Origin of the sequence: Mycolicibacterium bacteremicum, from assembly GCF_002086115.1 — a bacterium.
In the GTDB taxonomy this organism is placed as follows: Bacteria; Actinomycetota; Actinomycetes; order Mycobacteriales; family Mycobacteriaceae; genus Mycobacterium; species Mycobacterium bacteremicum.
This window is the reverse complement of the sequence record NZ_MVHJ01000035.1, coordinates 1-50,420: the sequence shown is the minus strand read 5'-3', so window position 1 is coordinate 50,420 and position 50,420 is coordinate 1. Positions and strand designations below refer to the sequence as shown.

Annotated in this window: 50 protein-coding genes and 1 pseudogene; 37 read left to right on the top strand and 14 right to left on the bottom strand. The window is 69.0% G+C overall.

The genetic code is table 11. The annotated features are described in order from the left end of the window. Window positions 1–755 (top strand): HNH endonuclease signature motif containing protein (locus BST17_RS25520; protein ID WP_133053596.1); only part of this gene is annotated, 755 nt, incomplete at its 5' end. Window positions 756–955: 200 nt separating this feature from the next. Here the strand turns inward: BST17_RS25520 and BST17_RS25515 are convergent. Beyond that, window positions 956–1,783: a thioesterase family protein gene (locus tag BST17_RS25515; protein ID WP_083061702.1), complete on the bottom strand. Its 828-nt coding sequence runs from the start codon at window positions 1,781–1,783 to the stop codon at window positions 956–958. A gap of 9 nt (window positions 1,784–1,792) precedes the next feature. Continuing rightward, the gene (locus BST17_RS25510) at window positions 1,793–2,596 is read right to left on the bottom strand and encodes an SMP-30/gluconolactonase/LRE family protein (RefSeq protein WP_083061708.1); all 804 of its coding nucleotides are present in this window, start codon (window positions 2,594–2,596) and stop codon (window positions 1,793–1,795) included. Window positions 2,597–2,663: 67 nt separating this feature from the next. Here BST17_RS25510 and BST17_RS25505 point away from each other — a divergent pair, with 67 nt between their 5' ends. From BST17_RS25505 to BST17_RS25475, 7 genes are read left to right on the top strand one after another with little or no spacing between them, the layout of a single operon-like run. Beyond that, window positions 2,664–3,368: an NIPSNAP family protein gene (locus BST17_RS25505; protein WP_083061701.1), complete on the top strand. Its 705-nt coding sequence runs from the start codon at window positions 2,664–2,666 to the stop codon at window positions 3,366–3,368. Next, the gene (locus BST17_RS25500) at window positions 3,365–4,603 is read left to right on the top strand and encodes a cytochrome P450 (protein ID WP_083061700.1); all 1,239 of its coding nucleotides are present in this window, start codon (window positions 3,365–3,367) and stop codon (window positions 4,601–4,603) included. The genes BST17_RS25505 and BST17_RS25500 overlap by 4 nt, the downstream gene beginning before the upstream one ends. After that, window positions 4,603–5,571 carry a zinc-binding dehydrogenase gene (locus tag BST17_RS25495; protein ID WP_083061707.1) on the top strand — a complete coding sequence of 323 codons (969 nt, stop codon included), beginning with the start codon at window positions 4,603–4,605 and terminating at the stop codon, window positions 5,569–5,571. The genes BST17_RS25500 and BST17_RS25495 overlap by 1 nt, the downstream gene beginning before the upstream one ends. Next, window positions 5,568–6,314 (top strand): HpcH/HpaI aldolase family protein, encoded by a 747-nt coding sequence (locus BST17_RS25490; protein WP_083061699.1) that lies wholly within the window; start codon window positions 5,568–5,570, stop codon window positions 6,312–6,314. The genes BST17_RS25495 and BST17_RS25490 overlap by 4 nt, the downstream gene beginning before the upstream one ends. Further along, window positions 6,311–7,030, top strand: a complete 720-nt coding sequence (locus BST17_RS25485; protein WP_083061698.1) for an SDR family NAD(P)-dependent oxidoreductase — start codon at window positions 6,311–6,313, stop codon at window positions 7,028–7,030. Before BST17_RS25490 ends, BST17_RS25485 begins: the two co-directional genes overlap by 4 nt. Before the next feature lie 4 nt (window positions 7,031–7,034). Next, window positions 7,035–8,495: a flavin-containing monooxygenase gene (locus BST17_RS25480; protein WP_083061697.1), complete on the top strand. Its 1,461-nt coding sequence runs from the start codon at window positions 7,035–7,037 to the stop codon at window positions 8,493–8,495. Continuing rightward, window positions 8,492–9,382, top strand: coding sequence for an alpha/beta hydrolase (locus BST17_RS25475; protein ID WP_083061696.1), 891 nt, complete (start codon window positions 8,492–8,494; stop codon window positions 9,380–9,382). The genes BST17_RS25480 and BST17_RS25475 overlap by 4 nt, the downstream gene beginning before the upstream one ends. On the opposite strand, the gene BST17_RS25470 is transcribed toward BST17_RS25475, so the two are convergent. Then, window positions 9,375–9,851 (bottom strand): polyketide cyclase, encoded by a 477-nt coding sequence (locus BST17_RS25470; protein WP_083061695.1) that lies wholly within the window; start codon window positions 9,849–9,851, stop codon window positions 9,375–9,377. The genes BST17_RS25475 and BST17_RS25470 overlap by 8 nt on opposite strands. Before the next feature lie 26 nt (window positions 9,852–9,877). Then, window positions 9,878–10,573, bottom strand: coding sequence for a DUF427 domain-containing protein (locus BST17_RS25465; RefSeq protein WP_083061694.1), 696 nt, complete (start codon window positions 10,571–10,573; stop codon window positions 9,878–9,880). Window positions 10,574–10,655: 82 nt separating this feature from the next. On the opposite strand from BST17_RS25465, the gene BST17_RS25460 reads away from it, so the two are divergent. Beyond that, a complete protein-coding gene (locus tag BST17_RS25460) occupies window positions 10,656–11,234 on the top strand; it encodes a hypothetical protein (protein WP_234807823.1) in 579 nt (192 codons plus the stop codon). A gap of 61 nt (window positions 11,235–11,295) precedes the next feature. Here the strand turns inward: BST17_RS25460 and BST17_RS25455 are convergent, their stop codons facing one another. Further along, on the bottom strand, window positions 11,296–11,550 hold the full coding sequence (locus tag BST17_RS25455; RefSeq protein WP_083061693.1) for a DUF2631 domain-containing protein: 255 nt from the start codon (window positions 11,548–11,550) through the stop codon (window positions 11,296–11,298). A gap of 111 nt (window positions 11,551–11,661) precedes the next feature. Here BST17_RS25455 and BST17_RS25450 point away from each other — a divergent pair, with 111 nt between their 5' ends. Both BST17_RS25450 and BST17_RS25445 read left to right on the top strand, forming a co-directional pair. Further along, the gene (locus BST17_RS25450; RefSeq protein WP_083061692.1) at window positions 11,662–13,140 is read left to right on the top strand and encodes an amino acid permease; all 1,479 of its coding nucleotides are present in this window, start codon (window positions 11,662–11,664) and stop codon (window positions 13,138–13,140) included. Window position 13,141: 1 nt separating this feature from the next. Beyond that, window positions 13,142–13,987, top strand: coding sequence for a TIGR03619 family F420-dependent LLM class oxidoreductase (locus tag BST17_RS25445; protein ID WP_083061691.1), 846 nt, complete (start codon window positions 13,142–13,144; stop codon window positions 13,985–13,987). A gap of 1 nt (window position 13,988) precedes the next feature. Here the strand turns inward: BST17_RS25445 and BST17_RS25440 are convergent, their stop codons facing one another. From BST17_RS25440 to BST17_RS25430, 3 genes are all read right to left on the bottom strand, one after another. Further along, window positions 13,989–15,800 (bottom strand): cytochrome c biogenesis protein DipZ, encoded by a 1,812-nt coding sequence (locus BST17_RS25440; RefSeq protein WP_083061690.1) that lies wholly within the window; start codon window positions 15,798–15,800, stop codon window positions 13,989–13,991. Window positions 15,801–15,891: 91 nt separating this feature from the next. Beyond that, on the bottom strand, window positions 15,892–16,503 hold the full coding sequence (locus tag BST17_RS25435; RefSeq protein WP_083061689.1) for a fasciclin domain-containing protein: 612 nt from the start codon (window positions 16,501–16,503) through the stop codon (window positions 15,892–15,894). A gap of 126 nt (window positions 16,504–16,629) precedes the next feature. Next, window positions 16,630–17,310, bottom strand: a complete 681-nt coding sequence (locus BST17_RS25430) for a fasciclin domain-containing protein (RefSeq protein ID WP_083061688.1) — start codon at window positions 17,308–17,310, stop codon at window positions 16,630–16,632. 130 nt (window positions 17,311–17,440) lie between these two features. On the opposite strand from BST17_RS25430, the gene dxr reads away from it, so the two are divergent. From dxr to BST17_RS25400, 6 genes are all read left to right on the top strand, one after another. Beyond that, window positions 17,441–18,595 carry a 1-deoxy-D-xylulose-5-phosphate reductoisomerase gene (dxr, locus tag BST17_RS25425; RefSeq protein WP_083061687.1) on the top strand — a complete coding sequence of 385 codons (1,155 nt, stop codon included), beginning with the start codon at window positions 17,441–17,443 and terminating at the stop codon, window positions 18,593–18,595. After that, a complete protein-coding gene (locus tag BST17_RS25420; protein WP_083061686.1) occupies window positions 18,592–19,827 on the top strand; it encodes a M50 family metallopeptidase in 1,236 nt (411 codons plus the stop codon). Before dxr ends, BST17_RS25420 begins: the two co-directional genes overlap by 4 nt. A gap of 24 nt (window positions 19,828–19,851) precedes the next feature. After that, window positions 19,852–21,009 carry a flavodoxin-dependent (E)-4-hydroxy-3-methylbut-2-enyl-diphosphate synthase gene (gene ispG, locus BST17_RS25415; RefSeq protein WP_083061685.1) on the top strand — a complete coding sequence of 386 codons (1,158 nt, stop codon included), beginning with the start codon at window positions 19,852–19,854 and terminating at the stop codon, window positions 21,007–21,009. 57 nt (window positions 21,010–21,066) lie between these two features. Continuing rightward, window positions 21,067–21,921: a GNAT family N-acetyltransferase gene (locus BST17_RS25410; RefSeq protein ID WP_083061684.1), complete on the top strand. Its 855-nt coding sequence runs from the start codon at window positions 21,067–21,069 to the stop codon at window positions 21,919–21,921. A 180-nt stretch (window positions 21,922–22,101) separates the two neighbouring features. Further along, entirely contained in the window at window positions 22,102–23,880 is a 1,779-nt protein-coding gene (locus BST17_RS25405; protein ID WP_083061683.1) for a penicillin-binding transpeptidase domain-containing protein, read from the top strand. Window positions 23,881–23,889: 9 nt separating this feature from the next. Continuing rightward, on the top strand, window positions 23,890–24,465 hold the full coding sequence (locus BST17_RS25400) for a DUF1707 SHOCT-like domain-containing protein (protein WP_083061682.1): 576 nt from the start codon (window positions 23,890–23,892) through the stop codon (window positions 24,463–24,465). Here BST17_RS25400 and BST17_RS25395 read toward each other — a convergent pair. Continuing rightward, the gene (locus tag BST17_RS25395) at window positions 24,462–24,842 is read right to left on the bottom strand and encodes a PaaI family thioesterase (protein ID WP_083061681.1); all 381 of its coding nucleotides are present in this window, start codon (window positions 24,840–24,842) and stop codon (window positions 24,462–24,464) included. The two genes, BST17_RS25400 and BST17_RS25395, sit on opposite strands and share 4 nt — an antisense overlap. Window positions 24,843–24,952: 110 nt before the next feature. Between BST17_RS25395 and map the strand changes: the two genes are divergently transcribed. The 11 genes from map to BST17_RS25340 all read left to right on the top strand — a co-directional run bounded on the left by map (window position 24,953) and on the right by BST17_RS25340 (window position 34,951). After that, window positions 24,953–25,810 (top strand): type I methionyl aminopeptidase, encoded by an 858-nt coding sequence (gene map / locus BST17_RS25390; protein ID WP_083061680.1) that lies wholly within the window; start codon window positions 24,953–24,955, stop codon window positions 25,808–25,810. Then, window positions 25,807–27,288: a cobyric acid synthase gene (locus BST17_RS25385; protein ID WP_109750298.1), complete on the top strand. Its 1,482-nt coding sequence runs from the start codon at window positions 25,807–25,809 to the stop codon at window positions 27,286–27,288. Before map ends, BST17_RS25385 begins: the two co-directional genes overlap by 4 nt. Before the next feature lie 9 nt (window positions 27,289–27,297). Next, entirely contained in the window at window positions 27,298–27,966 is a 669-nt protein-coding gene (locus BST17_RS25380) for a hypothetical protein (RefSeq protein ID WP_109750297.1), read from the top strand. A gap of 50 nt (window positions 27,967–28,016) precedes the next feature. Further along, a complete protein-coding gene (locus tag BST17_RS25375; RefSeq protein ID WP_083061704.1) occupies window positions 28,017–28,580 on the top strand; it encodes an alpha/beta fold hydrolase in 564 nt (187 codons plus the stop codon). A gap of 113 nt (window positions 28,581–28,693) precedes the next feature. Next, entirely contained in the window at window positions 28,694–30,043 is a 1,350-nt protein-coding gene (locus tag BST17_RS25370; RefSeq protein WP_083061678.1) for a glutamine synthetase family protein, read from the top strand. Next, on the top strand, window positions 30,030–30,794 hold the full coding sequence (locus BST17_RS25365) for a gamma-glutamyl-gamma-aminobutyrate hydrolase family protein (RefSeq protein WP_083061677.1): 765 nt from the start codon (window positions 30,030–30,032) through the stop codon (window positions 30,792–30,794). The genes BST17_RS25370 and BST17_RS25365 overlap by 14 nt, the downstream gene beginning before the upstream one ends. Next, the gene (locus tag BST17_RS25360) at window positions 30,791–32,155 is read left to right on the top strand and encodes an aldehyde dehydrogenase family protein (RefSeq protein WP_083061676.1); all 1,365 of its coding nucleotides are present in this window, start codon (window positions 30,791–30,793) and stop codon (window positions 32,153–32,155) included. The genes BST17_RS25365 and BST17_RS25360 overlap by 4 nt, the downstream gene beginning before the upstream one ends. Then, entirely contained in the window at window positions 32,156–32,929 is a 774-nt protein-coding gene (locus tag BST17_RS25355) for a 3-oxoacyl-ACP reductase (protein ID WP_083061675.1), read from the top strand. Window positions 32,930–32,941: 12 nt separating this feature from the next. Continuing rightward, window positions 32,942–33,670 carry a FadR/GntR family transcriptional regulator gene (locus BST17_RS25350; protein WP_083061674.1) on the top strand — a complete coding sequence of 243 codons (729 nt, stop codon included), beginning with the start codon at window positions 32,942–32,944 and terminating at the stop codon, window positions 33,668–33,670. Between the two features lie 42 nt (window positions 33,671–33,712). Beyond that, window positions 33,713–34,033 (top strand): ArsR/SmtB family transcription factor, encoded by a 321-nt coding sequence (locus BST17_RS25345; protein WP_083061673.1) that lies wholly within the window; start codon window positions 33,713–33,715, stop codon window positions 34,031–34,033. An 87-nt stretch (window positions 34,034–34,120) separates the two neighbouring features. Next, window positions 34,121–34,951, top strand: coding sequence for a class I SAM-dependent methyltransferase (locus BST17_RS25340; RefSeq protein ID WP_083061672.1), 831 nt, complete (start codon window positions 34,121–34,123; stop codon window positions 34,949–34,951). Between the two features lies 1 nt (window position 34,952). On the opposite strand, the gene mtr is transcribed toward BST17_RS25340, so the two are convergent. Both mtr and BST17_RS25330 read right to left on the bottom strand, forming a co-directional pair. Further along, window positions 34,953–36,347 (bottom strand): mycothione reductase, encoded by a 1,395-nt coding sequence (gene mtr, locus BST17_RS25335; protein ID WP_083061671.1) that lies wholly within the window; start codon window positions 36,345–36,347, stop codon window positions 34,953–34,955. 7 nt (window positions 36,348–36,354) lie between these two features. Further along, window positions 36,355–37,347, bottom strand: coding sequence for an alpha/beta hydrolase (locus BST17_RS25330; protein ID WP_083061670.1), 993 nt, complete (start codon window positions 37,345–37,347; stop codon window positions 36,355–36,357). Between the two features lie 143 nt (window positions 37,348–37,490). Between BST17_RS25330 and mqo the strand changes: the two genes are divergently transcribed. The 7 genes from mqo to BST17_RS25295 all read left to right on the top strand — a co-directional run bounded on the left by mqo (window position 37,491) and on the right by BST17_RS25295 (window position 46,185). Next, a complete protein-coding gene (gene mqo / locus BST17_RS25325; protein ID WP_276071619.1) occupies window positions 37,491–38,930 on the top strand; it encodes a malate dehydrogenase (quinone) in 1,440 nt (479 codons plus the stop codon). A 13-nt stretch (window positions 38,931–38,943) separates the two neighbouring features. Then, window positions 38,944–39,405, top strand: a complete 462-nt coding sequence (locus BST17_RS25320; RefSeq protein WP_083061703.1) for a GNAT family N-acetyltransferase — start codon at window positions 38,944–38,946, stop codon at window positions 39,403–39,405. Next, the gene (locus BST17_RS25315) at window positions 39,402–41,270 is read left to right on the top strand and encodes a magnesium chelatase subunit D family protein (RefSeq protein WP_083061668.1); all 1,869 of its coding nucleotides are present in this window, start codon (window positions 39,402–39,404) and stop codon (window positions 41,268–41,270) included. Before BST17_RS25320 ends, BST17_RS25315 begins: the two co-directional genes overlap by 4 nt. A gap of 8 nt (window positions 41,271–41,278) precedes the next feature. Continuing rightward, the gene (gene cobO / locus BST17_RS25310) at window positions 41,279–41,893 is read left to right on the top strand and encodes a cob(I)yrinic acid a,c-diamide adenosyltransferase (RefSeq protein ID WP_083061667.1); all 615 of its coding nucleotides are present in this window, start codon (window positions 41,279–41,281) and stop codon (window positions 41,891–41,893) included. 73 nt (window positions 41,894–41,966) lie between these two features. Further along, entirely contained in the window at window positions 41,967–43,322 is a 1,356-nt protein-coding gene (locus BST17_RS25305) for a cobyrinic acid a,c-diamide synthase CobB (RefSeq protein ID WP_083061666.1), read from the top strand. A 19-nt stretch (window positions 43,323–43,341) separates the two neighbouring features. Beyond that, window positions 43,342–44,568, top strand: a complete 1,227-nt coding sequence (cobA, locus tag BST17_RS25300) for a uroporphyrinogen-III C-methyltransferase (RefSeq protein ID WP_083061665.1) — start codon at window positions 43,342–43,344, stop codon at window positions 44,566–44,568. Between the two features lie 126 nt (window positions 44,569–44,694). Then, the gene (locus BST17_RS25295) at window positions 44,695–46,185 is read left to right on the top strand and encodes an MFS transporter (protein WP_234807822.1); all 1,491 of its coding nucleotides are present in this window, start codon (window positions 44,695–44,697) and stop codon (window positions 46,183–46,185) included. Here the strand turns inward: BST17_RS25295 and BST17_RS25290 are convergent. Then, complete coding sequence (locus BST17_RS25290; protein ID WP_083061663.1) at window positions 46,148–47,041, bottom strand: alpha/beta fold hydrolase; 894 nt, start codon at window positions 47,039–47,041, stop codon at window positions 46,148–46,150. The genes BST17_RS25295 and BST17_RS25290 overlap by 38 nt on opposite strands. Window positions 47,042–47,259: 218 nt before the next feature. Between BST17_RS25290 and BST17_RS25285 the strand changes: the two genes are divergently transcribed. Both BST17_RS25285 and BST17_RS25280 read left to right on the top strand, forming a co-directional pair. Beyond that, window positions 47,260–47,931 carry a 4a-hydroxytetrahydrobiopterin dehydratase family protein gene (locus tag BST17_RS25285; protein ID WP_083061662.1) on the top strand — a complete coding sequence of 224 codons (672 nt, stop codon included), beginning with the start codon at window positions 47,260–47,262 and terminating at the stop codon, window positions 47,929–47,931. Between the two features lie 45 nt (window positions 47,932–47,976). Continuing rightward, entirely contained in the window at window positions 47,977–49,743 is a 1,767-nt protein-coding gene (locus BST17_RS25280; RefSeq protein WP_083061661.1) for a proline--tRNA ligase, read from the top strand. Between the two features lie 11 nt (window positions 49,744–49,754). Here BST17_RS25280 and BST17_RS25275 read toward each other — a convergent pair whose 3' ends face one another. Both BST17_RS25275 and BST17_RS25270 read right to left on the bottom strand, forming a co-directional pair. Further along, the gene (locus BST17_RS25275; protein WP_083061660.1) at window positions 49,755–50,237 is read right to left on the bottom strand and encodes a ferritin-like domain-containing protein; all 483 of its coding nucleotides are present in this window, start codon (window positions 50,235–50,237) and stop codon (window positions 49,755–49,757) included. Beyond that, window positions 50,234–50,420, bottom strand: a pseudogene (locus BST17_RS25270) (hypothetical protein); the annotation flags it as partial. The pseudogene BST17_RS25270 and the gene BST17_RS25275, both read right to left, overlap by 4 nt.

The window sequence follows — 50,420 nt, the reverse complement described above, 5'->3', positions numbered from 1 at the left end:
TGGTTTTGGGCGAGGAAGGCCGGTATGAGGCCACTCTCAACCTCGACGTGGGAACCGGGGAAGGACTGTGTGCGGCGTTGGATCCGTTATGCCGGCCGGTCCCGCTCCCGGATGGGTCACCGGACCCGCGGCCGATCGACAAACGTCGTGGTGATGCGGTCGCGCAGATCCTGCGCACCTATCTGTCGCAGTCGACGCGACCGATGTCCGGTGGGGTGCTACCGCACGTCACGTTAATCCGGCCATCCCCGGCGGTGGTGGGTGGTGATGAGGCGGTGGACCGGCGTGGTGTGGGCGGCGAAGAGGCGGTGGACCGGCTCGGGTTCGGTGGCCCGGTCAGCGCCGCGACCGCCGACCTGATCGCCTGCGACTCGACATTGACCAATGTGATCGTCGACTACACCGGGGTGCCACTGGACGTCGGGCGCGCCGAGCGACTGTTCACGCCCGCGATCCGCAAAGCACTAGGCGTGCGTGACGGCGGCTGTGCGCACCCAGGGTGCGGGCGGCCGGTGTCCTGGTGCGACGCCCACCACATCCAACCCTGGAGCCACGGCGGGACAACGAGTCTGGACAACGGTGTGTTGTTGTGCCGGCTGCACCACTCCCTGATCCACCATGGCGGGTGGACGGTGTACCTCGGCCGCGACCGCTACCCCTGGTTCATCCCACCGCACAAGCCAGGCGAGCCCGAACCGCAGCATCTGCGCTCGCACGCTCGCCGCTTCATGACCGACCTACCGGCCGCCGCATAGTCAGCCGGGCCGGTCCGGGGCCGGTAGTGGTTGCTGTGAGTTCGGGTCAGCCATGGCCGCGACACAGCAACGGCGATAAGAACATTCACGCAGATCTCAACGCAGCACCTTGACAACTACACAGTGAAACAAGGGGCGTCGAGCGTCCCGAGTTGCTGTACGCGGATTATCCTGCCGGACAGCCCGACTATCCGACGGGATCAGCGACTCGGGACGCGCGGTGGCCGGCGGCGCACCAGCACCGACTGTTGGATCGCGCCGACCGCTCCGTGCTGGTCGAACAGCGTGCCCAGGGTCGTGCCGATCCCGTCGGGCCCGTAGTTGGTCTCGGCCCGCACACCTATCCAGTCCCCGTCGGGAACGCGGTGGATGTGCACCACCAGATCGGTGTTCAGGAACGTCCACGCCCGGATGTCGAGTTTCGTGCCGATTCCGTTGGCGTCGTCGGCCACGGTGAACAGTCGCTGCAGCGGAGTCAGCGGCTCACCCCGGACCAGATCGACCATCGGGCGGATCCATGATTCACCCGGTCCCGCGGCCAACGGTGTTGTCAGCCAGCGCCAATCGACGCTGTGCACATAGTTGGGATCCCAGTCCTTGGCCATATCGCGGCTGCGGGCCTCGGCGAGGGGACGTAGCGGGGGTGTGGGCGCGTGCACGACGTCGCCGGTGTCCTGCTGTTGCAGTCGCCAGCCGCTGGCCCGGGCGACGGGGCGGGGCGCGCCATCGGGGCCGGGGGCCAGCAGTTCGGCGGAAATCAACTCGATCTGTGTGCCGGACCGTTCACGCGCGGCGCGCACCCACAGGTCGCCTTCGGCGGGCACCGGACCGAGCAGGTCGATCAGCACCCGGCTGAGCCTGGTGTCTGCGCGTTGCTCGTGGCGTTCCAGTGCGCGCACCAGCAGTGCCGACGGCGGGGCGCCATGCTGGATGGCGGCCGACCAGGTGCTGCGTACCAGATCGGTGGCGATGAACTTCTCGCCGGTCGGGTCGTCGGGATCGACATGTTCGTAATAACTGTCGGACATGAGTCGCTTTCAGGGGGCGGGAACGTCGACCATCACGGCGTCCAGGGTGGACAGCCGGGTGCGGGCCAGCCGTTCCGGGTAGGCGTCGGTGGACGACAACAGGAACAGGGTGCGGTCCTCGAGGCCGCCGAGTGCGCAGGCGATGGCGGTGCGACCGGCCATGTCGATCCGATCGGTGACGCCCGCGCCGGTGATCCGTTCGAAACCGTGCGCCAGCGTCATCGCGGTCCACACACCGCCCTCGGCGTCCACCGCCAGGCCGTCGGGTGGACCGGACAGGCCGTCGGCGAAGATCCGCCGGTTCTGCAGGCCACCGTCGTCGTCGATGTCGAAAGCGGTCAGCCGGCGGGCCGTCGACTCGGCGACGACGAAGGTGCCATCGGGAGTGATCACCATGCCATTGGGAAAGCTGAGATCCGCGGCGACCACGCACGCCGTGCCGTCCGGGTCGAGGCGGATGATGACGCCGCCGTCTCGCGCCTGCGATCCGACATAGGCGCGGCCGCGACCGTCGACGGTCATGTCGCCCAGGGGTGCGGGCGCGAGATCGGTGAGATCAGCCAGCGTGCAGACGGTTTCACCATCGTAGGCCAATATCTGATGGCGCTCGGTGGACACGATCAGCAGCGTGCCGTCGGGCCGGAAGCCCAACCCCGACGGCGCATGACCATCCAGGCGCAGGGTCGACATCTCGCCGTGCAACGTCACGGTGTGGACTGCCGCTCCGAGCATGTCGGAGAACCACACCAGGCCCTCGAACCACCGGGCGCCCTCGCCGAAGCAGAACCCGTTGGCCAACGGCTGGACTGTCATGGCGCCACGATAACCCATATGGACGCCGTACCTTTACAAAACAAGTCCAAAATGTCACGCTCGCTGAGTGCGTAAATATCACCGCCACACCCTGCTGTACCTCCACGAGACGATCGCACTGGGCAGCGGCGGCAGCGATGAGTTCACCGAGCGGTTCACCGGCGTCTACCAGCCGATGATGACAGAACTCGGCGCCCGACTGTTCTCGATCTGGGAAACCACGCCTTACAACGGCAATTGGCCGCAGGTGACCATCATCTGGGAGATCGACGGTTTCGCCGACTACGCCCGGATCGGCAAGGCGCAGGCCCGCGGTGGCAGTCACGCCGGCCCGGCCATGGACTGGGCGAGCTTCCTCGCTGCGATCGGGGCGCACGGCGAGGGTCGCATCATGTACGCCGCACCGCAGAACCGCACGCTGGCCGAACTCCAGGCCCAGGACGTCAGGGCCGAGCTGGTGATCCAGGAGATCATGCAGACCAAACCGGGCCGCCAGGACGACTACATCCGCGAACTGGAGCGGCTCTACGTGCCCTGGTCGGAGAGCACCGGCAAGCGCTGGCTGGGATCGTTCACCACCACCTTCCGCTTCAACGAGGTGATCCACTACTGGGCGCTCGATGGTGGCTGGGACTGCTTCGAGAACCACTACCCGTCCTGGAAGGACAGCCCGCCGGCCGAGATCGTCACCTGGATGAGCGTTGCGCCCGCCCTGCGCGACGGCTGGGAGGATTCGATCCTGGCCGCACTGCCGCCCTCGCCACTGCAATGAGAACCGCCGTGCCGCAGTCGTTCTCCTACGATCCGTTCGCGCCAGAAGTGATGGCTGACCCGCTGCCGTACTACCGGGTGTTGCGCGACGAACATCCCGTCTATTACCTGCCCGCCTGGGACACCTACGCACTGTCACGGTTCGACGACATCTGGGAGGTGCTGGGGGTGGCCGACGGCACCTTCGTCGCCTCCGAGGGCACCCTGCCGGCCGCCACCGTGCTCGAGCGCCACAACGCCGGCCCGGTCGACGACCCGCCCCTGCATCCGATGCCGTTCCACGCCAACTTCGACTCACCGCTGTATGAGAACGTGCGGCGTTGCACCTCGGCACAGTTCCGGCCGCGCTCGGCCGCCAAGCTCGCCGACCGGATCCGGACTCTGGCCAACGAGCGACTCGACGAGCTGCTGCCGCTGGGCACCTTCGACCTCACCCAGGACTACGGCGGCCACGTGGCGGCCGCCATGGTCTGCGAATTCGTCGGTCTGCCGGTCGAACTCGCACCCGAGGTGCTGGCCTCGGTGAACGCGGGCAGCCTCGCACAACCGGGTGAGGGAGTGGAGGTGGCCAACGCCCGGCCCGGCTACCTGAGCTACCTGACACCGATCATCGAACGCCGCCGTGCCGCCGGGGCCGACGGCAGCTGCCCGATCGCGGACGGTCTGATCAACTTCGAGCTTCCGGACGGTTCGGGATTCACCGACATGGAGGCCGCCATCCAGATGCTCGGCGTCTTCATCGGTGGCACCGAGACAGTCCCCAAGGTCACCGCCGCCGGGTTGTGGCAGCTGTGCGAACACCCCGACCAGCTCGACACCGTGCGCTCCGATCTGGACAACCACGTGCCGGTAGCGTGTGAGGAGATCCTGCGCTACACCGCACCGGCGCAGTGGTTCGCGCGAACGGTACGGCGGCCGTACACGATTCGCGGCACCACCATCGCACCCGGCCAGCGGATCATCACCCTGCTGGCCTCGGCCGCCCGTGACGAGCGCGAGTATCCCGACCCGGACCGCTTCATCTGGAATCGCCCCATCGACCGTCTGCTGTCCTTCGGCCACGGCCAGCATTTCTGTCTGGGTGTGCACGTCGCGCGACTGGAGGTCACCATCATGATCCAGGAGTGGTTCAAACGCGTCGCTGACTACCGCATCGTGGCTGAACGCGCCTCCCGGCCACCGTCGAGTTTCCAGTGGGGCTGGAACAGCGTCCCGGTGCAGGTGCAGGTCCGCTGATGTGGGGCTACCGACTGAGCGCGCCGTACACCTTCGAACGGATCGACCGCGAACCACCCGATCCGGCGGCGCTGAGCGACGGCCAGGTACTGCTGCACTTCCTGGCCGCCGGCATCTGCGGTAGTGACGTACCGGGATTCCGTGGCACCCAAGGGCGCCTGCCCGGTGACACCGGCCGCCAGGCCGCCGGCATGCCGGGGTTTCCCATCCACGAGATCGTCGGCGAGGTGGCCGCCAGCGCGCACCCGGCGCACACGGTGGGGGACCGGGTGGTCGGCTGGGCCTCCGGCTTCGACGGGCTGCAGGCCCAGGTGGTCGCCGACGGCGACGGATTGGCCCGCTACGCCGACGATCTGACGCCGGACCGGGCGGTCGGTCTGCAACCGCTGGCCTGCGTCCTGTACACCGTCGAGCAACTCGGCGACCTGACCGGCAAGCGGGTCGCGGTGATCGGTCAGGGCTCCATCGGCCTGTTGTTCAGCCATGTGGCCAAGGCTGCCGGCGCCGCGCATGTGACGGGCATCGACCCCGTCGACCGCGCCACCCTGGGGCCGCTGTTCGGCGTCGACGAGGCGGTGCGCGCCACCAGCGACCGGTGGATCGGGCATCTGCCGGCGGACGAGAAGTTCGACATCGTCATCGAGGCCGTCGGCCATCAGGTCGCCACCCTCGGCCACGCCATCGACGCCGCGGCATTCGGGGGCACGGTGTTCTATTTCGGCGTCGCCGATGATGACATCTACCCGATCAGCATCCGGACCATGCTGCGCAACAACCTGACCCTGAAATCCGGCGTTACCGGGCAGCGGCGCCGGATGCTGGCGGCCGCAGGTGACTTCGTGCGCCGCCATCCGGAACTGCCGAACACCTACCTGACCCACACCTTCGCCATCGACGATGCGCAGGCGGCCTTCGAGCTGGCCTGCCGTCCCGATCCCACCCGCGTCAAGATTGCGATCGGCGCATGACCAGACTGCAGGATGTCCTGGCCGACAAGGACCGGATCTGGGGTGGCTGGGTGGTCGGGCCCACCATCATCGGCCCCGAGGAGTTCGCTGCCGCCGGCTACGACTACGTCGGATTCGACGTTCAGCACGGCTATCTCGGCGATGCCGAGGTGGCACTGCTGCTGCGCCGCCTGGAGCATGTGCCCATCGGCACCGTGGTCCGGCTGCCGTCGGCCGATCCCGCGCCCATCGGCCGGGTGCTCGACGCCGGGGCCGACGCGGTCGTCATCGCCATGGTGGAAACGGCCGAGCAAGCCGCATCGGCTGTTGCCGCCACCCGCTACGCCCCGGCCGGGGTGCGCAGCTTCGGGCCATTGCGGACCACGCTCGGCCGCGACATCGCCGCGCTGGAGGCCGCGGCGAGCGTCTACGTGATGATCGAGACCGCGCGCGCAGTGGACGCCATGGACGAGATCTGCGCCGTGCCCGGACTGACCGGGATCTATGTCGGGCCGGCCGACCTCGCGATCTCGATGGGTCATCGGGTTACCGACGCGTTCACCCACCCTGATGTGCGCACGGCGATGGCCGAGATCCACGCGGTGGCCACCGGCGCCGGCCTGGTGACCGGCATCCACGCCGGCACGGGAAGCATCGGAAAAGACGTGGCGCAGATCGGGTTCCGGATGATCACCCTGGCCTCGGAATCGCAGGCCCTACGCCGAGGTGCCGTCGCCCACCTCGACGAGGCGGCCGGCCGGTGACCGCGCGACCGGTGGCGCTGGTGACCGGCGCGGCACGCGGACAGGGTGCGGCCATCGTCGCGCGGCTGTGCGCCGACGGCTACCGGGTCGCAGCCTGCGACCTGCCCGACAGTGATCTGCGCACCGGCACAGCCGAATACGGCGATGATGTGCTCGCGGTCGAACTCGACGTCACCTCCGAGCAACAGTGGTCGGCGGCCGTCGCCGCCACCGTCGCCCACTTCGGTGGGCTGAGCACCCTGGTGAACAACGCCGGTGTGCTGCACCGCGCCGCCGTCGGCGCCGAGACCGTCGCAGGCTTCGAGAACAGTTGGCGGGTCAACTGCCTGGGCCCGTTCCTGGGCATCCGGGCCGCGCTGCCGCAGCTACGCGCCGCGGATGCGGCCGCGATCGTGAACACCTGCAGCACCAGCGCCATCCGGCCGTTCCCGAACCACGCCGCCTATGGTTCCTCGAAGTGGGCGCTGCGCGGTCTCACCCAGTCCGTCGCCGTCGAGTTGCTCCCCGACGGGATCCGGGTCAATGCGGTCTTCCCGGGTCCCATCGCGACCCCCATGCTCGACGAACGCACGCAGGCCCGGCTCGGGGAATCGGGCAGGCTGGGCACCCCGGTCGAGGTCGCCGACGCCGTCGCGTTCCTGGTCTCGCCGAACGCCTCGTTCATCACCGGGTCGGAGCTGGTGGTCGACGGCGGCCAGATTCTCAAGATCGGATGACCGCATGAGCAAGACGTTGTCGGTGGGGATCATCGGGGCCGGGCCCGGCGGTCTGGCGCTGGGTATCTTCCTGCGCAAGGCCGGGTTCCGCGATTTCACCATCTTCGACCGGGAGGACGGTGTCGGCGGGACCTGGCGCATCAACACCTATCCCGGGCTGGCCTGTGATGTGAAATCACACCTGTACTCGTTCTCCTTCGACCTCAACCCGCACTGGTCGCGGTTGTGGTCTCCCCAGCGGGAGATCCTGGCGTACTTCGAGGAGTCGGCTCGCCGGCACCGCCTCGAACCCCACCTGCGGCTGAACACCGAGATCACCGCCGCACGCTGGAACGCGGGCGCGCACAACTGGACGCTGACCACGGCCACCGGCGCGCAGCACACCTTCGACATCGTGGTCTCGGCAATCGGCCTGTTCACCCAACCGCTGATGCCGGTGCTGGCCGGCCGCGACCGGTTCGCCGGCACCGTCATGCACACCGCGCAGTGGGATCACAGCGTGGCACTGCACGGAGCCCGGATCGCCGTGCTCGGCACCGGATCGACTGCCTCGCAGGTGGTTCCGGAGCTGGCCAGGATCGCCGAGAAGGTGTACTCGGTACAGCGCACCCCGACCTGGATCCTGCCCAAACCCGACCGGCCCTACACCGAGCGGGAACGTTGGGTGTTCGCCCACGTGCCGCTGGCCAAGAAGATCTACCGCACCCGGCTCTGGTTGCGTAGCGAATCGAACATCGCCGTGATCGAGGACGGTAGCGACAAGACCCAGCAGTTCAAGGCGGTTGCGCTGGGCATGCTGCAGTCCGCGGTCGAGGACGAGGATCTGCGGGCCAAGCTCACCCCCGACCACCCGCTGGGCTGTAAGCGGTTGGTGTTCTCCTCGGATTTCGTGCCGACCCTGACCCGTCCCAACGTCGAGGTCGTCGACAGCCCGGCCCGCGGGCTCACCGATACCGCGCTGGTGACCGCCGACGGGCGCGAACTCGATGTCGACGTGGTGGTCTGTGCCACCGGGTACGCCGCGGCCGACTACCTCGGTCAGATCGAGGTCACCGGCGAGTCCGGCCGGACCCTGCGCGATACCTGGCGCGACGGCGCCTACGCCTACCTCGGCATGGCGGTGCCCGGATTCCCGAACTTCTTCATGTTGTACGGCCCGAACACCAATGTCGGCTCCAACAGCGTGATCTTCGTCCTCGAGGCCCAGGCGCACTACATCGTGCGAGCGCTGCGCCATCTGCGGCGGCACCGCCAGACCTATCTGTCCGTGCGTCCGGATGCCATGCGCGAGTACCTGTCCCGCATCGACGGCTGGATGCAGGGCACGGTGTGGCTCACGCGGTGCAACAGCTACTTCCGCGCCGCCAACGGCCGGGTGGTCACCCAGTGGCCGCGCAGCGCCCGGGCGTTCTGGCAGATGACCCGCCGATTCCGCCCCGGCCCGTACACCTTCGGGCGCCGATGACCATCCATGACCGCCTCGACCCGGCATTGCGGCACCTGCTCGGTGCCCGCACCGATCTGTCCGCCGAGCTGTTGCCCGCCGTCCGGGACGGACTCGACCAGCGCCGCCGCGACGGTCGGGATGCGGTGGACTGCGCCGGTGTCGACATCACCGACGGCGTGGTGGCCGAGAACATCCCGGTGCGTACCTATGCCGGCGGCACGGCCGGGACGGTGGTGTACTGCCACGGCGGCGCGTTCGTGCTGGGCAACCTGGACACCGACCATCGCCAGTGCGTCGAACTGGCCCGCCGCGCCGAGGCGACGGTCATCTCGGTCGACTACCGGCTGGCCCCGGAGCACCCATACCCGGCCGGCCTCGACGATGTGCTCACCGTGCTGCGCTGGGCCGCCGCGCACACCGGCACCGATCGGTTGGCGCTCGCCGGCAACAGTGCCGGCGGTGCGCTGGCCGCCGGACTGGCGCAGCGCAGCGCCGCCGGTGCGGCCCCGGCCGTCGTGTTCACGTTGCTGCATCAGCCCGTCCTGGACATCGGGCTGACACCATCGAAGCAGGAGTTCGACCGCACCCCGGGATTCGACGGTCCGGCAACGGAATTGATGTGGCGGCACTACCTGGCGGGGGAGCGGCCCGTGCCCGGGGCGGTACCGGCCCGAGTCGCCGACCTGAGCGGACTGGCACCGACCTTCATCAGCTGCTCTGAACTCGATCCGCTGCGCGACGAGGCCGTCGACTATGCGCTACGGCTGATGTGGGCCGGGGTGGCCACCGAACTGTACGTCGTGCCGGGAACCTGTCACGGCTTCGACTCGATGGTCCCGGACTGGGACGTGAGTGGGCGGCTGTTCGAGTTGCAGGGGGCGGCGCTGCGGCGGGCCTTCAGCTGAGCGCGTCGAGTTCGCGGGCGACCGCGGCGTGATAGGCGTCGATATGGGCCGGGTTGACGATCCGGAAGAACCCGTCGCTCATCGGGGCATCGCGGTAGGCCTCGATGGTCATGGTCCGGGTGAACAGCGTGACCTCGGGATCCGGTGAGCTGAAGTGGTATTCGATGGTCATCCGGCCCTCGAAGCCGCCGACCCCGGCGTAGTCGGTACCGAGCCGGCCGACCGAACTGAACACCCACATCCGCGGTCGGGTGGCGATGGCCAGCTGCCAGGTGAACACCCGGTCCTCGGTGGGGTGGGCCTCCTGCCAGGTGTCGCCGACCCGCAGCGGCAGGGTGTCGGACACCCCGGTGATGCGTGGTCCGCCCGGATACGTCTTCGCCCAGTTGACCGGATTGGTGACGAAGTCGTAGATCGCCGCGGCAGGCAGGCGGAATGCGGTCTCCGAGCTGGTGGTGACGATTCCCAACGAAATGCCCTTCCTGGCAGTGTGTCTCAGCAACCGCAGCCGGCGTGGCCCGCGGGCAGCTCGGCGATCATGTCGACCAGGGTCTCGTCGAAGCTGAGAAACCCGGTGATGGCCGCCGATTCCGGGAGGGTCTCCGGGTAGCTCCACGCGACATCCGGGATCACCCGACCGTCGACAGTCGCCGACCAGTACCGGGCGTGGCCCTTGTAGTTGCAGTAGCTGGTGGTCGGGCTGGGCGCCAGCAGGTCGGTGCGCACCAGGGCCGGATCGACGTACAACCGTGGGGCCAGCGCGGTCTCGTACACGACGACCGTATCGGTGGTGTCGACCAGCACGGTGCCCGCGATGCTGACCCGCAGGCCGCGCCCGGACGGCAGACAGTCCACCCGGTGGTACGGATTGGGCGGGTAGTGCACCAGCCGGCGGCCCTCCTCGACCCAGGCGTCGACCGCGTCCCACGGCACCCGGACGTACCCGGGCCGCTCGGGGACGGGCTCGGTTGGCAGTCCGCGGACCTCGCCGACCGGGAAGGCGTAGCTGAGCGGATGATCACGGCGGTGCACCAGCAGCGCGGCCTCGGTGTCGATCACGGTGTCCCCGTGCCGGATCGCCTGCACCCGGCGGGGATGCGGTTCGATGAAGACCACCTCTGCCGGGATGGCGGGGAAGAACTCGCCCGCGGGATCCCGGCTGAACGGACCGCGACCGGCGTACAGCGTCATGGCGAAGAGCTTTACAGATTGGCGAATAAATGTCACGCTGAATCAGCCCTGCCGACATCGGTGCCCGAAGGAGACAGCCAGCGTGAAAGCCCGTTCGACGCATCCCGACGAGCGCACCGTCTTCGGTTATCAGCGCGGTGTGGGCGTCCGCAGCTCGGCCACCGCACTGCTCAGCTATGACCTGATCGTGGTGGCGGCCGATGTTGCCGACGTGGTCCGGGGTGCCGGCGGTTGGCTGTATGACCGGGTACGCGCCGGTTGGAAGGTCGACGTCGTCATCCCCGGCGGCAGCGATGCGCGACCGCTGGACATCCTCGGCGTGCGCGCCGTCGAGGCGGGACGCGCCGCACGGGAACTACCCACCGACCCGGCCGCCCTCGCGGTCTCGGCCCGGGCCTTCGGGATCGACGCCGACCTGCGCACCCACGTCACGCGCGCGCTGAGACAGGGCGTGGCCGAGGTGACGATGTGGGGCGAGGGCAACGCGGCGGGAGCCGGCGCCGCCCCGGTCCAGTTCCGCCTCAGCCCGGCCGCGCGCGCGTTCAAGGCGCACGCGCTGGCGGCCGCCGGGCTGCCGGGGCGGGTCGAGACCACCGAGCAGTTCCGCAGTTGTGCACTCTGGTATCCGACCGACGGGCCAGATCTGGTCGCCGTGCGCTGAGCGCCGACACGAAAACGCCCCGGAAACCGTGGGTTCCGGGGCGTCGCGTACAGCGATCGGGCTAGCGGTACCAACCGCGGCTGCGGGCGATCCAGTCGCGCACCACGATGCCGAGGATAAGCACCGCGAAGAAGATCAGGAACACGTCCTCGACATGACCGACATGGTTGCCGTGCGTCATGACCACCAGGAAGATGGCGCTGAAGATGCCGATGATGTGCAGCACCCGCGGGTTCTCCGTCGACCAGCCCCAGGCCGCCGAGGGCACATCTTCGGTATCGACGCCGTTGTGACGTTCGACCTCGGTGCTGGACACGCCTTCTCCTCACGTCCGGTGGAACCCGAATGACTGCGCCCATTCTGGCACACGGCTCCGATTCCGCCCGATGGGGCGTGGGAAACGCCGGGTAGTGGGTACGTTGCCAGCGTGACCGAACGTTTGCGCAGGAAATCTGTAGAGCAGTCCATCGCCGACACTGATGAACCGGGCACCCGGCTGCGCAAGGACCTGACATGGTGGGACCTGACCGTGTTCGGCGTATCGGTCGTCGTCGGCGCGGGAATCTTCACGGTTACCGCCTCGACCGCGGCCAACATCACCGGGCCCGCGATCTCGGTGTCGTTCATCCTGGCCGCCGTCACCTGCGGGTTGGCCGCGCTCTGCTACGCCGAGTTCGCCTCCACGGTCCCGGTCGCCGGCAGCGCCTACACATTCTCCTATGCCACCTTCGGTGAGTTCGTCGCCTGGATCATCGGCTGGGATCTGATCCTGGAGTTCGCCGTCGGCGCCGCGGTGGTGGCCAAGGGCTGGTCGAGCTATCTGGGCACGGTGTTCGGATTCTCCGGCGGCGTGGTCGGACTGGGCCCGCTGGACTTCGACTGGGGTGCCCTGCTGATCGTCGGCACCGTCGCGGTGCTGCTGGCGCTGGGCACCAAGCTGTCCTCGCACTTCAGTCTCGTCATCACCGCCATCAAGGTGTCGGTGGTGCTGCTGGTCGTCATCGTCGGCGCCTTCTACATCAAGGTCGCCAACTACACCCCCTTCGTCCCGCCGGCCGAATCCGGCGAGGCCAGCGGGTCGGGGGTCAACCAGTCCCTGTTCTCGCTGCTGACCGGGGCCGCGGGCAGCCACTACGGCATCTACGGCCTGCTGGCCGGGGCCTCGATCGTCTTCTTCGCGTTCATCGGGTTCGACGTGGTGGCCACCACGGCGGAGGAGACCAAGAATCCGCAGCGCGACGTCGCCAAGGGGATCCTGGCGTCGTTGGCGATCGTCACGGTGCTCTACGTCGCGGTCGCGGTCGTGCTCTCCGGGATGGCGTCGTATCTGGACATGAAGGAGGCCGGCGCGGGACATCCCAACCTGGCCACCGCCTTCGAACTCAACGGCGTGGGCTGGGCCGCCAAGGTCATCTCGGTCGGCGCGCTGGCCGGGCTGACCACCGTGGTGATGGTGCTGATGCTGGGGCTCTCCCGGGTGCTGTTCGCGATGTCGCGGGATGCGCTGCTGCCGCGGTCGCTGGCCCGCACCGGGACCCGTGGCACGCCGGTCCGCATCACCGTGGTGGTCGCCGTCCTGGTCGCACTGGCCGCCTCGCTGTTCCCGGTCAACCGACTCGAAGAGATGGTCAACGTCGGCACCCTGTTCGCGTTCGTGCTCGTCTCCGCCGGCGTCATCGTGCTGCGGCGCAGCCGCCCGGATCTCGAACGCGGGTTCCGGGTTCCGTGGGTGCCGCTGCTGCCGATCGCCTCGATCGTCGCCTGCCTGTGGCTGATGCTGAACCTGACGGCGTTGACCTGGATCAGGTTCATCGTCTGGATGGCCCTCGGTGTTCTTATCTATCTCCTCTACGGCCGTCGGCATTCGCTCCTGGGCAAACGACAGGCGCTCAACGGAAAGATCTGACGTGCAGTTCTGGAGCGGTACGCCGTTCATGTCGGCCGCCGAGGCGCTGCAGCTCGCCCAGATACTCGACGAGGCCGGCTTCGACGGCGTGATCTGCGCCGATCACATGATCTATCCGCGGACGCTGACCTCGCGGTATCCGTCCGAGAGCGGTACCCCCGGCTGGGCGCCGGAGACGGCGTGGCCCGACTCCTGGGTGATGATCGGCGCGATGGCCGCCCTGACGAGGACGCTGCGCTTTTCCAACGCCGTCTACGTGGCGCCGTCACGGCCGCTGGTCGAGGTCGCCAAGGTGGTCGCGACGGCCGCCGAGGTCTCCGGAGGCCGGGTGTCCCTCGGTGTCGGCGTCGGCTGGATGCGCGAGGAATTCGAGTTGATGGGCCAGGATTTCGGTACCCGCGGCAAGCGCCTCGACGAGATGATCCCAGCCCTGCGTGCACTGTGGCGAGGCGGCTGGGTGTCCTGGGCCGGTGAGCATTACCGGGTGCCCGAGATGATGCTCGAACCCCACCCGCCCGGTCCGGTACCGATCCTGTGCGGCGGCGAATCCGAGGCCGCGCTGCGCCGGGCCGCCCGGTTGTGCGATGGCTGGGTCGGGACCGCCTATGTGTTGGACGAGGCGGTGCGCCATGTCGATCGGCTGTCGGACCTGCGCCGCGAATACGGCCGCGCCGAGCAGCCTTTCGAAGTGCTTGTAGCACTGCTGGATCCGCCCTCGGTCGAGCTGTACCAGCGCGCCGAGGAGGCCGGCATCACTGCGGTGATGGTCGCCCCGTGGGCCATGGCGCAGGACCGCCGCGATGCGACGATGCGGTTCGCGGACAAGGTGATCAGCCGGTTCCGGTGACTCAGCCGTAGGTGAACGAATACGCCTGAAGCCCCTTGTCCAGGGTGACCTCCAGGGTGCCGGAGCCCTCGGTGTCGTCGGCGACGATCTGGCGCATGTTCGGTGGGCCGCTGACGGCGAGCTCGCGGGTGACGCCGTCGCGGGTGACCCGCACGGTGCCGTTGCCGCCGACGACCAGATAGACGTTGCGCGCGCGGTAGTTCAGCCGGATCGCGGCATCGCCGGACTGCGCGGTGATGCCCTGGTAATCCAGTGCCCACGGCCCGCGTAGGGCGAAGTGGTCCGCGGCCAGTTGGGCCGGGAAGTCGAAGGTGTGGGTGCCCTCGTCATACACGCCGGTGCCGCCGTAGTTGACCACCTTGCCGACGCTGAAGTAGGTCTCCGGTGTGGTGGGCGCGGTCGGGGTGTCATCGGAGCGTTCGGTGGCCGCCGGCAGGGCGCTGTCGTCACCGTCGGAGAGAAGCTGGCGGATCAGCTTCTCGGTGGTGGCGTAGTCACCCTCGCCGAACTTGATATGGCGTACGACGCCCTGCTTGTCGATCAGGTAGTGGGCAGGCCAGTAGCGGTTGCGGTAGTTGGTCCAGGTGGAGAAGTTGTTGTCCATCGCCACCGGATAGGTGATGCCGAGATCGGCGGCGCCGCTGACGACATTGGCCTCCTCCTTCTCGAAGGCGTATTCGGGGGTGTGCACCCCGATGACCTCCAGGCCGCGATCCCGGTAGGCCGCATACCAATCGACCAGGTGCGGTATGGAGCGCTGGCAGTTGATGCAGGAGTAGGCCCAGAAGTCGATCAGAACCACCTTGCCGCGCAACGATTTCAGATCGATCGGTGCGTTGTCCGGGGTGTTGAGCCATGCCGTGATGCCCTTGAGATCCGGTGCGGTACCGCAACTCTCCAGCTCGGGTGCACCGTTGGTGCAGTTGGACAGCTCGGCATTCTGCTCGTTGACCAGGCCGCCGAGGTTGAGCTGTTCGCGCAGCTGCTCCTCGCCGCCCACCTGCTCCTGCAGGGCGCCGGTGTAGTCGGGGATGGCGCGTTGCAGCACCGCGGGCAGATTGAACACCAGCGCGACGGCCAGGCCGATGGTGACCACCCCGGCGATGACGCGGATTGTGCGCTGCCGCCGCCGGAAGGCCGCGACCCGCTCGGCGACGCGGCGGCCGGCCAGGGCGAAGAACAGCAGGGGCAGCGCGGCGCCGATGGCGAAGGACAGCGTCAGGGCGACGGTGTCGGCACCGATGCTGCCGGTGGCGCCGGCGACCACGATCGCGGCCAGCACCGGACCGGCACACGGCACGTAGAGCACTCCCAGGGTCAACCCGAGGCCGAAACCACTGTTGCCGGAACCGAACTGCTTCTGCGGAAGTTTCGAGAACGGCTTTTCCAACCATGCCTCGAACTGCGGGAAGATCAGCCCGAGGCCGATTGCCACCAGGGCCACCAGGGCCACCCAGCGAATGGTGTCCTGGGGCAGGTGCAGCAGCGACAGCAGTGCCGAACCGACCAGTGTGACCAGGCTGAAGCTCAGCACCAGGCCGGCGATCACCAGGTAGGGCCGCAGCCGCGAGGACAGGGCCGGCCGGGCGGGAGCCTGGGTGGCCACACCACCGGAGCCGGCCGAGCCGGCAGTTCCACCGGAGCCGGCCGAGCCGGCAGTTCCACCGGAGCCGGCCGAGCCGGCAGGGTCACCGCCGCTGCCGGAGCCGCCGGTGGTGCCGGAGAAGAAGATCACCGGCAGCACCGGCAGGATGCACGGCGAGATACCGGTGATCAGGCCACCGAGGAAGCCGATAACGATGAGTGTGGCCATATGAGTCATTCGTCACCGCAACATAATTGGATGGCCCGAACGCAGATCAGCCCGGCCGGGGAACCGGCCGGGCTGATCGCGATCACCGAGATCACATCGGGGGCATCGGGGGCATCAGCACCGTGTCGATGAGGTAGACGGTGGCGTTGGCGGTCTGCACGCCGCCACACACCACGTTGGCGTCGTTGACCTTCAAATCGGCCGGCATCATCATGTTCGGGGCGGTGACGGTGACATCGGCGCCCTGCATCGTCTTGTGCACACCGACGACCTGCTCGGGGCTGGCCTGGCCCTCGACCACGTGGTAGGTCAGGATGCTGGTCAGCAGTGCCGAGTCGGTCTTCAGGCGCTCGATGGTCGCCGGGTCGATCTTGGCGAATGCCTCATCGGTGGGCGCGAACACCGTCAGCGACGGCGCACTGTTCAGCGTGTCGACCAGGTTCACGTTCGGGTTCAGCTGGCCCGACACCGCCTGGGTGAGGGTCTTGAGCATCGGGTTGTTCGACGCGGCGACGGCCACCGGGTCCATGGCCATACCGGTCACCGAGGCCGGTCCGACCGGGTTCTGGGCGGCGTACGCGGCGCAGCCCGGGCCGACCGGGGCGGCCTGGGCGACACCGGCCGAGGCGAACATGAGGCCGGTTGCGGCGGCCGCGGTACAGGCGATACCGGCGAGCTTGCGGGTGTTAAGCGAGAGAGTCATCGATCAGGTCCTTTTACTTGGTCGTCTTCACGTTTCGTATGGGGGGCGGGACGGCGGTGCCGCTGATGGGGGCGAGGCAGCCCGGTCGGGGGAACGGGCTGCCTCGCCGGTTCATCGCCGGCGCAATCAGGCAGCCGGGGGCATCAGGACGGTGTCGATCATGTAGACCGTGGCATTGGCGGTCTGCACGCCACCGCACACCAGGCCGGCGTCGCCGACCTTGAGGTCGTTGCCGGCGCCGGTCACGGTGACCGGGGCGCCCTGCACGGTGGTGTGCTCACCCGCGATCTGATCGGGGCTCGCCTGACCCGGCACCACGTGGTAGGTCAGGATCGAGGTCAGCAGGTCCGAATCGGTCTTCAGGGTCTCCAGCGTCGCGGCGTCGATCTTGGCGAACGCGTCGTCGGTCGGGGCGAAGACGGTGAACTCACCGCCGTTGAGGGTGTCGACCAGGTTCACGTTCGGGTTCAGCTGGCCCGACAGCGCCTGGGTCAGCGTCTTGAGCATCGGGTTGTTGGAGGCGGCCACGGTCACCGGATCGGCGGCCATGCCGGTGACCGAGCCCGGGCCCTCGGGGTTCTGCTCGGCGTAGGCGGCGCAGCCCGAGCCGATCAGATTGCCGGCCGGGGCGGCCATGCTGGTGCTCGTCTCGGGAGCCGCCATCGACGAGGTCATGGAGGAGACTGATGAACTGGCTTCACCGGCACTGCTCTCGACGGTGTCACTGCCGCCCGAACAGGCAGACAGACCGAGCGCCGCCACGGCGGCGAATCCGGCGAACGCAATCCGATTGTGGGTCAATCTCATGAGACTCAACTTCCTTGTTGGCGGGTGGCCGGTACCAACCCGTTTGGCCCTACATCGGCTATTCGGTGCCCGTGCCGACCCGGATGGGTCCGAGACGGAATTCGTCTGATCGGCGGGGCACAATGGTCGGGTGAGTTCTGACCGCCGGCGCGTGTTGATCCTGGGAAGTACCGGGTCGATCGGCACCCAGGCCCTCGAGGTGATCGCCGCGAACCCGGACAGTTTCGAGGTGGTAGGGCTGGCCGCCGGCGGCGCCAACGCCGACCTGCTGGCCCGGCAGGCCGCCGACACCGGCGTGACCAACATCGCGGTCGCCGACCCGGGCGCGACCATCGACGCACGCTTTCGTGGACCCGATGCCGCGACCCGACTGGTCGAGGACACCGAGGCCGATGTGGTGCTCAACGCGCTTGTCGGGGCGCTGGGCCTCAAACCCACGTTGGCCGCGCTGCACAGCGGCGCCCGGCTGGCGCTGGCCAACAAGGAGTCCCTGGTGGCCGGCGGACCGCTGGCGCTCGCGGCCGCCGCCCCCGGCCAGATCGTCCCGGTGGACTCCGAGCACTCCGCGCTGGCGCAGTGCCTGCGCGGCGGCACGGCCGACGAGGTCGCCAGCCTGGTGCTGACCGCATCGGGTGGCCCGTTCCGCGGTTGGTCGGGCCGGCAGCTGGAGGACGTCACCCCCGAGCAGGCGGGCGCGCACCCCACCTGGTCGATGGGGCCGATGAACACCCTGAACTCGGCGACGCTGGTCAACAAGGGGCTGGAACTGATCGAGACGCACTTGCTGTTCGGCATCGACTACGACCGCATCGAGGTCGTGGTGCATCCGCAGTCGATCGTGCACTCGATGGTCACCTTCACCGACGGGTCGACGCTGGCCCAGGCGAGCCCACCGGACATGAAGCTGCCGATCGCACTGGCCCTGGGCTGGCCGGCCCGGGTACCCGGCGCCGCCGCGGCCTGCGACTGGACCACCGCGTCGACCTGGACTTTCGAGCCGCTGGACGGCTCGGTGTTCCCGGCTGTCGACCTCGCCCGCGAGGCCGGCCGCCGCGGTGGCAGCCTGACCGCGGTCTACAACGCGGCCAACGAGGAGGCCGCGGCGGCGTTCCTCGACGGCCGGATCCGGTTCCCGGCGATTGTCCGAACCGTTGCCGATGTGCTGCACGCCGCAGATCAATGGGCCGCACAACCAGCTACCGTGGAAGAGATACTCGAAGCGCAGGACTGGGCCCGTGACCGGGCAGGCAGCGCGATCAACCGGGAGGTAGTGGGAAGCCGATGATGTTCACGGTCGGCATCGTGCTCTTCGCACTGGCCATCCTCGCCTCGGTGGCACTGCACGAATGCGGGCACATGTGGGTGGCGCGCGCCACCGGTATGAAGGTGCGTCGCTATTTCGTCGGCTTCGGACCGACGGTGTGGTCGACGCGGCGTCCGAACAAGCTCGGCAGCACCGAATACGGCGTGAAGGCCGTCCCACTCGGCGGGTTCTGCGATATCGCGGGCATGACCGCGGTGGACGAGATCGCCGAGGAGGACCGCCCGTACGCCATGTACCGGCAGAAGGTGTGGAAGCGGGTCGCGGTGCTCTTCGCCGGACCGGCGATGAACTTCATCATCGGCCTGGTCCTGATCTACGGCATCGCGATCATCTGGGGCCTGCCCAACCTGCACCCGCCGACCACCGCGATCGTCGGTGAAACCGCCTGTGTCGCACCGCAGGTGGCCAAGGGTGGCGAGGATCCGTACGGTCCGTGCCCGCAGCCCGGCCCGGGCCCCGCCGCGCTGGCCGGTATCCAGCCCGGTGACACCATCGTCAAGGTCGGCGACACCGACGTCGCGACCTTCGCCGACATGGCGGCCGAGATCCGCGCGCTCGACGGACCGGTGCAGGTGGTCTACGAACGCGACGGTCAGCGGCTGTCCACCGTCGTCGACGTCGCCCAGACCCAACGCTTCACCTCCAACGACGCCGAGACCCCCGACACCGTCGGGGCGATCGGGGTGAGCGCGGCCCTGCCGCCGGGACCGACGCAGTACAACCCGCTCACCGCCATCCCGGCCACCTTCACCTTCACCGGTGACCTGGCCGTCGAACTCGGCAAGGCGCTGGCCAAGATCCCCACCAAGATCGGTGCCCTGGTCGACGCCATCGGCGGCGGGGAGCGGGATCCCGAGACACCGATCTCGGTGGTGGGCGCCTCGATCATCGGCGGCGACACCGTGGACGCCGGGCTGTGGGTGGCGTTCTGGTTCTTCCTGGCCCAGCTGAACTTCGTGCTGGGCGCCATCAACCTGATCCCGCTGCTGCCCTTCGACGGCGGCCACATCGCGATCGCGGTCTACGAGAAGATCCGCAATATGATCCGGTCGGCGCGCGGCAAGGTCGCCGCGGCGCCGGTCAACTACCTCAAATTGATGCCCGCCACCTACGTCGTGCTCGTGCTGGTGGCCGGTTACATGCTGTTGACGGTCACCGCCGACTTCGTCAACCCGATCAGGCTCTTCCAATAGATTCAGCCCAGTAGGAGCTACACCATGACCTCCATCGGTCTCGGCATGCCGGCCCCGCCGCCGCCCGTGCTGGCCCCCCGCCGCAAAACCCGTCAGCTCAAGGTCGGTGATGTCGGCGTCGGCAGCGACTCGCCGATCTCGGTGCAGTCCATGTGCACCACCAAGACCCATGACATCAACTCGACGCTGCAGCAGATCGCCGAGCTGACCGCGTCGGGCTGCGATATCGTCCGCGTCGCGTGCCCGCGTCAGGAGGACGCCGACGCGCTGCCGATCATCGCCAAGAAGGCCAACATCCCCGTCATCGCGGACATCCACTTCCAGCCCAAGTACATCTTCGCCGCCATCGACGCCGGGTGCGCCGCGGTGCGGGTGAACCCGGGCAACATCAAGGAGTTCGACGGCCGCGTCAAAGAGGTCGCCAAGGCCGCCGGTGCCGCGGGCATCCCGATCCGGATCGGGGTCAACGCCGGCTCGCTCGACAAGCGGATGCTGGAGAAGTACGGCAAGGCCACCCCGGAGGCGCTTGTCGAGTCCGCGCTGTGGGAGGCCTCGCTGTTCGAGGAGCACGGCTTCGGCGACATCAAGATCAGCGTGAAGCACAACGATCCGGTTGTCATGGTCGAGGCCTACGAGCAGCTGGCCGCCCAGTGCGACTATCCGCTGCACCTCGGCGTCACCGAGGCGGGCCCGGCCTTCCAGGGCACCATCAAGTCCGCGGTGGCGTTCGGCGCGCTGCTCTCGCGCGGGATCGGGGACACCATCCGGGTCTCGCTGTCGGCGCCGCCTGCCGAGGAGATCAAGGTCGGCACCCAGATCCTGGAGTCACTGAACCTGCGCCCGCGTGGCCTGGAGATCGTGTCCTGCCCGTCCTGTGGACGTGCGCAGGTGGATGTCTACACGTTGGCCAACGAGGTCTCCGCCGGGCTCGACGGGCTCGACGTCCCGCTGCGGGTGGCCGTCATGGGGTGTGTGGTGAACGGCCCCGGCGAGGCCCGCGAGGCCGACCTCGGCGTCGCGTCCGGCAACGGCAAGGGGCAGATCTTCGTCAAGGGCGAGGTCGTCAAGACGGTGCCCGAGGCGCAGATCGTGGAGACGCTGATCGAGGAGGCCATGCGCATCGCCGGTGAGGCCGACGCGCAGGGAACTCCCTCCGGACCTCCGGTTGTCACCGTAAGCTGAGTTACGGCCCTGTGAACCGGGGCCACCCCAGTCGGCCGGCCCGAGAAAGAGTCCCCCATGTCGGCTCCACCGCTGTCCCGCGTCACCGCAGATCGACGGGTGTCGGTGGTCCGCGACCTGGAGTCGGTGCGCGGTGTGCTGGAAGCCGATCCGGTGGCCGCCTGCATGGTGGCCTGCCGGGTGCAGGACTTCGGGGTGGACCCCAGTGCCATCGGCGGCGAGTTGTGGACGCGCCGGCGTCCGGCCGAATCCCTGTGCTACGCAGGGGCGAATCTCATCCCGCTGCGCGGCGCCGCCGATGACCTCGCGGCGTTCGCGGCCAAGGCACTCAGCGCTCCGCGCCGGTGTTCGTCACTGGTGGGCCGCGCCGAGCTCGTCATGCCGATGTGGCGGCACCTGGCGGCGGGCTGGGGCCCGGCCCGCGATGTCCGCGACGACCAACCGCTGATGGCGTTGACGGGCCCACCGGTGTGTGCGCCCGACCCCTCCGTGCGCCCGGTGCGGATGGAGGAGTTGGACGCGTATCTGGTGGCCGCCATCGAGATGTTCATCGGCGAGGTCGGCATCGACCCGCGCCTCGGTGACGGCGGCCGCAGCTACCGACGTCGGGTGGCCGGCCTGATCGCCGCCGGGCGGGCATGGGCGCGGTTCGAGCACGGCGAGGTCGTCTTCAAGGCCGAGGTCGGCTCGCAGTCGCCGACCGTCGGCCAGATCCAGGGTGTCTGGGTGCACCCGGCGTGGCGGGGCCGCGGTCTGGGTGCCGGGGGGACCGCCGCGGTGTCGGATGCCGTGTTGCGCGGTGGCCGGACGCCCAGCCTGTACGTCAACGGTTTCAACGATGTCGCGCGCGCCACCTACGCGAAGATCGGCTTCACCCAGGTCGGCACGTTCGCCACCATCCTGCTGGACTGAGATCGGCGTTTCTGTGGTCCACGCGTGCGGTGGACCGCAAAATCGTTGATCTCAGCGCAATCACGGTTGTGTCTCGGTGCGCCTCCGACGCCTGCGGTCGCCACACTCATAACATTTGCCCCAATGGCATCGCTAATCACATCCGCATCAGGGTTCACACGGCTTCGCGCCGCGGTGGCCATGGCCGCCGTCGCCACGACCGTCGGCGCCCTGAGCGCCTGCACCCCGAAGCCGGACGGCCCGCAGCCCGCCGCCGAGCAGTTCTTCGCCGCGCTCTCCACCGGCGACACCGCCGCCGCGGCCGCGCTGGCCGACAAACCCGACGAGGCCAAGGCGGCGCTCAACGAGGCCTGGGCCGGTCTGCAGGCCAATCGGCTGGACACCCAGATCACCGGGTCGAAGTACGAACTCGACACCGGCACAGTGAAATACCGCTACACCTGGCATCTGCCCAAGGAGCGGACCTGGACCTACGACGGCGAACTGAACATGGTGCGCAACGAGGGTCAGTGGCAGGTGCGCTGGACCACCACCGGCCTGCACCCGGGCCTGGGCGCGAACCAGACGCTGGCGCTGCGCGCCGACCCGCCCCGGCGCGCCTCGGTCAACGAACGCTCCGGCAGCGATGTGCTGGTGCCGGGCTTCCTGTACCACTACAGCCTCGACGCGCGGGCCGCCGGCGCCGAACTGATGCCCACCGCCCGCGCCGTCGTGGACGCACTGCGTCCGTTCGACAATTCGCTCGATGCGCAGCGCCTCGCCGAGGAGGCCAGTTCACGCACCACCCCGCTGAGCCTGATCACACTGCGCAAGACCGATCACGACCGGGTCTTCGCCGCGATCGGCTCCCGGCCGGGGGTGGTGGCCACCCCGCAGCCCGAAATGCTGCCCACCGACGAGAAATTCGCGCCCGCCATCGTCCAGGAGGTCAAGAAGGCGGTCAGCGACGACCTTGCCGGTGAACCGGGCTGGCGGGTGGTCAGCGTGAACCAGAACGGCGTCGATGTCGCCGTGCTCAACGAGGAGTCGGGCACCCCGGCGCCGTCGGTGACCATCAGCCTGGACCGGTCCGTGCAGAACGCCGCGCAGGACGCGGTGAACATGGTCGGCAAGAAGGCGATGATCGTGGCGATCAAACCGTCCACCGGCGAGATCCTGGCCGTGGCGCAGAACGCCGCCGCCGATGTCGACGGCCCGACCGCGACGATGGGCCTCTATCCGCCGGGGTCGACCTTCAAGATCGTCACCGCCGCGGCCGCCCTGGAACGGGATATGGCCACCCCCAACACGTTGCTCGGCTGCCCGGGCAAGCTCGACATCGGTCACCGCACGGTGACCAACTACAACGCCTTCGATCTGGGCACCGTGCCGCTGTCGCGGGCGTTCGCGAACTCCTGCAACACCACCTTCGCCGAACTGGCCAGCGTCATGCCGCCGCGCGGGCTGACCACCGCGGCCGCCCGCTACGGGCTGGGCCCCGACTTCGTCGTCGACGGGGTTCCCACCGTGACCGGGTCGGTGCCCCCGACGGTGGATCTGGCCGAACGCACCGAGGACGGCTTCGGTCAGGGCAAGGTGCTGGCCAGCCCGTTCGGCATGGCGCTGGTGGCCGCGACGGTCGCCGCGGGCAAGACCCCGGTGCCGCATCTGATCGAGGGCCGCCAGACCGAGGTCGACGGTGCGGCGGCCGAACCGCTGAGCCCCGAGATCATCGACGGGCTGCGGCCGATGATGCGCCTGGTGGTGACCAACGGCACGGCCAAGGATCTCAACGGGCTCGGTGACGTCCGTGGTAAGACCGGCGAGGCGGAGTTCGACGGCGGTTCGCACGCGTGGTTCACCGGCTACCGCGGGGACATGGCGTTCGCGGCGCTGATCGTGGGGGGTGGCAGTTCGGAGTACGCGGTGCGGATGTGCCGCGACATGCTCAACGGATTGCCGCCGGATTATTTGGCCTAGCCTGGACGGGTGACCGACGATCTGACGCTGCGGGTCTCCGACGCGGACCGCAACGGCACACTGCGCAGACTGCACAACGCCGTCGCGCTCGGGCTCATCGACATCGAGGAGTTCGAGGAGCGCTCGGCGCGGGTGGCCTCGGCCCGGTTGCATTCCGATCTGACCGCCCTGGTCGACGATCTGCCGGGCCCCGGCGCGATCGTCACCTCGGCGGCCGACCGGGTGGAGCTGCGCGGGGTGCTGGGGTCGCTGAAACGGCAGGGGGAGTGGGTCGTCCCGACCCGGTTGGCGCTCACCCGGCGGATGGGCTCGGTGGATCTGGACCTGACCCGCGCCCGGTTCGCCGGGCCGATGGTCGTGGTGGAACTCGACCTCAAGTTCGGATCCCTGGACCTGCGGCTGCCCGCCGGTGCGAGCGCCTCCATCGATGATGTCGAGGTCATCGTCGGCAGTGCGCGCGATCACCGCGGCGACGCGCCGGCCGAGGGCACCCCGCACATCATCCTCACCGGCCGGGTGGTCTGCGGCTCGGTGGACATCCGCGGCCCGCGCCGCGCCTGGAAGCCCAGCCTGCGCCGGGGCTAACGCGGGGTCAGAACCGCGAACGTCAACGTGGCGCGGGCGGCCAGCCGGTCGCGACTGGTGTCGGTGACATCGACGGCGGTCACGATGAGCCGCTTACCGGCCCGCACCATCGTCGCCTCCGCCCGCGCGGTGCCCATGATCGGCGCGAGGAAATGGATGTTCAGATCCGCCGTCGTCACATCGTGCCCGGCGCCGGTGGCGCTGCCGGCCAGCATGCCGGCGGCGATGTCGATCAGCGTCGCGACCAGACCGCCCTGCAGGGCGCCCCGCACATTGGCCAGATCGGGCCGGTTGTCCATCTCCAGCACGAGGCGCTCGGCGGTCGATTCGACCTCCCGGTAGTCGAGCAGATTGAGCAGGTGAACCGTCTCGGTCATCCCTGCACGGTAACACCATTACCGCTGGTGGAGAGTCCGCCTCTCGGGCGGCGCACACCCGCCGCCGGGCAGCCTTCGGCAGCGGGCGCGATCTCGGTAGGCTGATCGTCATGCCTGTTCGTGCCCCTCTCCGGTCCGGCGAGTTGTCGCCGACGCTGCCGGTGCCCAAGTCGATCGAGCGACCCGAGTACGTCTGGAAGCCGACGGCGAGAGAGGGCAGCGAGCCCTGGGTGCAGACGCCCGAGGTGATCGAGAAGATGCGTGTCGCGGGACGGATCGCCGCGGGCGCACTCGTCGAAGCCGGCAAGGCCGTTGCACCCGGGGTCACCACCGATCACCTGGACCGGGTGGCCCACGAGTACATGGTCGACCACGGCGCCTACCCGTCCACCCTGGGCTACAAGGGTTTTCCCAAGTCCTGCTGCACCTCGCTGAACGAGGTCATCTGCCACGGCATCCCGGACTCGACGGTGATCGCCGACGGTGACATCGTCAACATCGACGTCACCGCCTACATCGACGGGGTGCACGGTGACACCAACGCCACCTTCCTGGCCGGTGACGTCGCCGAGGAACACCGGCTGCTGGTCGAGCGCACCCACGAGGCGACCATGCGGGCCATCAAGGCGGTCAAGCCGGGCCGGCAGCTCTCGATCGTCGGCCGCGTCATCGAGGCGTATGCGAACCGCTTCGGCTACAACGTGGTTCGTGACTTCACCGGGCACGGCATCGGTGAGACGTTCCACAATGGCCTGGTGGTCCTGCACTACGACCAGCCGGCCGTGGACACCGTGCTCGAACCCGGTATGACGTTCACCATCGAGCCGATGATCAACCTCGGGTCGCTGGACTATGAGATCTGGGACGACGGCTGGACGGTGGCCACCCGGGACCTGAAGTGGACGGCGCAGTTCGAGCACACGCTCGTCGTCACCGAGGACGGCGCCGAAATCCTCACGCTGCCTTGACGGGCGCGTTGCTGGTCGCCGGCACCACCTCCGATGCCGGCAAGTCGATGGTGGTGGCCGGGCTGTGCAAGCTGCTGGCGCGCAGGGGTGTTCGGGTGGCCCCGTTCAAGGCCCAGAACATGAGCAACAACTCCGCAGTGACCGTCGAAGGTGGCGAGATCGGTCGCGCCCAGGCCGTGCAGGCCCGCGCCTGCGGTCTGGCGCCCAGCGTGCGGTTCAACCCGGTGCTGCTCAAACCGGGGAGCGACCGCACCTCCCAGCTGGTGGTGCGCGGTCAGGTCGCGGGCACCATGGCCGCCGGAGACTATTTCACCCGGCGTAGTGAACTGGCCGGCGTCGTCAACGATGAGTTGCGCTCCCTGCGAACGGATTTCGACGTCGTCATCTGCGAGGGCGCCGGCTCGCCCGCCGAGATCAACCTGCGCGCCACCGACCTGTCCAACATGGGATTGGCCCGCGCCGCCGACCTGCCGGTCCTGGTGGTCGGCGATATCGACCGCGGCGGCCTGTTGGCACACCTGTTCGGGACGGTGGCCGTACTCGAGCCCGCGGACCAGCGGCTGATCAGCGGCTTCCTGGTCAACAAATTCCGCGGTGACCCGGCCCTGCTCGCGCCCGGCCTCGATCAGCTGGTGCGGCTGACCGGACGACCCACCTACGGGGTGATCCCATACCTCGACGAGCTCTGGATGGACACCGAGGATTCCCTGTCGGTGCAAGCGGGTCGCGCGCTGGGCGCCCCGATCGCGCCGCGCGGGCAGGACTGGTTGCGGGTCGCCGCGGTCCGGCTGCCCAGAATCTCCAATTCCACCGATGTGGAGGCTCTGGCCTGCGAGCCGGGGGTCGCCGTGCAGTGGGTGACCGATCCGGGCGAGGTCGCCGACGCCGACGTCGTGGTGCTCCCGGGCAGCAAGGCCACCGTCGCCGACCTGCACTGGTTACGCGAGCGCGGGCTGGCCGACGCGGTGACCGCGCACGCCGGCGCCGGGCGTCCGGTGCTCGGGGTCTGCGGCGGTTTCCAGATGCTGTGCCGGACCATCGACGACCCGGTGGAATCGAAGGCGGGCACCGTGGCGGGCCTCGGTCTACTGGCCGCCGACATCATCTTCGCTCCGGCGAAGACGCTGCGGCACTGGGACACTCCGCTGCACGGCTATGAGATCCACCACGGCCAGGTGGCCGACAACGCGGAGCCGGGCTGGCTGGGCGTGGGCATCCGTCGCGGACAGGTGTACGGCACGCACTGGCACGGGCTGCTCGACAACGACACGGTGCGCCGCCAGTGGCTGGCCGAGGTGGCCGCGGCGGCCGGGCGCGGCGGTTTCGTCGTCGCCGACGACATCAGCGTGCCCGCCCGCCGCGACGCCCAGCTGGACCTGATGGCCGACGCGTTGGAAACCCACGCCGATATCGATGCCGTGCTGGGCCTGCTCGACGGCGTGCCGTCGCGACCGGTGATCTCCCATCACGCTCGGTAGCCTGGGGCCATGATGTTCACCGTCCGGCGGGTGCTGGTGCTGCTCACCGTTCTGGCGACGCTGACCGGATGCAGCAGCGCGATCTCGGGCACGGCGACCTGGCCGGGCGCCCGGTTGGAGAAGGTGCTGCTGAGCGCCGCCGATTTCCCCGACGGGGTGCAGTTCGACCGCATCATCGAGGCCGAGGGCGTGCCCGACGGCGCCGGCGGTCCACCGCCCATGCTGTCGGACCCGCCCGGCTGCACCGAGGGATTCAGCAAATCCATCGGCGCATCCGCCGAACGCGGACCGGGCAGTGCGGCCAAGTATGTCGTCGGCTACGACGGCGCCCGGATGCTGATCACGGTGCTGAGCTGGTCGCTGGACCTGGAGACGCTGGAGGCCATCGCCGAACGCTGCGAGCGCTTCTCGACGTATTTCGGCCCCGGCTCACCGGCGATCCCGATGACGACGACCGCGCTGGACACCGAACGCGACGGCGCGCTGGTCTACGAGCAGACCATGGACCTCGGTGGCGTCCGCAGCAGCGTGTACTTCTCCTTCGAGAACGTCGGCTCGATGGCCTTGTTCGGTGTCGCCTTCCCCACTCCGAATCCGAGCATCCCGGTCAAAGCCACGCTGCCGCAGACGTTTCTGGAGACGACCGGCAACCAGGCGCAGCGGCTGGAGCAGGCGTGAAGCCGGCGAAACGCCCCCGCCGGACGCCGGGATGACCTAGCGTGACCGAGATGCCCCCCACCACCGTCACGGTCGACGGAAGCTCCTACGCCGTCGAGGTCGCGGGTCCCGAGAACGCCGGCGTGGTGGTACTGATCGGGACGGCGGCGCTGGCCCCGGCCGCCTACGAGGCGGTGTGCCACCGGCTGCACACCGCGTCGCTGCGCACCGTGGTGATCGCCGCCAACCCGCGCCTGGATGCCGCGGCGGTCATCGGCATCATGGACGCGCTCGACATCCGATGGAGCACCCTGGTCGGTGACCGCGCCGGCGCCGAGATCGCCTGGCAGTTGGCGGCCACCCGGCTGGACAGGTTCACCGGGCTGGTGGTGATCGACCGCGGCCATCCGCGGGTCGCCGACGAGACCGGCACGGTCCGCGACGAGAACTGCAAGCCGGTCGAGGTCGCCACGACACTTCTGGTGAGCAGTGCCAAGTCCGCCGCGGTGGCCCGCGCCAGCCAGCGCTACGTGTACGGCGAATTCCGTCTGGTCGAACTGCTGGGGCGGCGCAACGCGGGTGAATCGACGGCACAACTGGCCGCCGAGATCGTGATGCGTACCAGCACCTGGTGACTTGCGCCGGACCGGGCGGGTCCCCTCGCATTCCATTGGTCTGATGGCCTACCTTTAGAGGCGACGGCTGGGTCAATGCCGATCCGCGCCGGAGCCGACAGGACGGAGCCAGCATGCTGACGCAAGCCGAATTGGAGCGTCTCGTCGCCGCCAAGGAGATCGACACCGTCATCCTCGCCTTCCCCGACATGCAGGGCAGGCTGACCGGAAAGCGGGTCTCTGCGCGGTTGTTCGTCGAAGAGGTGGCCGCGCACGGCGCCGAATGCTGCAACTATCTGCTGGCCGTCGACGTCGACATGAACACCGTCGACGGGTACGCCATGTCGAGCTGGGAGACCGGTTACGGCGATATGGTGATGACCCCGGATTTCGACACCCTGCGCCTGCTGCCCTGGCTGCCGGGCACCGCGCTGGTGATGGCCGACCTGTCCTTCACCGACGGCGCCCCGGTGGCGCCGGCGCCGCGCAGCATCCTGCGTACCCAGCTCGACCGGCTCGCCGAACGCGGCCTGAGTGCCTACGTCGGCACCGAACTGGAGTTCATGGTCTTCGACGACACCTTCCGCGACGCCTGGAAGGCCGGCTACCGCGGGCTGACACCGGCCACCGACTACAACATCGACTACGCCATGCTGGCCTCCACCCGGATGGAGCCGCTGCTGCGCGACATCCGGCTCGGCATGGACGGTGCCGGCATGTATTGCGAGGGCGTCAAAGGCGAGTGCAACCTGGGCCAGCAGGAGATCGCCTTCCGGTACGACGAGGCGCTGGTCACCTGTGACAACCACACCATCTACAAGAACGGCGCCAAGGAGATCGCCGACCAGCACGGCAAGTCGTTGACCTTCATGGCCAAGTTCGACGAGCGTGAGGGCAACAGCTGTCACATCCACATATCTCTTCGGGGCGCGGACGGCGCGGCGGTGTTCGCCGACGACAGCGACCCGCTCGGGATGTCGCCGATGTTCCGCAGCTTCGTGGCCGGTCAACTCGCCACGCTGCGTGAACTGAGCCTGTGGTACGCCCCGAACATCAACTCCTACAAGCGTTTCGCCGACGGCAGCTTCGCCCCGACGGCGGTGGCGTGGGGGCTGGACAACCGGACCTGCGCGCTGCGCGTGGTCGGGCACGGCCAGGGCATGCGGATGGAGAACCGGGCCCCCGGTGGCGATGTCAACCAGTACCTGGCCGTCGCGGCGCTGATCGCCGGCGGGCTGCACGGGATCGACAACGAACTCGAACTGCCCGACGCGTTGGCCGGTAATGCCTATACCAGCGGAGCCGACCGGTTGCCGACCACGCTGACCGAGGCTGCCGCGCTGTTCGAGGGATCGCAGGTCGCCCGCGACGCGTTCGGTGACGAGGTCGTCGAGCATTACCTGAACAACGCGCGCATCGAACTGAAGGCCTTCAACGCGGCCGTCACCGACTGGGAGCGGGTGCGTGGCTTTGAGCGGTTGTGAGCAGCCGGTCCTGGGCCTGACCACCTACCTGCAGCAGGCGCAGACCGGCGTCTGGGACGTCCAGGCCAGCTTCCTGCCCGCCATCTACCTGCAGGGCGTCAACCTGGCCGGGGGCACCGCGGTGCTGCTACCGCCCCAGCAGCCCGATGTCGCCGACCGGGTGCTCGACGGACTCGACGGGCTGATCATCACCGGTGGCCGCGATGTCGACCCGGCCACCTACGGACAGAACCGGCACCCGAGCACCGACGAACCGGCCGGCTCCCGCGACGCCTGGGAATTCGCCCTCGTCGAACGGGCATTGGCCCGGCAGCTGCCGGTGCTCGGGATCTGCCGCGGCGCACAGGTTCTCAACGTCGTCCTCGGTGGCACGCTGCACCAACACCTGCCCGATGTGCTGGGCCACAACCGCCACCAGCTCGGCAACGCGGTGTTCACCACCTCGGCGGTGGTCACCGTGCCGGGCACCCGGCTGGCCGAATTGATCGGCGAGACCACCGATGCCCAGTGCTACCACCACCAGGGCATCGACCGGCTCGGCAGGGGGCTGGTCGTCAGTGCGCTCGACGGGGCCGACCGCACCATCGAGGCCGTCGAACTCGATCCCGGCGCATACCCGGACCAGTTCGCGCTCGCCGTGCAGTGGCATCCCGAGGAGCGCCTGGACGATCTGCGCCTGTTCGGCGCGGTGGTCGAGGCCGCGCGGCGCTACACACACACCAGATCGGTATCGAGAGAAAGCGTTTCATGACCAGTTGTGACGTCATCAACCCGGCGACCGAGGAATTGCTGCGCCGGGTCGATCTGCTCGATGTCGCCGCGGTCGACGATGCGGTGGCCCGCGCCGTCGTCGCGCAACGGAAGTGGGCCAAGCTCGCCCCGGCGGAGCGCGCCGCGGCGCTGCGCGACTTCGCCGCCGTCGTCGATGCGCACGTCGGTGAGCTCGGTGCGCTCGAGGTGGCGAATTCCGGGCATCCGATCGGACAGGCCGAGTGGGAGGCCGGTCATGTCGGCGATGTGCTGACCTTCTACGCCGCCAGCCCGGAACGCCTGGCGGGCAAGCAGATCCCGGTGGCCGGTGGCATCGATGTGACATTCAACGAACCGCTCGGCGTGGTCGGCATCATCACCCCGTGGAACTTCCCGATGACCATCGCGTCCTGGGGGTTCGCCCCGGCGCTGGCCGCCGGTAACGCGGTGCTGGTGAAACCGGCCGAATGGACCCCGCTGACGACGCTGCGGCTGGCCGAACTCGCGGTGACCGCGGGCCTGGACCCGGATCTGTTCCAGGTGCTGCCCGGGGCGGGACCGGTGGTGGGGGAGCGGTTCGTCACCCACCCTGATGTCCGCAAGGTCGTGTTCACCGGCTCCACCGCCGTCGGCACCCGGGTGATGGCCGGGGCCGCCGCACACGTCAAGCGGGTCACCCTGGAGTTGGGCGGCAAGAGCGCCAACATCATCTTCGACGACTGCGATCTGGAGCGCGCCGCCGCGACCGCGCCATACGGCGTCTTCGACAACGCCGGTCAGGACTGCTGCGCCCGTAGCCGGATTCTTGTCCAGCGCACCGTCTATGAGCGCTTCATGGAACTGCTGGAACCCGCCGTGGCCGGTGTGAAGGTGGGCGACCCGACGGCATCGGACACCGAGATGGGACCGCTGGTGTCGCGCACGCACTGGGAGTCGGTGCGCGGCTACGTCCCCGACGACGCGCCGATCGCCTTCCGCGGAACGGCGCCACAGGGTCCCGGATTCTGGTTCCCGCCGACCGTGCTGACCCCGCAGCGCACCGACCGCACCGTCACCGAGGAGATCTTCGGACCGGTCGTCACGGTGCTGCCGTTCGAGGACGAGGCCGACGCCATCGCGCTGGCCAACGACACCCGATACGGGCTGTCCGGATCCATCTGGACCGACAACCTGTCCCGTGCGGTGCGGGTCTCGCGGGCCGTCGAGGCGGGCAACCTGAGCGTCAACTCGCATTCCTCGGTGCGCTACACCACCCCGTTCGGCGGGTTCAAGCAGTCCGGACTGGGCCGCGAACTGGGCCCCGATGCGCCGCTGTCCTTCACCGAGACCAAGAACGTCTTCATCGCAATCGAGGAGAACTAAGTGGACCTGACCCAGCGACTCAAGGACAAGGTCGCCGTCATCACCGGCGGTGCCAGCGGCATCGGACTGGCCACCGCCAAACGGATGCAGGCCGAGGGCGCCATCGTCGTCATCGGCGACGTGGACCCCGCTACCGGCCAGACCGTCGCCAACGATCTCAACGTCACCTTCGTCCAGGTCGACGTGTCGGACCCGGTCGCGGTCGACAACCTGTTCGACACCGCCTACGAGGTGCACGGCGGGGTGGACATCGCCTTCAACAACGCCGGGATCAGTCCCCCGGAGGACGACCTGATCGAGAACACCAGCCTCGATGCCTGGCAGCGGGTGCAGGACATCAACCTCAAATCGGTGTTCCTGTGCTCGAAAGCCGCTCTGCGGCATATGGTCCCGGCGCAGAAGGGATCGATCATCAACACCGCGTCGTTCGTCGCGGTGATGGGCTCGGCGACATCGCAGATCTCCTACACCGCGTCCAAGGGCGGGGTGTTGGCCATGTCGCGTGAGCTCGGCGTGCAGTACGCGCGCCAGGGGATCCGGGTCAACGCGCTGTGCCCCGGACCGGTGAACACCCCGCTGCTCAAGGAATTGTTCGCCAAGGATCCCGAGCGGGCCGCGCGCCGGTTGGTGCACGTGCCGGTGGGACGGTTCGCCGAACCTGAGGAATTGGCCGCCGCCGTGGCGTTCCTGGCCAGCGATGACGCCTCCTTCATCACCGGATCGTCGTTCCTGGTCGACGGCGGTATCAGCTCCGCCTACGTGACCCCGCTGTAAGGGCGGCGCGACGTGTCGGCCGCACCGGATCCGCAGCCCGCCAGCGATGCGTTGCTGCGCCCGGTCCGGCTGGGCAACGCGTTCGAGGACACCGTCGGGCGGCTGCTGCAGATGATCCGGTTGGGCGTGCTGGCGCCCGGCGAGTCGCTACCACCGGAACGGGAACTGGCCGCTCGGCTGGGCGTCAGCCGCGACACCGTCCGCGAGGCCATCAAATCGCTGGCCGACACCGGTCACCTGGTCTCCAAGCGCGGCCGCTACGGCGGCACCTTCCTGGCCGATGAGCTGCCCGACCTCGCGCACCCACCCGACGGCGACGCGGTCACCCGCGACGTCCTCGACGATGTGCTGCGGCTGCGCGAGATCCTCGAGGTCGGCGCGGCCCGGATGGCGGCCACCCGCACCCTGACCGAGACCGAGCGGGCCGAACTGCGGTCGCGCTGCGAGGATGTGCGCGGTGCCGCGGCCGAGGACTACCGACGGCTGGACTCCCGGCTGCACCTGGCGATCGCCGAGGCGGCCGGTTCGGTGTCGCTGGTGCCGCTGGTCGCCGAGAACCGGATGCGCATCAACGCGCTGCTGGACCAGATCCCGCTGCTGGGCCGCAATATCGCGCACTCCGACGAGCAGCACGACGCCATCGTCGAAGCCATCCTGGCCGGGGACGGCAACGCCGCCGCGGACGCCATGTGTGCGCATCTGGCCGGGTCGGCGGCGCTGCTGCACGGATTCCTGGACTGAGCGCCGCGACGAACCCTCCCGGCGGGGACTAGATTGCCTGTCATGGACGAGGCGTCGGCGGTGCACAAGGCGTCGTCGGCCCTGTCCGATGTCGATACCGGGGAGTGGGCCCGACGATTCGACCTGCTGTCGGATCCGCACCGGCTGGAGATTCTGCTGAGCCTGCACCGGGTGCCCGGTATCTGTGTCGGTGACCTGGCCGCCGCCCTCGGCCGCTCTGAAAACGCTGTCTCGCAGGCTCTTCGCGTGCTGCGCGGACAGGGTTGGGTGACCAGCAGCCGGGTGGGCCGTTCGGTGAGCTACCGCCTCGACGATGACATCGTGCACGATCTGCTGCACTGGATCGGCGCCGGTCACAACTGACCCGAGCCGAATCTGCCAATTCGGACACATCCGATCGCCCGCAGATCAGCATGGATGCATCCAGCTGGTACATCGGGAGGAACCATCATGAGCACCACCGAGCAGCAATCCGTCGACGCCGACCGCGTCCTGAAGGCCAAGCACCGCGCGCTGTGGGCATCCGGCGATTACGTGGCCGTCGCCACCGAGCTGATCCCCACCCTCGGCCCCGAACTGGTGCGTGCCTGCGGGGTGAGCGCCGGGGACCGGGTTCTCGACGTCGCCGCCGGCGCGGGCAACGCCGCGATACCGGCCGCGGCCGCCGGAGCCGTCGTCACCGCCGCCGACCTCACCCCGGAACTGTTCGACGCCGGCCGCCGGGCCGCCGCCGAGCGCGGCGTGCACCTGGAGTGGGTGGAGGCCGACGCCGAAGCGATGCCGTTCGCGGACAACGCCTTCGACATCGTGCTGTCCTGCGTCGGGGTGATGTTCGCACCGCACCACCGGGCGGCCGCCGACGAGCTCGTCCGGGTGTGCCGTCCCGGTGGCCGGATCGGCTTGATCAACTGGACGCCAACGGGTTTCATCGGTGGGCTGTTCGCGACGATGAAGCCGTATGCGGCGCCCCCGCCGCCCGGGGCGAGTCCGCCCCCGCTGTGGGGTGATGAGGTGCACGTCGCCGAACTGTTCGGCGACCGCGTGCAGGATCTGGCCATGCACCGACAGACGGTCCTGCTGGACCGTTGCACCGATCCGTTGGAGTTCCGCGAGTACTGGAAGCGCAACTACGGGCCCACCATCGCGGCCTACGCCTTCAACGCCGACAAACCCGAGCAGACCGCGGCGTTGGATCAAGCGTTCCTGGACTATTTGGCCGGCACCCGACGCGACGGCCGGTGGGAGGCCGAGTACCTGGTGGTGACCGCGACCAGGCGCTGACTCATTCCACCAGGCCGAGCAGGGCGTTCTCGATGACCTCGGGCAATGCCGGGTGGATCCAGTATTGGCCGGTGGCAACCTCTTTGGCGGTCTGACCGAAGCTGATCGCCTGGATCAGCGGTTGGATGATCGAGGACGCCTGATGGCCCATGATGTGCGCACCCAGGATGGCGCCGGTGGCCCGGTCACCGATCAGCTTGGCGATACCCGTGGTGTCCTCCATCGCCCAGCCGTAGGCGGTGTCACCGTAGTTCTGCACCTTGACGATGATGTCGTGACCGGCCTCGCGGGCCTCGGCCTCGGTGAGCCCGACGGTGGCGATCTGCGGGTCGGTGAACACCGCCGACGGCACGTACCGGTGGTCGCTGGCCACCATGGCCGCGGTGTCATCCCAGTCGCGCAGCAGGTTGTGCCGCACCACCCGCATCTCGTGATTGGCCACGTGCTTGAGTTGATAGTCCGAGGACACGTCGCCCAGGGCCCAGACCCCGCGCGCGCTGGTGCGCTGGTATTCGTCGACGACGACCATGCCGTTGTCGACCTGGACGCCGGCCCGCTCGGCGTCCAGCAGGTCACCGTTGGGTTTGCGGCCGGTGGCCACCAGCAGCATGTCGCCGACCAGCTCGGAGCCGTCATCGAGTTCGAGCACGACACCGTCGCCGTCGGTCGGCCGGGAGCCGATGACGTTGACATGGGTGCGCAGATCCCATTTCTGTGCGGCCAGGTCGGTGAATCGGTGGCACAGCGTCTCATCGCAGTGGGTCAACAGTCCCGGTCCGCGCACCACGATGGTGACCTTCACCCCGAGGGAGGAGAACACGTGCGCGAACTCGGCGGCCACGAATCCGCCGCCGACGATCACCAGGTGCTCCGGCAGTGCACTGATCCGCATGATGTTGTCGCTGGTGTAGTACTGCACACCGCATTCGGTGATGGCCGGCGGGATCACCGCTCGGGCGCCGGCGGCGATCACCACCTGATCAGAGCTGAACTCGGCGCCATCCTCGGTGCGCAACGTGTAGCGGCCGTCGGCGACCCCGCTGAACCGGGTGTGGCTGCCGTAGACGTCGATATTGGGCAGACTGCGCTTGTAGGCCTCGCCCCCGTTGGCTATCGGGTCGATCCGACCGAAGATCCGCGACACGATGTCGGGCCAGCGCACCTTGTCGACGTGGGCGTCGACGCCGAAGGTCGAGCTCTCCTTGATCGTCTCGGCGACCTCGGCGGCGTAGACGAACATCTTGGTCGGGATGCAGCCGACGTTGAGGCAGGTGCCGCCGAACCTGCCCTGCTCGCAGATCGCGATCCGCATATCGGCGTAGCGGGGGTCGAACCCCGGGTCGGGGATGCTGTTTCCCGAACCCGTGCCGATGATGGTCAGGTCGTAATGCTGCATCTGCGTCCTATCCGGAATGTGGTGTGGTCGATGATGTCCCGGTTCTCCGATACCCGTCCAGCCAGATGTCCAATTCGCGGTAGGCCGCGGCCCGGGGTTCGGGCAGGGACAGGAAGACATCGTGTTTGGCGTCGGTGACGGGCACCACGGTGAGCCGGTTGCCGATGCAGCCGGCCCAGCGCGCGATCTGGGTGACGTCGAGGACCGCGTCACCGCGGTGGATCAGGTCGGGATCACCCGCCTCGGCGACGCTGCGATCCGAGCGCAGGATCAGGCTCGGCACCCCGACGTCGAGTCCGCGGTGCAGCTGCTTCTGACCGCGCCGGATGGCATTGATCCAGCCGAAGGTCACCGGGAAGCCGCCCACCGGTTTCCAGTCCAGGTTGTAGTCGAACTCGCCGGTGAAGTCGCGGTGCAGGGTGGTGCCGTAGCCGCCGGGGGTCGGTTTGCGGATCACCGTCATCTTGCGCACCCGCGCCAGCGCGATCAACGCGGCCGAGGTGGGCGGGGTGCGCAGGATCGCCGGCCCGTGCAGGTCGAGGAACGGGCTGTTGAGCACCAGCCCGGTGACCGGCCCGGTGGCGCCGCGGCGGCGCAGCCGGTCCAGCCACAGCGACACGATCAGCCCGCCCGCCGAATGTCCGTAGATCAGCACCTCGTGTGCGTCCACGACGTCCAGGGCCGACTGCAGCGCCGCGTCGTAATGCGCCAGATTCGAGGTGAAATGCGGGGTCTGGCCGTCGCGGCGGGAACGACCGCACTTGGGCAGGTCCAGGGCGTAGCAGGCGAACCCGCGCTCGGCGAAGTGGTCGGCCAGTTCGGTGTGGAAGAAGTAGTCGGTGTACCCGTGCACCACCAGCACCGCCCGGTCCGGGCGTGGTTGCGGACGGCCCCGGGCCACCAGCGTGGCCACCAGCTCGCCCTCGCCGTCGGGATCGGGGCCGAGGGCCAGCGGCTGCTGCCAATAGCCTGGCAAGACATCGGGCTCCCAGCCGGTCACGACTGCCACTCTAGTGACCGGATGGCCTGCCGGTTGACGGAGCGGGGCCGAGCGAAGCGACGGGGCCTGGCGACGATAACCTTGAGGGCGTGTCTGACCCGAAGACAGTGAAGACGGACGTGGTGCTCGTCGGCGCCGGCATCATGAGCGCCACCCTGGGTGCGCTGCTGCGCCTGCTGGAACCGAATTGGTCGATCACCCTGATCGAGCGCCTCGACGGCGCGGCCGCCGAGAGCAGCGACCCGTGGAACAACGCGGGTACCGGGCATTCGGCGCTGTGTGAGCTCAACTACACGCCGCAGAAGGCCGATGGCACGATCGACATCGCCAAGGCCGTCAACGTCAACGAGCAGTTCCAGGTGTCCCGCCAGTTCTGGACCTACGCCGTGTCCAACGGCGTGCTGCCCGACGTGCGCAACTTCCTGAACCCCATCCCGCACGTCAGCTTCGTCGAGGGCGCCGAGAACACCAAGTACCTGCGCGCCCGCTACAACGCGCTGGTGACCAACCCGCTCTTCGAGAGCATGGAGTACATCGACGACACCGACGAGTTCGCCCGCCGGCTGCCGTTCATGGCGGACAAGCGCACGTTCGCCGAGCCGGTCGCGCTGAACTGGACCCAGTCGGGCACCGACGTCGACTTCGGTTCGCTGTCCCGCCAGCTCATCGGCTACACCGCGGGCCAGGGCATGACCACACTGTTCGGCCACGACGTGCGGGACCTGAGCAAGGACTCCGACGGTGGCTGGACGGTCAAGGTCGTCAACCGGCGGTCGCGGGCCAAGCACAAGATCAAGGCCAAGTTCGTGTTCGTCGGCGCCGGCGGCGGGGCACTGCCGCTGCTGCAGAAGGCCGGCATCCCGGAGGCCAAGGGTTTCGGCGGTTTCCCGGTGGGCGGCCAGTGGCTGCGTACGGCCAACCCGGAGCTGACCAGCAGGCATCAGGCCAAGGTCTACGGCGCACCGCCGCTGGGCGCGCCGCCGATGTCGGTGCCGCACCTGGACACCCGGGTGATCAACGGCAAGTCCTACCTGCTGTTCGGTCCGTTCGCCGGCTGGTCACCGAAATTCCTCAAGCAGGGCAAGGTCACCGATCTGCCGCTGTCGGTCAAGCCCAACAACCTGGCGTCCATGCTCGGCGTCGGCCTCACCGAGATGAGCCTGCTGAAGTACCTGATCGGGCAGCTGCTGCTCAGCGAGGGCGACCGGGTCGATGCGCTACGCGAATTCGCCCCGAGCGCACAGGATTCCGATTGGGAACTCGACATCGCCGGGCAGCGCGTGCAGGTGATCCGGCGCAAGGGTGCCGGCGGCGTGCTGGAATTCGGCACCACCGTGCTCACCGCGGCCGACGGCAGCATTGCCGGTCTGCTCGGCGCCTCCCCGGGCGCGTCGACGGCGGTGCCGGCCATGCTCGAGGTGATGGAACGCTGCTTCGCCGACCGTTATCAGGCCTGGCTGCCCAAGCTCAAGGAGATGGTGCCGTCGTTGGGCACCAAGCTCTCCGGGGAGCCGGCACTGTTCCGTGAGATCTGGGATCACGGCACCAAGGTGCTCAAGCTGGATGCGCCCGCCCCCGTATGACGGTGATGTCGTCATGACCGTCGCACTGCGCCGCAACTGGGCCAAGGATCTCGACGCCGCGACCCTCTACGAGCTGCTCAAGCTGCGCGTCGAGGTGTTCGTCGTCGAACAGGCGTGCCCCTACCCGGAACTCGACGGACGTGATCTGCTCGCCGAGACCCGGCACTTCTGGCTCGAAGGCGAGGACGGACAGGTGATCTCGACCCTGCGACTGATGGAGGAGCATCCCGGTGGGGAGAAGGTGTTCCGGATCGGTCGGGTCTGCACCAAACGCAGCGACCGCGGTCGCGGGCACACCGCCCGGCTGATGCAGGCCGCGCTGGCCGAGGTGGGCACCTACCCGTGCCGGATCGATGCGCAGACCTATCTGCAGGACATGTATGCCGCGCACGGATTCCTGCCCGAGGGTGAGGAATTCATCGAGGACGGGATCCCGCACATCGCGATGGTGCGGCCCGCCTCGGGGGCGCAATGACCTCGGCGACAGCGCACTTCCCGTTCTCCGCGCTGGTCGGGCACGACCGGCTTCGCCTGGCGCTGGTGCTGTGCGCGGTGCGTCCCGACATCGGCGGGGTGCTGATCCGCGGCGAGAAGGGCACCGCGAAATCGACTGCGGTGCGGGCGCTGGCCGCGGTGCTGGCGCACGTCGACGAGGATGCCCGGCTGGTCGAGTTGCCGATCGGCGCCACCGAGGACCGGGTGGTGGGCTCGTTGGATCTGCAGAAGGTGCTGCGCGAGGGCGAACACGCCTTCTCACCCGGTCTGCTGGCCCGCGCGCACGGCGGCGTGCTGTACGTCGACGAGGTCAACCTGTTGCACGACCATCTGGTCGACGTGCTGCTCGATGCCGCCGCGATGGGCCGGGTGCACATCGAACGGGACGGGGTGTCGCACTCACACGACGCCCGGTTCGTCCTGATCGGCACGATGAATCCCGAGGAGGGCGAGCTGCGCCCGCAGCTGCTGGACCGGTTCGGCCTGACGGTGGATGTGGCGGCCTCCCGCGACGTCGACACCCGCGTCGAGGTGATCCGGTCGCGACTGGCCTACGAGGCGGATCCGGCCGCGTTCGCCGCCCGCCATGCCGAGGCCGACGCCGAACTCGCCCGCCGGATCGCCGAGGCCCGCGCCGCGCTGGCCGATGTGGTGTTGGGCGACAACGAATTACGCCGGATCGCAGCGCTGTGCGCGGCCTTCGACGTCGACGGTATGCGCGCCGATCTGGTGCTGGCCCGCACCGCCGTCGCGCACGCCGCCTGGCGCGGGTCGGCGGTCGTGGCGGAAGAGGACATCCGGGTCGCCGCCGAACTGGCGCTGCCGCACCGGCGTCGCCGTGATCCCTTTGACGATCCCGGACTGGATCCCGAGCGCCTCGACGATGCGCTGTCGCAGACCGCCGAGCCACCCGAGGAGCCCGAGCCCGATCCCGAACCGCCGGGTGGTGGCGGGGGATCGGATGCCACCACCGAAGGTTCGGCGCCGCAGGGTGATTCGGCGGAGAACTCGCAACAGCAGAAGGTCGCGCCGCCGCCGACCCGGTCCAGCGCGCCGCCGTCGGCCACCTTCCGGACCAAGGCACTGGTGGTACCGGGGGTCGGCGAGGGCGCACCGGGCAGGCGGTCGCGGGCCCGTAATCGCACCGGCAGCACCGTGGGATCGACCGAGGTGCCCGGCGAGGGCCACGGCACGCACGTCTTCGCGACGCTGCTGGCCGCGGTGAACAACCAGCGCACGCCGGGCCGGCCGCGGGTACAACCCGATGATGTGCGGCGCGCGGTACGCGAGGGCCGCGAGGGCAATCTGGTCATCTTCGTGGTCGACGCGTCCGGGTCGATGGCGGCCCGGGACCGGATGTCGGCCGTCGGCGGTGCCGCGCTGTCCCTGCTGCGCGACGCCTACCAGCGCCGCGACAAGGTGGCGGTGATCACCTTCCGTGGGCAGCAGGCCGATGTGCTGCTGCCGCCGACCTCATCGGTGTACATCGCCGGCCGCCGGTTGGCGCGCTTCGACACCGGCGGCAAGACGCCGCTGGCGCAGGGACTGTTGGCCGCCCGCGATGTGGTGGTGCGCGAGAAGGCGCGCGACCGTGCGCGGCGTCCGCTGGTGGTGGTGCTGACCGACGGCCGGGCCACCGGGGGACCCGATCCGCTGGGCAGGACCCGCGCCGCGGCCCGGATGCTGGTTGCCGAGGGGGCCGCCGCCGTCGTGGTGGATTGCGAGACATCCTTCGTGCGACTGGGTTTGGCCGAGGAGCTGGCCCGCCAGCTGGAGGCTCCGGCGGTTCGGCTCGCGCACCTGCAGGCCGGTGAGCTCACCTCGCTGGTCAAGACCGCGGCATAGGAGGCCTGATGCCACAGGGACAACCGCTGACCGTGCCCGATGACGGACTGACCACCAAGGCGCGCCGCAATGCGCCGTTGCTGGCCGTGCACACCGGGCCCGGCAAGGGCAAGTCGACCGCCGCGTTCGGGATGGCGCTGCGGGCGTGGAATCAGGGTTTCGACGTCGCGGTGTTCCAGTTCGTCAAGAGCGCGAAATGGAAAGTGGGCGAGGAGAGCGTCTTTCGGGAGCTCGGCAAGTTGCACGACGAGCACGGCGCCGGCGGCCCGGTGCAGTGGCACAAGATGGGCTCGGGCTGGTCGTGGACGCGCAAGCAGGGTTCCGAGGTCGACCACGCCGAGACCGCGCGCGACGGCTGGGCCGAGATCAGCCGCCGGATCGCCGAGCAGAGCCACGACTTCTACGTCCTCGACGAGTTCACCTATCCACTCAAGTGGGGCTGGGTCGATGTCGATGAGGTGGTCGAGGTGCTGCGCAACCGGCCCGGCCGCCAGCATGTGGTGATCACCGGACGGGATGCGCCCCAAGCCCTCATCGACGCCGCCGACCTGGTGACCGAGATGACCAAGATCAAGCACCCGATGGATGCCGGCCGCAAGGGTCAGCGGGGTATCGAGTGGTGACGAGCGTGCGCAGACTCGTCTTTTCAGCTGGCGTGTTGCCCGCAGACACGCACGCTCGCCGGGATGGTGGCGCGTGACGGTTCCGGCGGTGGTCATCGCCGCACCGTCCTCGGGCAGCGGGAAGACCACCGTCGCAACGGGTCTGATGGGTGCGCTGCGCCGTGCCGGGCACCGCGTCGCGCCGTTCAAGGTCGGCCCGGACTTCATCGACCCGGGCTATCACGCGCTGGCGGCCGGGACCCCCGGGCGCAACCTGGACCCGGTGCTGGTGGGCGAGTCACTGATCGGGCCGCTGTACCGGCACGGCACCGCGACCGCCGACATCGCCGTGGTCGAAGGAGTGATGGGCCTGTTCGACGGGCGGATCAGCGAGCACCACGCCGGCCCGGCGCAGGGGTCCACCGCGCACGTCGCGGGCATGCTGGGCGCCCCGGTGGTGCTCGTCGTCGACGCCCGCGGGCAGGCCCACAGCATCGCCGCTCTGCTGCACGGCTTCTCGACCTTCGACACCTCGATCCGGGTGGCCGGGGTGATCCTGAACCGGGTCGGCTCGGCCCGCCACGAGCAGGTGCTGCGGCAGGGCTGCGAGCAGGCCGGGGTCACCGTGTTCGGCGCGATTCCCCGGGCCGCCGAACTGGAGGTGCCGTCGCGGCACCTGGGACTGGTGACCGCCGTCGAGTTCGGCGCGCTGGCCCAGCGCGCGGTGGCGGCGATGACGGATCTGGTCGCCGAGCACGTCGATGTCGGCGCGCTGGCCCGCGCCGCGTCGGCGTGGGTGGACGCCCCGGCCTGGAGTCCGCCGGGCGCCGCCGGACGGACGGCGGTGACCGTCGCACTGGCCGCCGGACGCGCGTTCAGCTTCGGTTATGCCGAGCACCGGGAGCTGTTGGTGGCGGCCGGGGCCGATGTCGTCGACTTCGACCCGCTCACCGAGGGCTTGCCCGCGGGCACCGCCGGGCTGGTGATCCCCGGTGGCTTCCCCGAGCAGTTCACCGCCGAGCTGTCGGCCAACGAGCCGGTGCGCGCGCAGATCCGCGCGCTCGCCGCGGCCGGCGCGCCGATCCACGCCGAATGCGCCGGGTTGACCTATCTGGTCGACGATCTCGACGGAGCGCCGATGTGTGGCGTGCTCGCCGGGTCGGCCCGGTTCACCGAACGGCTCACACTCGGCTACCGCGATGCCGTCGCGGTCGCGGACTCGTCCATGCATACCGCGGGAGAACGGGTGTCCGGGCACGAATTCCACCGCACCGCAGTCACATTCGCCTCCGAGTATGAGCCGGCATGGGGGTTTGCCAAGACCGGCGGCCGGGACGGCGCCGTGCACCGCGGGGTGCACGCCGGCTATCTGCACACCCACCCGGCCGGGCACCCGCAGGCATGCTCGCGCTTCGTCGGTGCCGCGGCAACCTTTAAGCTCGGCGGGTGACGCGCACCCGAGGAGCCCAGTGACAGACAACGCCTACCTGGTCGGTCTGCGTCTGGAGGGCCGCAAAGTCGTGGTCGTCGGCGGCGGCAGCGTGGCCCAGCGCAGGCTGCCGCTGTTGGTCGCCGCCGGTGCCGACGTGCACGTGATCGCCCGCGCGGCGACCCCCGCGGTCGAGGCGTTCGGCGACTCGTCGGCCACCGTGACCGTGACGCTGCGTGACTTCCGTGACGAGGACCTCGACGGGGCCTGGTACGCGTTGGCGGCCACCGATGACCCGGATGTGAACGCCGCCATCGTGGCCGGCGCTGATCGCCGCCGCATCTTCTGCGTGCGCGCCGACGTGGCCATCGAGGGAACCGCGGTGACGCCGGCGTCCTTCGAATACGAGGGTTTGTCGGTCGGCGTGCTGGCCAGCGGTGAGCACCGGCGGTCGGCGGCCATCCGCTCGGCCATCCACGAGGCGTTGCAGACCGGGGTGATCAGCGACCGGGCCGGCAACACCGGCAGGGAAGGGGCCACCGTGCACGAGGGTGTGGCCCTGGTCGGCGGTGGACCCGGCGACCCGGAGCTGATCACCGTGCGCGGTCGGCGGTTGCTGGCCAACGCCGACGTCGTCGTCGCCGATCGGTTGGCCCCGCCGGAACTGCTCGCCGAGTTGTCCCCGCATGTGGAGGTGATCGACGCCGCGAAGATCCCGTACGGACGCGCGATGGCGCAGGAGGCCATCAACGACGTCCTGATCGATCGGGCCAAGGCCGGCAAGTTCGTGGTGCGGCTCAAAGGCGGCGACCCGTTCGTGTTCGCGCGTGGTTACGAAGAGGTGATCGCGTGCGCCGAGGCCGGCGTGCCGGTGACCGTGGTGCCCGGTGTGACCAGTGCCATAGCGGTGCCCGCGCTGGCCGGCGTTCCGGTCACCCATCGCCACGTCACGCACGAGTTCGTGGTGGTCAGCGGCCATGTTGCGCCGGGGCACCCCGAATCGTTAGTGAATTGGGATGCGCTTGCCGCGATGTCCGGCACGATCGTGCTGCTGATGGCCGTCGAGCGGATCGAACAGTTCGCGCAGGCGTTGCTGGCAGGCGGCAGACCTGCGGATACGCCGGTGATCGTGGTTCAGCATGGGACGACGGCGGCGCAGCGGACGGTCCGGGCGACGCTGGCCGATGTGGCCGAGAAGGTCCGTTCGGAGGGGATCCGACCGCCTGCCATCATCGTTATCGGGCCGGTGGCGGCGTTCGGTAGTTAAAGGAATCCTAAGATTACTGTAAAGTAGCCCGGTATGACTGCTCTCAATGCTGCCGGTCGCAAGTCCGGCGGAGACGGTGCAGAAGGCAGCAATCGGGCCCTGCCAGTACACGTAGGCCGAGGGGATATGCAGCAAAACGGCAAGTCGCCGGCGTTCCTGCCGTCCTGGAACTTCATCGCGGCCGTGATCGCCATCGGCGGCATGCAGTTGCTCGCCACGATGGACAGCACGGTCGCCATCGTCGCCCTTCCTAAGATCCAGGACGAGCTCGGGCTCTCCGATGCCGGCCGCAGCTGGGTCATCACCGCCTATGTGCTGACCTTCGGTGGTCTGATGCTGCTGGGCGGCCGGTTGGGCGACACCATCGGTCGCAAGCGCACCTTCATCGTCGGCGTCGCGCTGTTCACCATCGCCTCCGTGCTCTGCGGTGTGGCCTGGGATGAGGCCACGCTGGTCATCGCGCGGCTGCTGCAGGGCGTGGGAGCGGCGATCGCCTCGCCCACCGGCCTGGCGCTGATCGCCACGACCTTCTCCAAGGGCCCGGCCCGCAACACCGCCACCGCGGTGTTCGCCGCCATGACCGGTGTCGGATCGGTGATGGGCCTGGTGGTCGGCGGCGCGCTGACCGAGGTGTCCTGGCGCTGGGCCTTCCTGGTGAACGTCCCGATCGGCCTGATCATGCTGTACCTGGCGCGCACCCACCTGCGCGAGACCGACCGCGCGCCGATGAAACTCGATGCCGCCGGCGCCATCCTGGCCACCCTGGGCTGCACCGCCGCCGTGTTCGGCTTCTCGATGGGGCCCGAGCGCGGCTGGTTGGACCCGGTCACGCTGGCCTCCGGCCTGGCGGCCGTGGTGTTCTTCCTGGCCTTCCTCTACGTCGAGCGCACCGCGGAGAACCCCGTTGTGCCGTTCTCGCTGTTCCGCGATCGCAACCGGGTCGCCACCTTCTACGCGGTGTTCCTGGCCGGCGGCGTGATGTTCACGCTGACCGTGCTGATCGGCCTGTACGTGCAGGACGTCATGGGCTACAGCGCCCTGCGCGCCGGTATCGGGTTCATCCCGTTCGTCATCGCCCTCGGCATCGGGTTGGGCCTGTCCTCGGTGCTGGTCTCGAAGTTCGCACCGCGCCTGCTGGTGATCGCCGGTGGGGTGCTGGTGCTGGCCGCGATGATCTACGGCTCGACGCTGCACGGGGACATCCCGTACTTCCCGAACCTGGTCATCCCGATCACCGTCGGCGGCTTCGGCATCGGCATGATCGTCGTGCCGCTCACGGTGTCGGCGATCGCCGGTGTCGGATTCGACGAGATCGGTCCGGTGTCGGCCATCGCGCTGATGCTGCAGAACCTGGGCGGACCCGTCGTCCTCGCGATAATCCAGGCCGTGATCACCTCGCGCACGCTGTACCTCGGTGGGACCACCGGCCCGGTCAAGAACATGAACGAGGCCCAACTCAACGCCCTGGACCAGGGTTACACCTACGGCCTGCTGTGGGTTGCCGCCGTCGCCGTGGTGGTGGGTGCGGCCGCGCTGTTCATCCGCTACACCGCGGAGGAAGTGGCGCACGCCCAGGAGGTCAAGGACGCGATCGACGCCGGAGAGCTGGAGAACTGAGGAAATCCCGCACCAGCGGGACCACCTCACCCAGATGCGTCTCCAGCAGCCAGTGGCCGCCGTCGAAGGTGTGCACGGCCGCCTCGGGTAGGTCGCGCAGGTAGGCCCGCGCCGACGCCTCGGGCATGTAGCCGTCGTTGACGCCCCACACGATCAGCGCCGGTGGCGTGTGCTCACGCAGGTAGGCCTGCTGGGCGGGCATCCGCCCCAGCGTCGACGGCTGGTCCTCCAGCAGCCGGATCAGGTTCGCGATCCGTTCCGGCGTCGACATCAGCGCCCAGTGCAGTGTCCACAGATCGGGACTGATCCGGTCGGTGAGGTGGGCAGGCAACTCGCCGACGAACTCACTGCGGAAGCCGTCGAGACTCACGTGCTCGGCGATGCCGCGCCGTGCCTGCGGCCCCGGGTTCTCCCAGGCCTGCTTCAGGAAATCGTATTTCGGCCCGAAGGCATCGGGATAGATGTCGCCGTTCTGGATGATCAGCCCGGTGACCCGCTCGGGTGCCGACATGGCCAGCGCGAACCCGAACTGCGAACCGTAATCGTGCAGCCAGAGGGCGAAGTGGCCGAGCTCCATCGCATCGGCGAAGCGCCGCAGGAACTCCGCGTAGGCGTCGAAGGTGTAGGCGAAGTCGCGGGCCGCAGGGGTGGCGCTGTAGCCGAAGCCCGGCAGATCCGGCGCCACCAGGCGCCAGGTGTCCCCGAGGGCGGGCAGCAGATTGCGGTAGGCGTAGGACGAGCACGGGTAACCGTGCGGTAGCAGCAGCACCTCGCCGTCGGCGGGGCCGCTCTCGCGATAGAAGGTGTCGATGCCGTCGACGGTGATCCGTCGGTGGGCGACGGGGGCAGCGGGCATGGGTGTTGACTTGCCTGCCCCCGCCGGCGGTAAACCCGAGCGGGGATGACTGACGCAAAGTTTTTCGTTTCAGATGTTTGGTGCGGTGTCACGACGGGTAAACCCAGCCCTGCGGACAAACGGCTCAGCTGTGCTGCGCGCAAAACACACTCGTGTAATTTCTCCACACCTGTGTATGAATTCTGTGGATAACTACACGATCGCAATGTAGGGGAGCCGTGCGCCGCCGGGACATCAGTGCAGCCACCGACGCATCGGGCTGGCGCCTGATACTCGGGACGCTCATCAGTCACGTCACCGTGGATTCGCTGCCCGCGGCCATGCACGCCGCGGATATCGCGGTGCAGGCGGGCGGAAGCGCTGCCGCCGGACACCTCGACATCGACCTGTCGGGTGACCGAGTGGTGCTGCGCCTGCAGGACCGCGCCGTCGGCACGGTCACCGAATCCGACCTCGCGCTGGCCCGCCGGATCACCGCTGCGCTGGCCGACGCATCGCTGCGCACCACTGCCGGAGACGGCGCCGTCGTGGCACAGACACTCGAGATCGCCATCGACGCGCTCGACATCGCGGCGGTGCGCGGGTTCTGGCGGGCGGTGACCGGCTACCTCGACGGACCGCACCCGCCCGACCTGCCGCCGGGAGCCCTGATCGACCCGCTGCGCCGCGGCCCGATCATCTGGTTTCAGCAGATGGACGAGCCACGCCGGCAACGCAACCGGATCCACCTCGATGTCGATGTGCCGCCCGAACATGCCGCGGCACGGATCGAGGCGGCGCTCGCCGCGGGCGGCCGGCTGGTCTCCGACGCGGCGGCGCCGGCATTCTGGGTGCTCGCCGATGCCGAGGGCAACGAGGCCTGCGTGTGCACCTGGCAGGGCCGTGACTGAATTGGATTGTCGGGCTGATCGGTCGCCCCGCTAGGCTGACCGCTCGTGATCACCCGTATGTCCGAGTTGTTCCTGCGAACCCTGCGTGACGACCCCGCCGACGCCGAAGTGCCCAGCCACAAGCTGCTGGTCCGGGCCGGCTACGTCCGGCCGGTCGGCCCGGGGATCTACAGCTGGCTGCCGCTGGGCCTGCGGGTGCTGCGCAAGATCGAGAACATCGTCCGCAGTGAGATGAATGCCATCGGCGGTCAGGAGATCCTGCTGCCGGCCCTGCTGCCGCGCGCGCCGTACGAGACCACCAACCGCTGGACCGAGTACGGCGACACGCTGTTCCGGTTGCAGGATCGCCGCAACAACGACTATCTGCTCGGCCCCACCCACGAGGAACTGTTCACCCTGACCGTCAAGGGCGAGTATTCCTCGTACAAGGATTTCCCGGTACTGCTGTACCAAATCCAGACCAAGTACCGCGACGAGGCACGTCCGCGCGCCGGCATCCTGCGCGGCCGCGAGTTCGTCATGAAGGACTCGTACTCGTTCGACATCGACGACGACGGTCTCAAGACCGCCTACCACCACCACCGCGAGGCCTACCAGCGCATCTTCGGCCGGCTCGGGGTGGACTACGTGATCGTCTCGGCGGTGTCCGGGGCAATGGGCGGCAGCGCGTCGGAGGAGTTCCTCGCCGAGAGCGAGGTCGGCGAGGACACCTTCGTGCGGTGCGTCGAGTCCGGTTACGCCGCCAACGTCGAAGCCGTCATCACCAGGGCCCCCGAGGAGATCCCCATCGAGGGACAGCCGCCGGCCCAGGTGCACGACACCCCGGACGCCCCGACCATCGCCACCCTGGTGGACTGGGCCAACTCGGCCGGTCTGGCGCAGTTCGCCGGACGCGCCGTCACCGCGGCGGACACCCTGAAGAACGTCCTGCTCAAGACGCGCCTGCCCGGCGGGGAGTGGGAACTGCTCGGCGTCGGCGTGCCCGGTGATCGAGAGGTCGACGAGAAGCGCCTCGGCGCGGCGCTGGAGCCGGCCGAGTTCACGCTGCTCGAGGACGCCGATTTCGCCGCCAACCCGTTCCTGGTCAAGGGTTATGTTGGCCCGAAGGCGCTGCAGGACAACGGTGTTCGCTACCTCGTCGACCCGCGGGTGGTGTCCGGCACGTCCTGGATCACCGGGGCTGATGCTCCCAACCGGCATGTGGTGGGCCTGGTGGCCGGCCGCGATTTCACACCCGACGGCACCATCGAGGCCGCCGACGTGCGCGACGGTGACCCGTCCCCGGACGGCGCCGGGGTGCTCACCTCGGCCCGCGGAATCGAGATCGGGCACATCTTCCAACTCGGCCGCAAATACGCCGATGCCTTCACCGCCGACGTGCTCGACGAGAACGGCAAGCCGGTGCGCCTGACGATGGGGTCCTACGGCATCGGGGTGTCGCGACTGGTCGCGGTCATCGCCGAACAGCAGCACGATGAGATCGGCCTGCGCTGGCCGGCCGCGGTGGCGCCGTTCGACGTGCACGTGGTGATCGCCAACAAGGACGCCGCCGCCCGCGTGGGTGCCACCGAGCTTGCCGGTGAGTTGTCCCGGCTGGGCTTCGAGGTGCTCCTCGATGACCGCACCTCGTCACCGGGGGTCAAGTTCAAGGACGCCGAACTGCTCGGCATGCCCTGGATCGTGGTCGTCGGGCGCGGCTGGGCCGACGGTGTGGTGGAACTACGCAACCGGTTCAGCGGCGAGACCCGCGAACTCGCGGTCGACGGGGCGGGCGCCGAGGTGGCTGCCGCGCTGCGCGCGAATCAGGGCTGAGCGCTGAACGCCTAACCGGCCTGTTCGGGACCGCCCGGGAAAGCCACGGTGACCGGGGCGGTCCCCAGGATCGTGCGCCACCGGGCCGCCAGCACCGCGGCCTGCGTCATCGCGGTCACGGCGAACATGCGGTCCTGCGGCGTCTGGGCCTGCTCCAGCACCGCGCGCCAGGCGGTGGCGGTGTCGGCCTCCATCCGCACGGCCAGTTCGGCGGCGTCGCCGGGATCGGTGACCTCGGTCGGCAGCTGGTAGCCCGGCGCCGGCAGCGGCGCGGTGACCTGCCGGTCGGCCAGCAGCACCAGTGCCTGCTCACGGCGTTCCCGGTGCTGGGCCATGGCCTCGGCGACCAGCCAGTTGTCCTCGGAGGTCGAATGCGCCGAGACGATGCCGTAGCCGTAGATGGCGCCGTGCTCGGTGGCCACGGCGTCGAACAGCGCCGCGTGGGCGGCGTCCTCGGGGCGATCCGGGTCCGGTGTCGGGGTTGGGGAGGTCATGGCTTCTCCTCTCCGCCCAACGCCACCAGATACGCCGCGGTGCACGACGCCGAGATCGAGCCGAGCAGCCCGGCGCGGTAGCCGGCCATCCGTTCGGCGGCCTGGGCGGACTGCTCGGCCGACCCGCGCAACGCGTCGATGACCTGTGCGACGGTGGGGGCGGCGGCGGGGGCCGTGCTGGTG

Coding starts and splice junctions, on each gene's coding strand:
- BST17_RS25515 (WP_083061702.1), bottom strand. CDS start 1,783: ATGTCCGACAGTTATTACGAACATGTCGATCCCGACGACCCGACCGGC.
- BST17_RS25510 (WP_083061708.1), bottom strand. CDS start 2,596: ATGACAGTCCAGCCGTTGGCCAACGGGTTCTGCTTCGGCGAGGGCGCC.
- BST17_RS25500 (WP_083061700.1), top strand. CDS start 3,365: ATGAGAACCGCCGTGCCGCAGTCGTTCTCCTACGATCCGTTCGCGCCA.
- BST17_RS25495 (WP_083061707.1), top strand. CDS start 4,603: ATGTGGGGCTACCGACTGAGCGCGCCGTACACCTTCGAACGGATCGAC.
- BST17_RS25490 (WP_083061699.1), top strand. CDS start 5,568: ATGACCAGACTGCAGGATGTCCTGGCCGACAAGGACCGGATCTGGGGT.
- BST17_RS25480 (WP_083061697.1), top strand. CDS start 7,035: ATGAGCAAGACGTTGTCGGTGGGGATCATCGGGGCCGGGCCCGGCGGT.
- BST17_RS25475 (WP_083061696.1), top strand. CDS start 8,492: ATGACCATCCATGACCGCCTCGACCCGGCATTGCGGCACCTGCTCGGT.
- BST17_RS25465 (WP_083061694.1), bottom strand. CDS start 10,573: ATGACGCTGTACGCCGGTCGCGGTCCGTTCAGCCGGGATCCCGCGGGC.
- BST17_RS25440 (WP_083061690.1), bottom strand. CDS start 15,800: ATGGCCACACTCATCGTTATCGGCTTCCTCGGTGGCCTGATCACCGGT.
- BST17_RS25435 (WP_083061689.1), bottom strand. CDS start 16,503: ATGACTCTCTCGCTTAACACCCGCAAGCTCGCCGGTATCGCCTGTACC.
- BST17_RS25430 (WP_083061688.1), bottom strand. CDS start 17,310: ATGAGATTGACCCACAATCGGATTGCGTTCGCCGGATTCGCCGCCGTG.
- BST17_RS25420 (WP_083061686.1), top strand. CDS start 18,592: ATGATGTTCACGGTCGGCATCGTGCTCTTCGCACTGGCCATCCTCGCC.
- ispG (WP_083061685.1), top strand. CDS start 19,852: ATGACCTCCATCGGTCTCGGCATGCCGGCCCCGCCGCCGCCCGTGCTG.
- BST17_RS25410 (WP_083061684.1), top strand. CDS start 21,067: ATGTCGGCTCCACCGCTGTCCCGCGTCACCGCAGATCGACGGGTGTCG.
- BST17_RS25405 (WP_083061683.1), top strand. CDS start 22,102: ATGGCCGCCGTCGCCACGACCGTCGGCGCCCTGAGCGCCTGCACCCCG.
- BST17_RS25395 (WP_083061681.1), bottom strand. CDS start 24,842: ATGACCGAGACGGTTCACCTGCTCAATCTGCTCGACTACCGGGAGGTC.
- map (WP_083061680.1), top strand. CDS start 24,953: ATGCCTGTTCGTGCCCCTCTCCGGTCCGGCGAGTTGTCGCCGACGCTG.
- BST17_RS25380 (WP_109750297.1), top strand. CDS start 27,298: ATGATGTTCACCGTCCGGCGGGTGCTGGTGCTGCTCACCGTTCTGGCG.
- BST17_RS25375 (WP_083061704.1), top strand. CDS start 28,017: ATGCCCCCCACCACCGTCACGGTCGACGGAAGCTCCTACGCCGTCGAG.
- BST17_RS25370 (WP_083061678.1), top strand. CDS start 28,694: ATGCTGACGCAAGCCGAATTGGAGCGTCTCGTCGCCGCCAAGGAGATC.
- BST17_RS25360 (WP_083061676.1), top strand. CDS start 30,791: ATGACCAGTTGTGACGTCATCAACCCGGCGACCGAGGAATTGCTGCGC.
- BST17_RS25345 (WP_083061673.1), top strand. CDS start 33,713: ATGGACGAGGCGTCGGCGGTGCACAAGGCGTCGTCGGCCCTGTCCGAT.
- BST17_RS25340 (WP_083061672.1), top strand. CDS start 34,121: ATGAGCACCACCGAGCAGCAATCCGTCGACGCCGACCGCGTCCTGAAG.
- mtr (WP_083061671.1), bottom strand. CDS start 36,347: ATGCAGCATTACGACCTGACCATCATCGGCACGGGTTCGGGAAACAGC.
- mqo (WP_276071619.1), top strand. CDS start 37,491: ATGAGCGCCACCCTGGGTGCGCTGCTGCGCCTGCTGGAACCGAATTGG.
- BST17_RS25320 (WP_083061703.1), top strand. CDS start 38,944: ATGACCGTCGCACTGCGCCGCAACTGGGCCAAGGATCTCGACGCCGCG.
- BST17_RS25315 (WP_083061668.1), top strand. CDS start 39,402: ATGACCTCGGCGACAGCGCACTTCCCGTTCTCCGCGCTGGTCGGGCAC.
- cobO (WP_083061667.1), top strand. CDS start 41,279: ATGCCACAGGGACAACCGCTGACCGTGCCCGATGACGGACTGACCACC.
- BST17_RS25295 (WP_234807822.1), top strand. CDS start 44,695: ATGCAGCAAAACGGCAAGTCGCCGGCGTTCCTGCCGTCCTGGAACTTC.
- BST17_RS25290 (WP_083061663.1), bottom strand. CDS start 47,041: ATGCCCGCTGCCCCCGTCGCCCACCGACGGATCACCGTCGACGGCATC.
- BST17_RS25275 (WP_083061660.1), bottom strand. CDS start 50,237: ATGACCTCCCCAACCCCGACACCGGACCCGGATCGCCCCGAGGACGCC.